Source organism: Mesorhizobium sp. CA14 (assembly GCF_020165195.1).
Lineage (GTDB): Bacteria > Pseudomonadota > Alphaproteobacteria > Rhizobiales > Rhizobiaceae > Mesorhizobium.
On sequence record NZ_JAIUHR010000032.1, the window covers coordinates 1 to 57,671 of the forward strand.

Below are 57,671 nucleotides of genomic sequence, written 5' to 3' on the forward strand. Positions count from 1 at the left end.
AGCGATTCGTGTCTCATCCCCAGCGTAGAATCACAACCGATTCCGCGCCGCAATACCCTATCTTAGCGCCTATGCCCGCAAGGGGGAGATCGGCAGCTTCGGGGCCGGCGCTCCTCCCGTCCTTACCCTCGATGTTGACATCTGATAAAATAGCAATCTACTTTGCCGCGTAATCGGTTACGTAACCGATTACGGCTCAATCAAGTGGAGGAGACTAATGAGCAAGATTTCGAACATGCATGGGCTTGGCTCGTTCTCGCGCCGCCAGTTTCTCAAGACCAGCGCTTTGGCCGCCGGCGCGCTGGCTCTGCCGCTAGGCCCGGCCCTCGCCGCCGACAAGCCGAAGGTCGGCCTGGTGATGAAGTCTTTAGCCAATGAGTTCTTCAAGCAGATGCAGGCCGGCGCGGAGGAGTATGCGGCCAAGAACAAGGACAAGTTCGATTTCGCCGCCGTCGGCATGAAGGACGAGCGCGACTTCGCCGCCCAGGTCGACGCCATCGAGAACTTCATCACCCAGAACTACAACATCATCGTGGTGGCGCCGGCGGATTCGAAAGCCATGGTCACGCCGATCGCCAAGGCGCTGAAGGCCGGCATCAAGGTCATCAACATCGACGTCGCGCTCGACACCGAGGCCAAGAAGAAGGCCGGCATCGACCTCGCCTTCTTCGGTCCGGACAACCGCGCCGGCGCGAAGCTCGCCGGCGACGCGCTCGGCAAGGCGCTGGGCAAGGGCGGCAAGGTCGTCATCCTCGAGGGCAATCCCGAGGCCGACAATGCCAAGCAGCGCAAGCTCGGCTTCGACGATTCGGTGAAGGAGTACAAGCTCAAGCTGCTCGACTCCAAGACCGCGCATTGGGAGACCGAGGAAGCCAACACGCTGATGACCAACTTCCTCACCCAGCATCCCGACATCCAGGGCGTGATGGCGGCGAACGACTCCATGGCGCTCGGCGTCGTCAAGGCGATCGACGCTGCCGGCAAGTCCGGCCAGATCAAGGTCGTCGGCTTCGACAACATCCCGGCCGTCGGTCCGCTGCTGAAGGAAGGCAAGATGCTCGCCACCGTCGAGCAGTATGGCGCGAAGATGGCGGCGATGGGCATCGACTATGGTTTGCGCGAGCTGGCCGGCGAGAAATTCTCCGGCTGGGTCAAGACCGACGTCAAGCTGATCACCGCATGAGGTGAGCCGGGGCGCCGGCACTCCCTTCCGGCGCCACGCTTCGCCTCTCTCGTCACCGCCGCCGGCAATTCCGGCGGCGGTGACGGAGCGCCCGCGCCGCTATCGCCGACGGGCACGGTTTAGGATTCTGCCGCCCATGGATACGATTCTCTCCCTTGAAGGGGTCGGAAAGATCTTTCCCGGCGCTGTCGCGCTGAGCGAGGTGTCGCTGTCGATCGCGCGCGGCGAGACCCACATCATCCTGGGCGAGAACGGCGCCGGCAAGTCGACGCTGATCAAGCTCTTGGCCGGCATCTACCAGCCGGATTCGGGCAGGATTGCCTTCAACGGCCAGCCCTACCAGCCGAAGACGCCGCATGATGCGCAGCAGAGCGGCATCCGCATCGTGCATCAGGAGCTCAATCTTCTGCCCTATCTCAGCATCGCCGAGAACCTGATGCTGGAAAGCCTGCCGCGCCGCGCCTTCGGTATCGTCGACCGCAAGGCGCTCAACAGCCGCGCCGTGGCGCTGCTCAGGGAAGTCGGCCTCGACATCGATCCGCGCACCAGGGTCGAGGCGCTGGGCGTGGCGCAGATGCAGCTGGTCGAGATCGCCAAGGCGCTGAGCTACGACTCGAAGCTTCTGGTGCTCGACGAGCCGACGGCGACGCTGACGCCGCCGGAGATCGAGCGGCTGTTTTCCATTATCAAGCGGCTGAAGGCCAAGGGCGTCACCATCATCTACATCTCGCACCGGCTGCACGAGGTGTTCGAGATCGGCGACCGCGTGACGGTGTTGCGCAACGGCAGGCTGGTCGCGACGCGCGACCTTCACGGCCTTTCCGTGCCGGATATCGTGCGCATGATGATCGGCCGCGACATCGCCGACGAATTCGGTTTCGATGCCAGGGTCGTGCCCGGCAAGGTCGCGCTCAGCGTCGCCAATCTGAAGCGCGACGCCTCCACCCCCGAGATCTCCTTCTCCGTGCGCCATGGCGAGATCCTCGGCGTCGCCGGCCTGGTCGGCAGCGGCCGCACCGAAGCCATGCGCGCGCTCTTCGGCGCCGACCCAAAGCTCGACGGCGTCGTCGAGATCGATGGCAAGCCGGTGGCGATCGCCGCGCCCAAGAATGCGGTGCGGCACGGCTTGAGCCTGCTCACCGAGGACCGCAAGGGCCAGGGCCTGCTGCTCGACATGGCCGTCGACAAGAACATCACCATCACCGATCTCAGCAAGATCGCGCGCAACGGGCTGCTCAACCGAAGGACGGAGGCGGCGGCCGCCAACGATCTCGTCGGCCAACTGCGCGTCAAGGCGAGCTCGATCGAGCAGGCGGTGCGCAATCTCTCCGGCGGCAACCAGCAGAAGGTGGTGCTGGCCAAATGGCTGTTCCGCGGCACCTCGACGCTGATCCTCGACGAGCCGACGCGCGGCGTCGACATCGGCGCGCGGCGCGAGATCTACCAGCTTCTGTGGATGCTGGCGGCGCAGCAGAAAGGCATCATCATGGTATCCTCCGACCTGCCCGAATTGATGGGCATGTGCCACCGCATCATCGTCTTTTCCAGGAACAGGATCGTCGGCGAACTGGCGCGATCCGACTTCGACCAGGAGCGCATCCTGTCGCTCGCCTACCAGGAGTATGTGCGGCCATGAGCGAGACGACCGAGATAGCCGTTGCGGCGCCTGTTTCTCCGGGCCGGGCAAAATTCCTGCGCTTTTTGGTGCGCGATGCCGGCGTGCTCCTGGCGCTGGTGCTGATCACGCTGTTCTTCTCGGCGACCGCTCCCTATTTCGCGACCTCCGGCAACGCGCTGAAGATCTTCGTGCAGATCGCCATCAACACGGTGCTGGCGGCCGGCATGACCTTCGTCATCCTCACCGGCGGCATCGATCTTTCGGTCGGCTCGGTGCTGGCGCTGTGCACCGTGGTCGGCGCCACCGTGATGATCAACGAAAGCCTGTCGCCGGCCGTGGCGATCACGCTGGCGCTTCTCGCCTGCATGGCGACGGGCGCCGTCTGCGGCTTCCTCAATGGCTGGATCTCGACGCGCTGGAAGATCCCCTCCTTCATCGTCACGCTCGGCATGCTCAACATGGCGGCGGGCGCGGCCCGCGTCGTCAGCGACAATTCCACCATCACCGGCCTGCCGCAGAGTTTCGTGGATTTCGGCAACCTCATCATCGGCGGTTTCCTGCCGTCGATCTTCCTGGTGGCGGTGCTGGTGATCGCGGCCGGCTGGTTCGTGCTGCGCTTCACCGTCTTCGGCCGCATGATCTTCGCCGTGGGCACCAATGACGAGGCGGTGCGGCTGTCGGGCCACAATCCGGATTTCTACAAGGTCGCCGCCTTCACCATCAGCGGGCTCACCGCCGGCATCGCGGCCATGGTCTATCTGTTGCGCCTCAACATCGGCAGCCCGATCGCCGGCGTCGGCTACGAGCTCAACGCGATCGCCGCCGTCATCATCGGCGGCACCAGCCTCAGCGGCGGCAAGGGCTCGATCATCGGCACGCTGGTCGGCGCCTGCATCCTGCAGGTGCTCTCCACCGGCTTGCAGCTGCTCGGCGTCGGCGACAATTTCAAACCGATCGTGATTGGCCTTGTCATCGTGCTCGCGGTCATCCTAGACGCGTACCGGGAGAGACTGTTGCGGAAAATCCGCTGAGGGGAACGGGCTATGACGACGATCGCAGATGTCGCGCGGCGTGCGGGGGTGTCCGTCGCCACCGTCTCGCATGTGATGAACCACACGCGCCACGTCGAGCCGGAAACGGCCGAGCGGGTGCGCGCCGCGATCAGCGCGCTGCGCTACAGTCCGAACTCGGTGGCGCGGAGTCTGCGGCGCGGCGAGACCAAGACCATCGGCCTCTTGCTCCCCGACAATTCCAACCCGTTCTTCGCCAGCGTCGCGCGGCAGATCGAGGATGCGGGCTTCGTCTCCGGCTACACGGTGATCCTGTGCAACTCCGACGGCAATGCCGAGAAGGAGGAGCGCTACCTCTCGGTGCTGATGGCCAAGCAGATCGACGGGCTGATCTTCGCCGGCTCGTCCGACCATGCGCGCGTGTTCGCCCGCCTGTTGCCCAGCGTGCCTGCGGTGCTGCTCGACCGCGAGATCCAGTCGGTCAATGTCGATTCGGTGCTGGTCGACCACGAGCATGGCGGCTATCTCGCCGGCAAATACCTGGCCGGGCTCGGCCACAGGAAGATCGGCGTCATCGGCGGTCCGCGCGATTCGAGCTCCAGCCCGGCCCGCCTGCGCGGCTTTGCCCGCGCGCTTGGCGAAGCAGGCATGGAGCTGCCGGCGTCGTCGATCGTCGATTCCGACTATCATTTCGCTGGCGGCCGCCTGGCGATGGAGCAGCTTATGGTACAGGCGCCCAGCGTCACTGCGGTGTTCGCCTGCAACGACCTGATGGCGATGGGCGCGGTCACCGCGCTGCGCTCGCGCGGATTGCACGTTCCCGACGACATGTCGATGATCGGCTTCGATGACATCCCCTATGCCGTCACCACATGGCCGCCGCTGACGACGATCGCGCAGCCGGTGGAAAAGATCGGCACGTTGGCGGTGAGCCTGTTGCTCGGGAGGCTGGGCGAGCCGGAAGCGCCTTCAAGGCGCGAGGTGCTGGCGCCGGTGCTGGTTGAGAGGGAAAGCTGCGCGGCGCGGCGGTAGTGCTGGCAATTGCCGACGCCGGCGCTGCCCCCGCTCCGTCTCGGCGCTGCGCGCCGATCCACCTCTCCCCCGCTTTGCGGGGGCGAGGAAAAGCCAATCGCTAACGGCGTGGCCTTGCAAGGCTTGGGTTCCTCGCCCCCGCCAAAGGCGGGGGAGAGGTGTCCGCGCAGCGGACGGAGAGGGGGGCGCCCTATGCGGTTGGCTTACGCCGCCGGCTGTATGGCCGCCCGCTCCAGCATGCCGAACAGGTCGCGCGGTTCGTCGGGGTCGGCGAGCAGGTCGAGCTCTTCATAGAGGCCGGTGGCCTGGAGCTGGTCGCGAACATAGCGCAGCGCGGAAAAATCTTCCGTGGCGAAGCCGACGGAATCGAACAGCGTGATCTGCTCCGGCGTCTTGCGGCCTTCAGCTTTCCCGGTCATCACCTGCCACAGCTCGGTCACAGGATGGTCGGCGTCGAGCTGCTGGATCTCGCCCTCGATGCGCGTCTGCGGCGGGAACTCGACGAAGATGTCGGAGCGCAACAGGATATCGCGGTGGAGTTCCGTCTTGCCCGGACAGTCGCCGCCGACGGCGTTGATATGGACGCCGGCGCCGACCATGTTGTCGGTGAGGATCGTGGCGTACTGCTTGTCGGCCGTCACCGTGGTGATGATGTCGACGCCTTCCACGGCATCCTGCCCGGTCGAGCAGATGGTGACATCAAAACCCTTGCCGGCGAGGTTGCGGGCGCATTTTTCGGACGCCGAGCGGTCGATGTCGTAGAGCCGCAGCCGGTCGATGCCGATGAGCGCCTTGAAGGCGATGGCCTGGAACTCGGACTGGGCGCCGTTGCCGATGATGGCCATGGCTTGGCTGCCCTTGGGCGCCAGGTATTTAGCTGCCACCGCCGAAGTGGCCGCCGTGCGCAGCGCCGTCAGGATGGTCATTTCGGTGAGCAGCATCGGATAGCCGGAGCCGACATCGGCGAGCACGCCGAAGGCGGTGACGGTCTGGCGGCCCTCGCGCATGTTCTTCGGATGGCCATTGACATATTTGAAGCCGTACATCTTGCCGTCGCTGGTCGGCATCAGCTCGATGACGCCGTCGTGGCTGTGCGAGGCGATGCGCGGCGTCTTGTCGAAAAGCTCCCAGCGGCGGAAATCCTCCTCGATATAGGCGGCGAGCTCGGTGAGGAAACGCTCGACGCCGATGACGAGCACCAGCTTCATCATGCGGTCGACGCTGACGAAGGGAACGATGGCAAGGCGCGAAGGCTGGGTCATGATCAAAGGCTTCCGGAATGGCTGCGGGTCGGGCGATCCATGATGCGGCGGCCCATCAGGCTGGCGGCAAGGTCGACCAAAAGAATCGCGGTGCGGCCACGCTCGTCGAGGAACGGGTTCAATTCGACCAGGTCGAGGCTGGAGACCAGGCCTGAGTCGGACAGCATCTCCATCACCAGATGCGCCTCGCGGAAGGTGGCGCCGCCCGGCACGGTCGTGCCGACGGCTGGCGCGATCGAAGGGTCGAGGAAATCGACATCGAGACTGACATGCAGGAGGCCGTTCTCCTTCTCGACGCGAGCCAGGAAGGCGCGCAGCAAGGGCGCGATGCCGTGCTCGTCGATGGCGCGCATGTCATGGACGGTGACGCCGGCTTCAGTGAGCGCGCGGCGCTCGGCCGGATCGACGCTGCGCAGGCCGATAGCGCAGATTCGGGCCGGGTCGACCGCTTGCGGCAGATCCGGGAAATAGCCTTTGAAGCCGGCCTGCCCGCTCGCATAGGCGAGCGGCACGCCGTGCAGATTGCCGCTGGTGGTGGTGTCGAGCGTGTGGAAATCGGGATGCGCGTCGAGCCACAGCACGAAGAGCGGCCGGCCGCGCTCGGCGGCGCGGCGCGCCACGCCCGACACCGTGCCGGCGGAGATCGAATGGTCGCCGCCGAGGAAGATCGGCATGGCGTCCCGCGAAGCTGCGTAGGCGGTCTCGGCGATCGCCGCCGTCCAGGCGGAAATCTCCGGCAGCGCCTTCAGCGCGAGATTGCCGTGCACCACCGGGCGGGCCGCGGCCTTCTCGACCGCGCCCCAGTCCTCGACCTCATGGCCGAGCTCGGCCAGCACCGAGACCAGCCCTGCCGTGCGCAGCGCGCTCGGCCCCATTTCGCATCCCATCCTGCCTGCGCCGTCCTGCACCGGCGCGCCGACGATCCTGCAGCGCATGATTCTTTTAGCCCTTGCGATTGATTGGCTTAATTGGATCATCAGCCGCTGGCGGTTTGAACAGGTGAAATTGGCATTTCGAGAAGAGTGATTTATCATTCTGGACAAGCGATTTGATCGAAGTGGGCAATCATGGATGCGCTCGACGAAAGACTGGTCACGCTTCTGCGGCACGATGCGCGGCGCAGCGTCTCCGACCTTGCCGTCGATCTCGGCGTCTCGCGCGCCACAGTCCGGGCGCGCATGGAGCGGCTGGAAAAATCCGGTGAGATCATCGGCTACACGGTGGTGCTGCGCGCCGACGCGGTCGATCAGAGGATACGCGGCGTCATGATGATCGAGATCGAGGGCCACGCCGCCGACCGCGTCGTCAAGGCGCTGGGCGGCCTCGCCGAGGTCTCGACCATCCACACCACCAACGGCCGCTGGGACCTTGTGGTCGAGCTCGGCACCGCCACGCTTACGGATTTCGACGCGGTGCTGCGCCGCATCCGGCTGATCCCCGGCATAACGGGCAGCGAGACCAGCTTGTTGCTGGCGACACCGCGGACGACGCGGGCGCGGCTGGCGTAGTTTTATGATCGGTCGAGGCTTGCCGGCAGGCCCGCCTGCGCATCACGGTTGCGTGAGACTAGGGACGATCGGTGCCCCGAGAGCGTTAGTGGCGCATGATGTCCGACTCGCCGGGTGCTCCAAAACCCGAGCGCCCTCCTGAAATCCAATCCTTTTGGGAGAACACGATGAAACATCTTCTCACGCCAATAGCGACTGGCCTGCTCATAGCCTCCACCGGCATGGTCTTGGCCGCCAACGTCCACACCGTAACGGGCACGACAGGTCAGCCGAACCAAACCATCGGCACGCCTCAGACAGGAGATGCCACGCCGGGCCACGCCGCCTCCGCTCCGGGTTCGGCCTTCAACCCGGACGGCAACGCAGGAACGCATTACGCAGGCACCCAGCCGCAGAATTCGAAGAATCCGAAAAGCGTATCGCAATATGACGTGGCGGGGTTCCAGCAGTCCCACAATCATTAGGGACGGGCATTAGGCGACGGGGTTGCGCGTGGCGGAGAAAGCGAAGATCCCAAAAGAGCGCAGCTCAAGACGACACATGCCGGCGTTACTGCCGCCGCAGCATCGTGGGTATGCGGCACGCCGGTGTGAAGCCAGGCAAGGCTTGATCACACCGGCAACCGCTTTACCAAGAGGCATGTTCGTCAGCCGTTCGGATAATAGCCGCCGTCGGAGCCGTCGCCCATATAGGTTCCCTGGCCGGTGGCATTCCGAAGCCGCTGATCCAGCTCATTGATCTGCCCGATCGCCGAACGGCCTCCGGCGGGCTTGATGGCATCGGCCTGCCGCATCAGGTCGCGGGCCTGGTCCTGTGTGATCTTGCCGGCCTGCCTGGCCGTGCGGATGCCTTGTTTCACGCCAAGCAGTTGCTCCGTCGCGGCTCTCGCTTCCGGGTTCGGCGGCACCGACGCCGTGGTCATGGTGTCGACCGCCGCTCTATGGTGGCGGTGCACGGCATAGGCGCTCGAAAGCGGTATGGCCGCGAAGATCGAGGCGGCCGCGATGATTTTAGGGGTGAAAGAACGCATGATGACATCTCCTCGTGATGGAGGAAGCGGCAAAGCCGCTTTATCCGAAACGGGCCGTCCGGTCGCGTCGTGTCGCGGTGCAGGCCATCCACCGCCGGCGGTTCTCGGCCCAGGGAGGAGATATAGAAATCGCCGCGGCGTTGAAATGGAGTGGCACGCAAACGTTATCCGATGTGATCTGGGGTTGAATCGCCGATGCGGCGCAACGATGCGGTCCCCGAAGGCCGGACGTTTTCAGGCGACGCCGGCGAATGGGACCGGCGAATGGCCAGCCTGCCCGCCAATTGCGGCATTGGCCCGGTCGGCCAACCGCTCGGCTTCGCTGCGCGTCAGCCCGATCAGCGGCCGGCCGTCCATCTCTGCCGGGAGATCAAAAGCCAAATCACAGACAAGCCAGTCGTCACACGGATCCTGCATCGCCGCGAACCTCATTGGCGTTCCTTGTTTCGGCGCAGCTGGACCGGTTCATCCTTTCACGGAAACAGCGGGCCTGCTCTTTCTCTTGTTTTTACGCAATCGGGACGGAGGGTTACGGCGGAGGCGCCGAGTCTAACTGCCCACATTTATCCTGGAACTGCTCCAAAGCGATTCAGTGTTCACGGGACCGCTGAACCGTCCTAAGTCCCTGATTTGACCGTGTGCCTGCCCCGGGACCGCTCTGCGCTTCCACGACGCGCGTAGAAGTCGAAACGGAGTCCGATTGTTCCGGTGCGGGCCGGTAAAATATCGATAAAAGACTGAAATATCCAGAAAGCGCCGGCCGCGATGCCGAGACGAGTTCGTTCGCCTGGCCGGCGAGCTCTTCCGCTTGCTCGCGCGTGAGGCCAAGCAGCACCATGTCCGGCATCTGCGCCGGGTAACCGGACCGCAGATCATAAACCATCCATTGGCCGCATGGATCCTGTAAGGCTGTGAACCTCATAACGCTTTGGCCCAGTTCTTTACCTTGACGCAATTCCGAACGGAAAACCGCGCTCAAACCTTTCCTGGAATTGTTCTGGCCCCAACATAACGATTTTGCGGGAATGCGCCCCGCGAGACTGCCCGGCCGGATGAATTCCGGCACTTTCACACAACATAGAATTGTCGGGCGCCCCGCAAAAGAGGCTCTGCAGTCCCTTCGGCATGCGACCCAAGTCTGACGGGCCGCGGATACTTTCCGGATGACGAACGTGCCTGTCTGAAGGAAAATATCGCGTGAACCATGTGCTTTGGTCTCTTTGCGGGAGATCCGTGGCGGAAGGCTACGGCGAAGACGACGAAGCCTAACCGCTCACATTTGGACTTGCTCAAACGGCCCTCACTGGAGGTTCGGCGCACTTTTGGGTTGGGCGTGGTTGCAAGCCTTAAACGCGAAAAAGCCGCGGAGACCGCGGCTTTTCGTTTGCTTGCTTCCTGAAGGAAACTGGAGCGGGTGAGGCGATTCGAACGCCCGACCCCAACCTTGGCAAGGTTAGAGATGGGCTACTCTACGCTATTCAGCAGTATCCGGGAGTACGATAACTTATTGATAAAACTTGACATTATTTCCAGACGTTCGCTAGGGTAATCCAGCCTTTTCCTTCACGGTGTTGACCAGGTGTTGACCAATGAGGGCCTTTGAGGAGATGGATCGGTGGCAAAGCGCGTTGGTGTGGCCCTCACAAAACGGGTGGTTGACGCTGCCGAGAGGAGCGACCGACGCTACTTCGTCTGGGACAGCGAGTTGTCCGGCTTCGGTCTGCGCGTGGAAAAAAGCGGCGCGAAGACCTTCGTCGTTCGGTATCGCGCCGAAGGTGGTGGTCGATCGGCTGCACAGCGGTACGTGACCATCGGCAGGTTAGGTACGCTTACTCCAGAGCAGGCGCGCAAGCAGGCGAAAGCTGTCCTTGGAGGCGTCGCCAAGGGTGAAGATCCCGCGGATGAGCGCCGCGCGAAGCGACGCGAGATGAAGATAACTGGCTTGATCGACCTCTACGAAGACGAAGGCTGCGTCATCCAGCGCGGGAAACGGCAGGGTCAGCCGATGAAGCCGTTGACGAAGCAACTCACACTGGCACGCTTGCGCAACCATGTTGTGCCGTTGCTCGGACACAAGCGCGTCAGCGAATTGAATGCTGGTGACATCGAACGGTTCGTCCGCGATGTCACCGCTGGCAAGGCTAATCGAGACGAGAAATTAGGCCCACGCAGACGCATCATCGTACGCGGTGGGGAAGGAGCGGCTCGAAAGGTCGTGCGAGATTTGTCTGCTGTTTTCAGCTTCGCGATTCGAAGCGAGATCGTAGAGAGGAACCCTTGCGAGACGGCCGCCGTCCGCAAGACCGACAATCAGCGGAAACGGTTCCTTGTCCTCGATGAAGTGACGCGCCTTGGATCGGCCCTGGATGAACTGGAGGCCGAAGGGGTTAATCCCAAGGCAATTAACATTGCGCGGCTCTGGGCGCTGACTGGCTGCCGCCGAGAGGAGATCGCATCGCTCAAATGGACCGAGGTGAATTTCGCAGAGGGACTTTTGGAGCTCGACGATAGCAAGACGGGGAGGTCGATCCGTCCCCTGGGAGCGGCAGCAGTTGCGCTGCTCGAAAGTCTCCCACGTGAGGCGGGCAGCAATTTCGTGTTCCCGGCCGCGCGTGGAGATAGCTATTTTCAGGGCACCAAGCGCATTTGGGCAAAGGCGATCACGAAGGCGAAGCTCCCAGGGGTTACCCCCCATACTCTTAGGCATACGATTGGCTCGACCGCGATTTCGACGGGTGAAGCGCTAGCACTCACCGGCGCGATCTTGGGCCATTCAAATCCGCGTTCGACCGCTATCTATGCTCACGTGCAAAACGACCCGTCTCGGCGTGCCGCCAATCGCGTGACGAAGAAAATTGCTGCCGCTCTCGCCGGCAACCAGCTCTCGCGCAAGCTCTTGAGAAAATCCGAGGCGGAGGATGGTTCAACCGATCTCGAAACGTTAACTCAGGTATTGTCCGCTCGGCTCCTGGTCGAGGGGATCGATGAAGTACGCGTTAAGGCGATCGTGATGGACATGATAGCAGCGCGCGAGGCGGATCCCGCCAAACATGGTACGTCCCGTGCAACCTAACTTGTTGTCAAAAATTTACGGGTATGAGAGAACGTTGTGACCGAGGGAGACCGTCGTATGGAACAGCGAATCACTGAAGCAAGAGATGCGTTGATGCGGCATATCCGCAAAGAAAACCGAGCCGTGGATCCCAAGCGGCTCGTGGAGCTTCTGACGGCGGATGGGTACTCACGCCGTGAAATTCAAGCTGCGTTGCATCTAGCCATGAGCCGCAATCAGATTCGAATCGACAGAGAGATGCGTTTCTTTAGGCCAGGCAAAACTTTGCAGGCTGCTTAAATCGCGAATGGTATCGCGTGTATGGACGGATGCGGCTCGGAGGAAGCGCCTCCACAGCACACCTGAAAAAGACCAGCGAAAACCTTTTGAGGTCGATCGCGATAGGATTCAATATTCTTCCGCGCTGCATCGTCTCGCCGGCGTCACCCAGATTGTTCGAGTAGGCGAAGCCGATGTGTTTCACACTCGGCAGCAGCACACGTATAAGGTGGCCCAAGTTGGGCGACGGCTCGCTCAGAATTGTATCGATGCTGATCCTAAGCTCGCGAGGAAGCTGGGGGTCGAGGTTGAGGTAGTCGAGGCTGCCTGTCTTGCCCACGATCTAGGCCATCCCCCATTTGGGCACGCCGGGGAAGCCAAGCTTGATGGATTGGTAGAGCAAAAAGGTGACCTTGATGGATTTGAAGGCAATGCTCAAACTTTCCGAATTCTAACCAAGCTGGGCGTACGATATCCAGACTGTCTGGGCCTGGATTTGACCCGCGCTACCCTTGCGGCGTGTCTAAAGTACCCTTGGACCCGAGACCCGACAAAGCCTGAACGGAGCAGTAAGTGGGGCGCTTACAAGGTCGATCAAGCCGACTTTGATTTTGCGAGAAAATACCAGGACCACGCGTTCCAAACCACAGAAGCCGCGCTGATGGACTGGGCCGATGACATTGCCTATTCAGTTCACGATTTAGAGGACTTTCACAGAGTCGGAGCCATACCCTGGAACCACATCCTCAATGAGGGCTCCCAAGAAATCATCCGTAAGACCCATGAAGTCTGGTTCGGCGCGCCGAGTGAAGCGCTCGCCCAACTAAATGAGGGGTTCGAGCGCTTAGCTCTTGTCCTCAACACGACATTTAGCGTGCTTCTGAATACGTCTTACGAAGGGTCACGAGAGCAGCGAGTGGCACTCCGCAGCCTAACGTCGTTCCTAATTGGACGCTTCCTGACAGCGGCGAAATTGACCGAAGAAGGAAATGGATTGCACATTCCATTGGACACTCTAGCGGAGGTCAAACTTCTCAAACAGATTACAAAACAATATATTATCTCTAACCCTTCTTTGATAGCTCAGCAGCTGGGTCAAAAGAAGGTTATAGCCGAGCTATTCGATATTCTATGGGAGAATTCTGAAAAAGGATGCCCAAAATTTCTGCCTGTTAGATTGAGATATATTTGGGAAATTGGCGAAGGTCAAAGAGCACGATTTGCGGCAGACTGCATCTCAAGCTTGACTGAGCATGAAGTTATGGCGCTGTATGGAAGATTGTGCGGCCTCTCTGGGGGATCAGTTTTGGACCCAATCGTACGATAAGCGTTTGGGCTTTCCCGTCCACGGCAAGCTACCTCACCGGTTAGAGGCGACTCACAAATCCCGAAACACATCCATTTCGACCCTCTGCCCTTCGGGATGCCCCGCTTAGCGAGTCTAGAATGGGTGATTTCGTTTAGAGCCGAAGGCTTTTATCCAGATGTCTAGCTTCCGAAGGACTGATTGGTAGCTTCTCTCGTCCCGGCAGAAAATGATGGCTGTCGCACGGTTGTAGTCATCATCTCTGTCGCTCAGGAACGCTTCGGCCTCATTCTTGCTCAATCGCTGTTCAACCGCTTTCCGCAGTTTCTGACGCCACATATTTGCTTCGGCTAGGCTCTCACGGTCAGCCTGTTGGCGGCGCTCAATCGCGGAAAGTATTTCACGCGCCTTCCCGGCGGCGTGATAGCCATGATAAGCGGCCTCTAAAGGGGAGCGACCGTCGAGATCAGGATGCGCTTGGCTCAGCCATGCGCCGGGGTCGTTGAGTACCGTTTCGGCGTACTCCGCAAGCTCTTTCTGCCGATTGATTTTGATTGTCTCAGCTTGCACGGCAGCTCTGGCCTTCTTCTCCGCCTCCTGCGTGGCAACAACAGCCAGGCGACGATCGCATTCGTTTGCAATCGGAAGGCCCAAAAGTTCACGTACGTCAGTGCGAGTGCCGTTGAAAAGGCCAACGATGGCGCGCAACTCAGCTTCAACGGGTTGCATCGTGCGCGTGCTTGCCAGCAGGGCGGCGTACGGTTCAGCTGTCTCCGGGTTGGTCATGTTCAGCCAATCCTTAACGGTCATTCCGCCGCGTTCTTTGTCAGGCAGCTGATCTAGAAGCCATCCGACAGTCTCGTGTATTACCTTTCGGGCGGATGCCGACTCCATCTCTTCCATGACCAGCTCAAGCCAGGCCGAGGCTACGACTGGCGAAACTGCGAAACCGTGCGTCCAATCCAATGCGACGCCAACTGCCGTTAGATATTTCAGATAGAATTCCACAGCCCTCCATGGCGCCGCAAAGCGACTGTCCAGCGCCGCGGTAGCCGCCTCAAGATCATTGCTGATCCATCTGAATTCCGGGCGGACCAGGCCCGTGCTCGCGAGGTGCTTCGTCACTGAAACTGCTGTTGGCAGCTTCTTCCCAAGCTTTTTGCCATACAAGACGTCGGCAATAACGATAGCCTGCCAGTTGCTAGGATGCGTGGTGAAGCACGCGTAGCCGGCAACTTCCACACCAATGTGTTTGTCCAGGCCGATGCCGCGCAAAATATCGATGGTTGATATGGGCAGAGGTTCCGGATTTGAGCGTAGAGCAGTGTCGTAGGCCCGGGCTTTCTGTCGAGCATCGGCCGTCAGTTTGTTCGCAGCAGCGACCAGCGCGGCGGCAGCCTCTTTTTGCAACTCTACAACAGCTTTGTCGATCGCCTCATTAAACAGCCATTTCCGAGGGGCCGAACGAATCACTGCGTCGGCAACTACCTCTGGCCTGGCATCCCTGGGCAGTTGCAAAAGATCAATTTCTATCGCCGCGATGCCGTGTTGGCGGATGCGTCGAATCTTTTCATCGTCACAGGGGTGGGTGACAGCAATTTCTACAAACAGTTTCCGTCCTTTGATAGTGACATACAGATCAGGCACTATCTGTTCGGGGTCTCGGAACTCAAGAGTCGCCGACTCCAGCTCTATCTTTTCACGACCCGGCAGAAGCCGTTCAACGTCCCCATGACTTGCGATTCGCTTTGGGACGAACAGGATGAGCTGATCCTTGATAATCTGCTTGGCTAGCTTGTGCAGGGAGGTTTCCGGACCTCCGCCGCAGGCATCGCGGTGATGGTGCGCGAAATGCGGTGTCCTTGCCAAAGTCTTAGCGACCAGGTGACTCCCGCACATGCCAGGACAGATGCAATCGCATCGAAGGCCGCGCTCGGCCGCCGAGATGTGTATCAGGCTTCCATCTGCCTTCTGCCCATACACAAGCTCGGCACGATCGGTACCGTATTTATTGCGCAAATGTGCATGACTTTCGTAACCTGTCATCTGGCAACCGAACTATGTCGAATCGCAGTCGGCTACATCAAAGCACGCGGAAGGTTGTGCGGTAATCACCCCATACTTGGTCGAATGAGTCTCACCATCGAGCTTGCAAACCTTTGCTCTGGGCGCCTTCGGCCGAATTTCGCCCGCTTGCTGCCGAGGCCGGGATAATCCGCCTTTGCCGCATGGCAAGTGCGACCAGTAGCTGAAGTCCGCAGGTTGCAAGTTTCTCGCTGACGTCATATGTTTTATATGACATGGAAAATTCGAACCCTCCGGATGAACTTACACCCAGGCACGTTCGGGCAGCTCGTGCCCTGCTAGCTTGGTCGCAGCAGGATCTTGCAAAGGCAGCTAACGTCGGAACATCGACTATTGCCGACTTCGAGCGGGGTTCCCGCACACCGGTCGCCAACAATGCCCACGCAATTCGCGCGGCCCTGGAGCGTGAGGGCATCCGTTTCCTGCCTACCGGCGCTGTGATCGGCCCACCCGTACCGGCCATCGTGGGCAGCGACACTGCGGGAACTCCGGTTCGCTGGGTCAGCGCGCAGGACCTCTCGGATTGGGCCGATCGTATGGATGGTCCAGTTAGCTTGCCCACGCTGCTGGCAAAGTTGGTCCATGCCGCAACCGATACTAATATAGAGTTGCGGTTTCCGTCTGACGAAGGGGTTCGTCATTCAGGATGGGATGGAGTAACCTCTACCGCCAGCACCAACGCTTATGTTCCGAAGGGGCGTGCCGGCTGGGAACTTGGTGTACAACGGCGCAACATTCAGCAGAAGGCAACTGAGGACTACGAAAAGCGGACCGCTGACCCGAGCCCGCTCGATCCCGCAACCTCCGCCTTTATTTTCGTCACACTCCGGCATTGGCCGAATAAAGATGCCTGGGCAAAGAGTCGTCAGGAAGAAGGCCCGTGGCGAGAAGTCCGAGTGTATGACGCCAACGATCTTGTGCATTGGATCGAGCGGCATCCGGCGGTCGGCCTCTGGATTGCGACTCGTCTCAACAAGAGGCCGCCCGGAACTCGTGAACTCGACGAGATTTGGGAGGAGTGGTCGCTCGCCCCCGAGTGGCGGCTGACTGAGGACCTCGTGCTTGCTGATCGGAGTGAGGATTCTGCTGAGGTCCTGCGATGGCTGCGAGGTCAGCCATCCGTCCTTTCAGTCCAAGCGACCTCGACAGACGAGGTGGCGGCGTTCTTACATGCTACGCTGAACGAGCTTCCCGACGATCTCGCGGCGACGTATCGTGCACGTACACTGGTTGTGACCACAGCGGATGCGGCTCGAGCTCTGACTGCCGCGCAGGCGCCCCTAATCCTGCTTTTCACGGAGCCTGATCCGGGAGTCGCTCGCACCCTCACCAAGCGCGGGCACTTCGTACTCCAGGCCTATGACGAGCGCCTAATCAGCCGTGGCGAGGTTCGAGCCTTAGCGCGACCCTCGCGGGAGGGTATTGCCAATGCCCTCCAAGCGGCGGGCATATCCGAATCTAGGGCAGACGCGCTGGCCCGAGACAGTGCACGAAATCTTGCCGTTTTACGTCGGCTAATGGAGAGCGCTCCCGGGCGCATACCCACGTGGGCAGAGACGACTCCGCCAAAGGCGCTGCTGGCGGCACTGCTAGCCGGCGGCTGGATCGAGACAAGCGAGGGCGATCGCGCGCGACTGGCCGAACTTGCAGACCAACCTTATGACACAGCAATCGGCAACTTGACGCCACTTGCAGGGGCTTTTGACAGTCCGCTCCAAAAAGTCGGGGAAGCGTGGCGCATCTCGTCGCCGTCAGACGCTTGGATCCTGCTGGCCCACCATATAACGCCCGCCGATCTCGACCGCTTCGAAAATGTTGCCCAAGCTGTTTTGGGCGCCCCCGACCCTCGTTTTGACATGGAGCCCGGTGACCGCTGGATGGCCAACATCCACGGCGTTCACCCAAGCTATTCGGGCCTGCTTCGACATGGCGTGGGTCAAGTCCTGATCCTGCTAGCGCTTTGGGGCAGCAAGGTCCGCACGGTCGCAGATGCTCCAAGACGCGCAGATGCAATCGTCGCGCGGCTGCTCCGAGACGCCGATGCGCAGCGCTGGTGGTCGCTCTCCGGCGACTTCCGGCTCCTCGCTGAAGCCTCGCCCAATGCCTTCCTGACCGCCATAGAAGACAGCCTCGACCAAAACGATCCGCCGATCGCCGCGCTGTTTGGCCACGATGATGGTGGCGTCTTCGGGCAAGAGCACCTGTCCGATTTGATGTGGGCTCTGGAATCCCTCGCCTGGTCGCCTGATTGGATGCCACGTGTAACCAACGTTCTCGCGCGCCTCGATGCAATCGACGTCAAGCCACGCAAATACATTAACGGACCCATGAATAGCCTCAGGGAAGTTCATCTCTTGTGGAGTCCGCAAACTTACGCCACCCAAGAACAGCGCATCCGCGCCCTCGACGTGGTGCGTAAACGCGAGCCGGCCACTGCGTGGAAGTTGATGCTTGGTGTGCTGCCGAGCGGCCATGATACCTCAAGTCCGTCACCGCTGCCGCGCTGGCGCGACTTCAGTATCGACAAACCCGAGCTGGTGACTTGGAATCTGATCGGGCGGGGTGTGGCGAAGATCCGCGAACGGCTGATCGCCGACGTTGGTGTCGATCCCCAGCGTTGGTTGGTACTGCTGGACCGACTCGGTGACCTTTCCCCCGACCTAAGTTCGGTGCTTGAGGCGCTAGATGTAGCCGAAAGCACGGTTACGGACGACGGCGATCGAGCCGCACTTTGGGAAAAGCTTCGAAGGGTCTTGCACCATCATCGAGCGTTTCCAGATGCCGAGTGGTCATTACCAGAGGACGTGCTAACACGGCTGGAAGTGGTTTATGAACGCTTCGCGCCCAAGAATCCGTTGGCGTGTGTAGCTTGGCTGTTTAACGGCTCGGTCGCTTTGCCCAAACCACCAGGCACGGGCTGGAGGGATGAGCAGCACGAGGTCGAGGTTGCACGAAAGGACGCGGCACAAGCTGTCTTTAACAACGGAGGGGTTCCGGCGGTTCTCGGCTTGGCCCGACTGGCCGACAGCGCTGGCTATATTGGCAAGGCGCTCTATGAGAGCGGCGTCTCGACCATTGACCTGGAGTCGTTGGTCGAAGCGGCTGTTAGAAGTGGCGATGCGCGCGAGCGCGCCGTTGCCCACGGTCTGATTGCCACGGCCTTTCAAGATCGCAAGCAGTCTTGGGCGATGTCGCTTATAGCGAAAGCGCGAACGGAGTCTTGGGGCGACGACGCCCTGATGGCAATCTTGCGGGCCTTGCCGGCAGGTCGGTGGACATGGGATCGGGTCGCGGAGCTTGGTGGTAACATCCTGACAACCTACTGGCGCAGCGCTCCGGTATTTTGGATAGACGAAGCCGGCGACGACATGGCCTATGCCGTTCGCCAGCTGATCGATGCGGGCCGAGCCCGTCACGCCTTGGCGCTCACGGGTCGTCGCGGCAACAAAGGTAGGTTGCCGTCCGCGCTAATGCTGGAGGCGCTAGAGCAGGCTGCCCGCCAGCCTGTTGGAAACTCGGAAGATGGTAATGAGGCTACCATGTTCCAGCACTATGTTACCGAGACTCTGACGGAGTTGGATACCCGCGAAGACGTCGACCGCAATGTACTGGTCACGCTGGAATGGAATTACCTACGTGTCCTCGAACACTCGCGCCGTCCAGCGAAGGTGCTGCTGTCCGCTCTATCAGAGCAGCCTAAGCTGTTTATAGAAATGCTCAGCGCCGTATTCAAAGCAAGCGTCGAAAGCGAAATCGAAGAGCCGGAGCCTTCCGATCCTGAACAGGCGCACGCGGTAGCCCGCAAAGCCTTCCGGCTATTCGAACTCTGGAACCACATCCCTGGTCGGCGCGACGACAGCACAATCGACGGTGAGGCACTAGAGACCTGGATAAAGGAGGCACGGGCGCTAGCCAAGGCGGTAGGGCGTTTGGACGTCGCTGACAGCAAGATTGGCCAGATGCTCTCCGCTTCGCCACAAGGCGTGGACGGAAATTGGCCTGCCGAAGCTGTGCGGAATGCGCTCGACCTTTTCCGGAGCAAATCCATGCTCGAGGGATTTCGAGTGGGAAAGGCAAATCGGCACGGATTCACTACTCGTATGCCGGGTGATGGTGGCAATCTGGAGCGTTATGAGGCGGCGAAGTATCGAGGCTGGGCTGAGGCAATCGTCTTTGACCACCCGTACACAGCCAAAGCACTGCATGAGCTAGCCGACAACTATGATTCGCATGCCAAGCGGGAGGATGAGGACGCCGAACAGCGTGATTGGTTCTAAAATCTATAAACTATAACGGACTATTTGTACCAGCTAGCGCTAATGTCGACAGTCCCACTCTTTTGGATTTTCTATGTCCAGTGAGCTCGAGCAAGTCATTGCCGCAATCTGGGGAATGCCTAAATCAAGCGACAATCCTTTCGCCCATCCTGCGTTTGTTCGCCTTGTAGACTATTGCAAAGCGACCTACCCCAACGCCGGGTCAAAACTGTGGCTAACACTTGCTCTTAGCGACGCGCTGCGGTCCTTGGGGATGCATTTCAGAGAGGTGCCAGCCGGTCTCATCCGGACACTCTCACCGGCTGCAGCCGCAGAGGCGCTTCATCTCGCCTTTACCGCGCCAATGTCGCGCCGGGTTCATCTTTGTCCCCTGGACTGGGCTGAGAACCCTCCGGAGTTAGCATTCGGTCGGAATCGCATGCGCCGATTCTCGGAAAAAGAATTGATGGATCTGGCTGAAGCGGACAGGATTCAAAGAGCCTCCCCTTTGACTTCCGTAGACTGGAAGCGATTGTCGCGTTTTCACTGGCTGATTGTCGAGGAAGATATTCTATTGACCGCGGAGCCCGGCGCTCGCGCGTTGCCCATCATGTACAAACCGCTGAGACGTGACCTTGGCGCTTTTCTGCCGCACGAAGGACGATTTCCCGCAGCTGTCGAGGAGGCGCTGTTCCTGATGCTTCTGGCCCCTTGGGAAAACTGGGCGGAAGCACCCGATGTGGACTGGCGCGGCTTTCGTGTGCCATGGATTTACACCGCTGACAGGGACTTGTTCGTTCGGATGCAGGCCCCACCGCAAGACGCATCGCTGACTTGGCAACCGGTCGCCTTCACGGACGTTTATGGCGAGATCCATGAGGAGGAACAACCGGCTCACTACACGCTTGCCGACGAGGTTTCGGGGCTTCCCACAGTGGTCAATCAGTCCCTATGGGAGGACTGGCTTATTGCGCGCCAAACGTCTTTACTAGCTGCACCAGTAGCGCATTTTCTCGTCCGGGCATTTCTCAGCGATCGCATTGATGAATTCCTGGCCCACCTTATGGTGGTAGAGGCGTCTCTCGGCCTCAAAGCTGACTACGGCCCCAAGGCGAAAGGCAATCTCCACAACAATCTACGGCCGACCGACAGGATGGTGCGTAGAATAACGAAATTGCTCTGCGATCCGATCGCTGGTGAAGAATATCGACGCCTCTTCGACGTTCGAAGCAGCTATGTTCACGGGCGCCAAATGGGCGAGGTTTCCAGTGCCGACCTCAAAGGCGCTCGTGCACTAGCGAGGAGGACTGCATTGCGTCTGGTTGAGGTCGCTGCTCGTGGTGCAGCCGCTACCAATCGCGATGCTTATCTAATGTCGCTACTCGACTAGGAGACCTTATGGGAGAAGACGCAGCCCAGGAAAGCATCCTACAGCGACAAATGGGCGAGCTGCTGGTCGACGCGTTTGACGAGGTTGTAGTTGCCATTCTTTCTAAACTTGGAGAGGGCATCAAACCGTCCCGGGTACGCAGGTATCCTACCTTCTCGCTTCGCGACAACGGCATGCCTTCATTGGGCGATGGCCTTTGGACAGGCGCGGGGCCGTTGGAATACTCATCTGTTCTCGAACCACCCTACAACGACGACGAGGCGCGTCAGTTGGGCAAATTTCCGCCCGCTCGTTTCCCTGCAGTCGCCAGGCTCGTAGCGTTCGCTTGCGAGCATCCTGAAATTGCTCGTATGCCCGCGGCAGGTTCCGACCAAGAAAATCCGTTGGTGAAGGTCACCATCGACCTGTTGCTAAGCCGTGCTGCCGATATGCATCTTCTTCGCTTTGGTGTGATGGCGGGGACGGCTGCAACACGGGCCGCTGTGCTGAAGCCGCTGTTGAGAGGATTGTTCGATGCACGCCTGAAGTTTGTTGTGCTCGCCCCAATAGCATTCGTCCGGTTCGACTTCGACCGAATGCGCCTCGGGCCGTCTGCCTTCATAATGCGGATGTCGCCAAATTTGCAGCGAGCGCGTTGGGAAATGAAGGCCTACGGCGCCAACGGGCATGACCAGGTGCTAGCGGCCGCGACCCATGCTTTCGTGGTGACAGGATGGGACGTCCCAAACGGGAATTGGATCGAGCTAAGCCATACGCTGTCGAATTTTAGCTCGGAAATGCGCGAGCGCATCGACGCTTTGTTTGCTGCACTTCGGCTCGAGACTGGGATCGAGACCGGATATGCCCAGGAAATCCGGCTTTCGCGGGGGTGGCGCCATCGACATAACAATGGGCTGCCTGACGTTTACGCCGTTGGCGCACGCCGCTACCCCGAGGCGTTCGACGATTTTGGCTGGAACCGAGCGGACTTACCCCTCGTCGGCAGAGCGCAGATGCGCCAGGTGGCAAGCCTTGTCGAACCACTCGAAAATTCTTCGGACGAAAGGCTCATTTTGGCCACCCGTAGGCTGAACACGGCGATGACGCGCAGCGATCTCGCCGACGCAATTCTCGATGCCACAATCGGTCTTGAGGTCTTGCTCGGCGATGGAGACGGTCAGGCAATTTCATGGAAGCTTCGTATGCGCGCAGCTGCTTTGGCAGGCATTGGCAGAGGCCAGACCGGCGCTAAGGCCATGAGTGACGCGATTGCCTTGGTTTATGCCACGAGATCAGCCATCGTCCATGGGGTTCGCCGGCGGCGCGGTGCCACTGCCGCGCACGCAGAACGCGAATTGGACGCGAAAGACCAGGCGCTAAACGCGTTGCGAGATGTGCTTAAGATCCTTATCCATCGGCCGGAATTTCTCGATCCACGTCGTATCGACAGTGACTTGTTAATGGTGCCGCCAGGCCTCGCCTCTATCTCTTAAGCCATCTGACCGATGTCAGTTCCCAAGCGCCATCACTATGTGCCGCAGATGCTCCTCAATGGGTTCACTGACTCGGAGGGCTGGCTGCATTGGTGCCGCCCCAGTGATCGCCCAGTAACGGTCCGGCGAGCGAGACCACCTGAGCTGTTCCATCAGAACCATTTGTACAGCACGCTTTCTGACACCGGCACCAAAGACCCAGCCATGGAGCACGCTCTCTCTATTCTTGAGAGCGAGGCTGCTGGAGTTGTGCAATCCATTTTGTTGCCGGCGCGAGCGGGGAAGCTCCCCGCCCTCACGCACGAGCAGAAACTCCTCTGGTACACGTTTTTCTTAACCCAGTGGCGACGCACGCCGGAGACCCAACGGGCGAACGTATCCGATGCTGAAGCACTGCGAATGATCGAGGAAACACTTGACGAGCTGCGCCAAGTAGCACCCCATCGCGCTAATGAAATCGAAGCACTAGCGACGCCCGAAGCCAAGGCAAGGACGATGCGAAACGTTCGAGTTCAGACAATCGGGCAGCAGCCAAGCGTTGAACTGATGCGAGTGCTGCAGCGTCGCGGTATTGCCATTTTACGAATTGCCCAGCCAAACAAGCGCTTCATCATCGGCAGTCGGCCGGTCGTGAAACTGACCACGCAAAATTCCACCGATCTCAATGATCTAACAGTTGAGATGTGGCTCCCACTCGCATCGGATGTCGCTGTGGGCGTAGGGCAAGGCGACGGAAATGTCAGTCTGCACCACACAGTAGATGAGCGCCCAGTCCGACAGCTGAACATCGCAATCGCGCGGCAAAGCGGTACAATCGCTGCCGCTTCAGGAGCCCTTGTCAAATCCATTGCCGATACGCGATGAGCAGTCGAATAATTGGCGAAGATCGTCAAATCAACGATGCTTTAGGAATGTCGCTCCCGTGGCTGTGCGCAAGCCGGCGACAGTGCACGCGATGTGGCATGTTGCGTCGTTCATCAATGCTTCGGCCGTAAACCGAGCTGGCGCCGTTTGGTGCAAAGGTTTGCAACACTTCGGCTTTCTCGGCGCAGCCGATGGACGGTGGATCCGAAACTCAAACCCGTGGCGCCCGCATCCTGACTATGCCAATTGAGACAAGGATGTATCCGCTTCGGCGGATGAGCACCGATGCAGACGAGGAACGCCTGAACGCACCTTATCTTTTGGGATGGCCCGCCCCTCCGGCTGCGGACAACTGCTAGTCCGTGTCAGAAGGAGGAAGGAAAATGAAAATCACCCTACTCGAAATCGATCTCGGAAAGACGCTGTTCAGCCCCGTCGGCCTCGACCGGGAAGGGCGGTTGTGCTGCGTCGTAGGATCCGTCGGTCATCCCTTGCTGCATTCGTCGACAAGCAAGCGCGCTGAATCATTGGCACGGAGGCGTGCTGCGGTGCTCATCATCGCGCGCCAGTTCGCCATGGGCGGACACGAGGTTCGGCTGATGCCGCCGGGGTATGTCAAACCGTACATGAAGTCGCACAAGAACGATGATCGTTGATGCAGAGGCAATCGCCGAAGCGGCGACACGGCCGACAATGCGCTTCGTGCCAATCAAGTCGGAAGAGCAGCTCGATGTGCAGACTTTGCACCGTGCCCGCGAACGGCTGGTTGGCACTCGGACGGCACTGATCAATCAACTGCGGGGTGTGCTGTTCGATCGCGGCATCGTCATCGCCAAGGGGCGCCAAAAGCTGAATCTGTGGCTGCGCGAGAACCCGCTGGGCAACACGCTCCTAACCGCAAGGATGCGGCAACTCGTTGATGACATGGTCGACGAATTGCACGCGCTCGATCATCGGATCAAGCAGCTCGATCAAGAGTTCGAAGCGCTCGCGAAGAGCGATGAACGGGCTCGTCTGTTGCGCAGTGTCCCGGGCATTGGCGCGCTCAACGCAACGGCGCTTGCGGCAGCGGTCGGCGACGTGTGGGCGTTTGCGAAGGGGCGCGACTTCGCTGCTTGGCTGGGGCTTGTTCCACGTCAGGTCACGACCGGCGGCAAGCCGCGGCTGACGGGGATAAGCAAGCGCGGGAGCACCTACATGCGCGTTCTGTTGATCTATGGCGCGCGAGCGGCACTGCCATATCTGGCGCGAATGGACACCCAGCTCGGCGCCTGGCTGCAAGCGCTGCTACAGCGCGCCAAGCGTAACGTGGTGGTTGCGCTCGCCAATAAGCTGGCCCGGATCGCCTGGGCCGTGATGTCGAAACAACGCCCATACGAGGCCGTGGTGGCCTCGAAGGGGTAATGAGTTTGGTCGAGCGGCCGCGCCCCGGCGGTTGCTCGGCCGCATGAAGTCTGCGGGAGGATGTGCACAGAGATAGCCCAACGGTTGATCGGCGTACGGCAAACCTGTCGCATGCAGCGGCCCTTTCGAGGCCGGGTATCTTGTTAGGAGCCGGGCGCGTGAATCTCCATCTTGGCAGGGCGTCCAAACGCCGAGGCCGGATACATTGGTGCAGACCGGGTGTGCCTCTCAAAACATTTCGCTTGCAGACGGGGCGGGCCATACATTGCCTGCGGCCGCGCCGATCGCGAGACGGCCGGACTGCGCCGGAAGGCCTGTGATGATGCTCCGTCAGTCCGATGGAGAAGTGCGCCACGACGGTTCCAACGCTGCAAATAGGCAGCGCGACTACCCCGTCACAGCGCGCGGAAGACTGCACGGCGCATCGGAACTCGACGTCAGGAAACGGAATCGTGACATAGAGCATAGAAGAGTGTATTATCGTAGTTTGGAAGAGAAACGGCAGTGGCAAAGAAGTCTCTAAAAGCACAACCGGATAAGATGGCAAGATAAAATGGCGCACATTGCGCGCCGGTTGTGTTGTTGCTTTTGCTTCGTTTTTCGGACCGTTTGGCACATTGCAGCCTCTTGGTGCAATGTGCGCCTAATACTGAACTATTTGTATTCACGTTGTTTATTTCACATTGCGGCGCAACGCGATGGCCCATGAGCGCCAGGCTCGCCTGCCTGAGACTGGTCGAGCCAGGGCAACAGACGGAAAGGTGGCCAAACGGAATCGGCTAGACTGTAACGGCCGTGCCGATGGGTCTTAGTACGCGTAGGTTCGGTTGCGCCGCGCTGGCGTGGAGTACGAGGTCAGGCCGCCGCCCCCTCCGGCAGGAGACCGCACTCTGTGGCTAGGGAGATAGCCGTTTCTATCCTGTCAGGTGTGGGTGAGGGGCTGAGTCTGCTCCTTCCCGGCAGCGCCGTCCATCCACCCTCTTCCATCACTAGCTTGAGGCGCAGGATCGTCTTGCCGCCACCGCGCGCGTCCTGCAGCCCCCTTCCCACCGCCCAGTATACATGCTGTGCGATCGCCCATGTCTCGATCGCGTGACGGATAAGTTCACGCGCCTCGCCCTGTCGGCGGGCGTTCGCTTCCCTACCCGCCCTTCGCAGCGGCAGGCGGTCTTCCCGGTCGAAGGTTTCCGGGTCTTCCGGCGTGTGGGCGATGCACAGGGCGAGCGCTTGCGCGATGGCCGTGGCGAGGCCTTGCCTGCTCTGGCTGCGTAGCGCATCGGCGATAGCCATCGTCGCGGACGATGGTGGTGTGGCAGGGTTGGTACCGTCCAGCCAATCCGATGCAGGTCCAACCCCGTCGATTGCGGCCTCCGCGAGGAAGGCGGAGACCAGTGCTGAGGTTCCTAGCGGTCCGTCCGCCTGGGCCAATCTATCAAGCGTCCATGCGAGAAGGGACTCCACAGAGTAGCGGAACAGCTGCCTGTATTGGAGCCGTCGCCACCGCGCCGCCGCTGTCTTCAATCCCTCAGGGACTTCGAAGCTGGGGTCCTCTCCTGCGAGAGCCGACCTCACAGCTCCGGTCGAAGCCAGTTCTGGGCGGGCGGCTGCGTGCAGAAGTAGCTTGATGCCTTCCGCCCGGGTCGCCGTAGCAAGGTCGCCAGTCAGGGTTCTCGCTGCGTGTCTGCGCTCTTGTTCCGTCAGTTCGTCGGGCATCCATGCCTGCGCCCAAGCCAGTGCTTCTTCTCTCGTGACTGTCACCGGGCCGAAACTCGAAAATGCAGGATGGCTAAGCCGGTCGGCAATTCTGGCTTCGAATGCATCAAGCGCAGCGTTGGCATCGGTTTGCGGCACAAGAACCTTTGCGTTCACGTCATTGCGTGCGAGCCAGCCGAGGGCCTTGAGGCCCGGTCCGTAGTTCACTGCGGCGGAAAGCGAGGTGCTGTCCGCGCGACCTTCCCGGAATGCTTTCCACGTCGCTCCGTAGAAGTCGATTTTCTGCGCGCCAAGCAACTGCCCCATGGCCTGCCGTCCTGGAAGATCCGTCTGGGTTGCTGAGATGAAAACAGACCAGGCGAAGATGACCTCGCAGCGTGCCACGAAGTCTTCAAGAACCGTTGCGTCGGTATCCGGTCTGCCTTCGGCCTTGGCGAGCCTCAGCGCGCGCCGCCACGCCCATGAGACAAAGGAGAACGGCCTAACGTGTCTCGCGACGTTGTTCAGCCCGTCAGCCACTAGGTTCATAAGGTCGAAGTTTGTCTGTCGGAGGCCGCACGGATCTACCGACGAATGCGCGATTTGCGTGTCGTCGACGAAGCTTGGTCCATCCGCAGCACTCGCCTCGGACAGGATTTCGGCCATCGTGCGCTTAGCCATCGAGACCCTCCGGCAGAACGAGAACTTTCTGGCAGCAGTTGGCCGATCGGGCCACGCCGAGGCTTCTTAGCCTTCCCTGCTCGATCTTGGGGAGCGTCATGCGGCGGTTACAGCACGATCCCGTGCCGCTCATTATGTGAACGCGGCGCCGAGCCGTTTCGGATATGAAGGCGTCTACCATCAGCCGAGATTCCGAGGGGCAGGAGTCGAGCAACTCGGCATATCCATCTCGAGGAATGCCGTTTGTCAGCGCAGCGGCGTATGCTCCTGCCTGCTCGCGCCATGTCCTGATCGCGACGATCCTGGCCCAGGACGCCTTGTAGGTAGCCACGTGGCCCATCGCGGCGATGAACGGTTCCGCTGGCTTTTCGGAAGGACAGTCTCCGCCGAGGTCTCCTCTAGTCGTTAAGAAGCGCTGGCGCGCTGCTCGCGCTGCGTCCGAGGACGGATCAGGTCCGCACAAAGCGAGGATTGCCGATGCAGCCTCTTCGTCCAGAGGTCCGTCTGCCGCAGCGGCGCAGTAGGTATCCACCACCCGCTTTAGCCAATGTTCTGCCTTGGCTGCGGTTACTCGGTCGGCAAGCCTGTCACATGCATATGCCACGAGCGTCATCGCCCTCAGCGCAGTCTCGCGGCTGGCTCCCTTCGCAAGCATGGCGTCGATAACCTTGTCGAGAGCTTCGAGGGGATCTCGATTGCCTCCGCCGTTGCCCTTTCCGGTCTTCGGCCTCTTTCGGCTTTTCCCCGGTTCAGGTTCGTCTTCGTGATCATCGCGTCCGATTGGACCGCGACGCTCCTTAAGCGCAGATAGAAGCGCATCTACGAACCTAGCCCAGCCCCGGCTGGCTTCCCCGCCGCCCGGCTTCGCCGTAGCCGAGCCGCCGATATTCCACAAATCTGATGTAGGGATCATGGAAGGCCCGGTCTGCTTGGGTCCCGCGCTCCCGCCGCCTCCAGCGATCTCGGGCCGGAGAAAGCTGGGATTGTCGTGTGCCCATTCAAGCAGCACGCGAAAGTCGTCCGGCGTTTCGGTGCCGCCGAGAATAGCCGTGAGACTGGCAGCAGCCTTTCCTGCAAACCGTCTCAAGACGGTAATTGCCGAGAGAGACGCGAACCCCTCCGCGGCGCTCTGTCCCGCCTCGACCCTGAACACGACGCGCCCGCCTCGCAGAGATGCGGCCTCGAAGCCGGGAATTGCGACGCTGAAGCTGGCGTCATCTTCGAGGATGACATCGGCAAGCGGCTTCCATCCTGCTGGACCATAGTGAAAGAGCTGGGCAGCCCCTACCATCCTAGGCGAAAGCACACGTCCCGTGATTGCGTCGCCAGTTACGGATGCGCGAAGCACACCGGGCGGCGGGCCGTCGTCTTCTGCTTCGTTTTCCAGCGGAAGCAGGGGGAGCGGCACTGGGGCGGGAACAAGATGCCATCTGACCGTCGAGTTGCGCTGCACACGCGCCACGCAGGCCTCGACGTTGAAACCAGTCAGGGCTGCGCCGGAGGCGTTCGCGCTTCCAGAAACGATAAGCCTGCCGTTTCTGCAGGCAACCTCGAATGCCTTGGCATGCAGCTTCCTGTTTGCCGTATCCGTAAAAGGTTCGGCCGACACCGCAACGACCCGCGACTTCGCGCCGAGCGGCCAATTGGCTCCTGCCGTGCCTCGCACCGTACCTCCCGCATGCGCGTGAACGTGCACTTCCTCCAGCTTCAACCGACTGCACAAATCATCGACCGCTGCGCCGCCGTCCCAGAAGGGCGCGGCAACCGTAAGCCGAATCGCGCCGCCGAGTTCTTCAGCGATGTCCTCCATGGATTGGGCGATGCTTCCCCCGAGGCTATGCAGGAAGCGCACCGAGCCATCCCCGCGTCCGCGGCCTGCCGCGCGAGTGAGATCTTGTGCGAGGAACGCGCATGCTTCCTGCGCCCCGTGAACAATTCCTCGCTGGCCGCCCAGCAGGTCAAAGAACCGCGCAGCCCCGTTGAAGGCATCGGCAGCAAACGAGGGATGAAGGTGCTCGGCCGTCTCGAGATTGCGGCCCCATCCGCTGAACGTAAGGTTGCCCGATCCGACGATGAGATGGCAGTCCTCGTCAGATACGAAGACAGAAACTTTGGGGTGAAAGACCCCTTTGCTGACGGAAACGGGTTCGATCTCGTAGTCGCGGCCCGCGCGCTGCGCTCCTTGTTCGCTCAGTCCGGATCGGATCCCTTCAACGTCGGCGAGGATAAGTGCCTCATGGCTGCGCCCGCGCACGAGTGCATCGAGAACGACGGATTCGAAAAACGACAGGCTGAGGGCGTAAGTGGTGAAGACTGCCCTTCGCCACGACTGAACTCCTGTGATTTCGGCAGGCTTGAAACCCAAGTTCATCCCCCCTGACCCTTTAAGCAGAGCTTATAGCATCGACAGGCTAAGAAGGAAGTATCCCACAACCATTGGAGGATGTAGAACCCATAAATCTAGCAGCTAGGCTTCCCTCGAAAACTGCCGTCGATCCGGCATTGCCTGGGCGGTTTGTTCCCAAACTGCAAACACTCACACCCCGATTGCCGTAATTTTCAAGCGTAAATGGTTGTTGTTCGCCGACTCTCACGTAAGAGTCATCTTCATTTGCTCAAGCGAGTTGAGGACAATAAAAATCGTTAGTTACGTAGCCAGTCTAGTAGTTCCCATACCCCAGCTTCGCACCGGCCATCTGCCCTCTGCGTCCTTTTCCTCTATTGTGAAATGAAATTCCTTAAATTGATGGGCTTCAAAGCGTGGCAGCATGTCCGAAAATTGCCCTCGAGTAACGTGTAGGGAAAGGCTCAATGACGGTAGCTCATCGGCTTCAAAAAGAACGCCCGCATCGGGATGGTCCGTCTTCATCGGGGTGGGAGCCATGATCATGACGACTCCAGGCCATCTGAATGCTGCACCCGGCATGATGAGCGAGGCAGCCAGTATCATATAGGTGAACTCAACTGATTGGCGCGGCGGGCCAGGCTGCGCGACCTGGCCAAAGTTGACGTTGGCCGAACCGACGATTTCGCCGCGCCATTCGCCAGCGACTACGGGGGGCAGCTGAAGACCGTTGGACTTTTTCCGGGCTGTCATTCTCTCGACTTGCCCCAGGTAGCTGACGGTTTCAATATCTGCTACCCCAAGCTTGGGAGTCGGTAGATGTCCGAGGTCAAGCTGCGAGGCTGCCGGGTCGTATCTCAGTTTGAAATTTGACGATGCGAAAGCTGTTGTCGCGAGCCGGCGCCAACTCCTGCATGCTTAGTGGAGAGCATTGGAGATTTGCGTGAGCAAAAAGCGGGTCCTAACCGATGCCGAAAAGCGCCACGTCCATGATGTACAGATGACTATCGAACAGGCCAGGTTCCCTGACCACATCATAAGGATTTTCGTGAAGCACGAGACGGACGACGACGGGAAGCCGTTGTGGACCATGACGAAGACAAAAGAGGCAGAGAAGCCGAATGGATGGAAGCCGTAGTGCCAACCGGACCTAAAGGCAAAAGCGCCCCGCCGACGTGATCGGCAATGCGCTCTGGTCTATGGGTACCTCTGCGAGAAGATGGACGCCGTTGCGCCGAAGCCGGGACCGCGCGGGCCGTAAAAAAGCGCATCACTCAATGAACATCTTTGTTCCACTGCTGTCTCTTATCGGGCCGATTTATTTCGCTGCCCGTGGCTGGCCCCTTGAATTCGTTGTCGCATGGGCCGCTCTTTGGACAGGCCTACGCCTCATCGCTACTTCGAAATCGGTTTTCGAAAAACTCAGAGAGAACGATGGTGATGAGCCGATGATGACCTGGTATCCTTACGTCGCTTTCGCCGGAGTCTTTTTAGCCACGTTTGCGATGTTCGGAGCTACGCACCTAGTGGTCTATTGGACGATTTGCCGCTCGATTCGAGTTTCAAACTGAGACACTACCGGCTGCCGCGTACTATTGCATCGTCCGCTTAACCCTGGAATCTTTCGCTTGGCAGGTGCCCAAACCGCTCGGTAGCATTTATCTATGATTGCCCGTAAACGGCGCGGGGCGCACTTAGACTCCATACAGGAGCGAATACTTGAGCGAACAGAACGAAGCCCAGACAATTGATCTGGTCGAGCTGACTGCCGATATTGTGTCGGCCTATGTCAGCAAGAATCCACTACCCGTCGCTGGTCTACCCCACCTTATTGCTTCAATTCACTCATCTTTGGCAGGTATCGGCCAGCCATTTGCCGCCGAAGAGCCGAAGCGGGAGCCAGCCGTCAACCCAAAGCGATCGGTGTTTCCTGACTACATCATCTGCCTTGAGGACGGGAAGAAGTTCAAATCCCTGAAGCGCCATCTCGGCGTGCACTATGGGCTGACGCCAGACGAGTACCGGGTCAAGTGGGCGCTGAAGTCTGATTATCCTATGGTCGCGCCGAACTATGCGGCCCAACGATCGGCCCTCGCAAAGTCCAGCGGGCTTGGCCGCAAGGCCGTAGTCGCGCCTGCAAAGAAATCAGCACGTCAGAAAGCTTGATTTTCATCCAGCTGGGAGCGGGCAGTTTGGCGATAGGCAAGCTATGAAGTTCTAGGGATCACGAACGTAGCGCGAGCGTTCACCATGAGGCGCGTAGTCGCCGCTCGCTCGCTACAGCGCCGTTTAGTTGGCGCGCTCGCGAGCGGTTTGCGCCCAGGTCTACCTATAAAACTGACTACGGATAGTCGCTTGGCTTGACCAACTCCAAGTGACTTACGCCTAACGCCTGAGCAAGCTCATAAAGAGTGATCACCGTGGGGTTCCGCCGACCGCGTTCGAGGCTGCTCAGATACTGCTGACTGAATCCGGAGCGTGCTTCTACGTCCTCCTGCGTCAGGCCTTTCTCCCGCCGAATACGCGCGAAGTTTTTTCCAACCAGCTGACGCATGTCCATGCGTCGACAATCGAGGTTTACACACTTTAAGTTTATCAACTATAATATGTATTCTTATGGCGGGAGACTTGCCCTACGGAAGGAGCCCATGCTGTGGCAGCGAAAAAGTCGACTGTTCTCGCCGCAACCGGCGACGACACGGAATTGCATCCGGCAGCCTTACACGATCCCGCACTTCTGCTCGTGCGCGATTGGCAAATAGCTCGGTATATATCCATCCTTTTATGCCGCGTGCAGCAGCGGTTGGAGAGCCAAATCATAGTCGATCCCGGAATTCAGGGATTGACCTCAGAATTACCGACGCGAGTTCAAGACAAAACGGCGTGCACTCTCGATGGTCCACGGGAGTATGCGGTTGCGCAGGAGGCCGAGGTCTTTGCGATGACCGAAGCTCTTAAGCTCCAGGACTCTGTCCCTGATATCGCGGCAACGTCGCTTGAAGGAGTAATTGCCAAATTGCAAATCATTGTCGGCGCAGATCGAGACATCGGTGATCCCACCGACTTTCCTTGGCCGCATATCGCGTCGGTGCTACGGGACTTGGAGCAGATTGCGGGATACCTGCCCCGCTGCCGTCCAAGCCGAGCAAAAACGCGGACCGACGTTGCCAGGCACTGGGCCTCGGCAGTTGAGCTTGTCACTGCTCTGATCGATGAAGAAGCGCCGCAGCAGCGTGGCGAGCCGTCTCGGGCATAATGCAGCACACCGTGCGCAACTATCATTTTTATCGTCTCGTCCTGTCCACGCCGTCCACAGCTATAGGAGAGACCCCAGTCTCCCAAGTCGGAGGAGACCGACCTTTGCAACTGGACGTGCGTTAGCGATTGGACAAAACGTCCCCGACGAATTCGGGCGTCAAGCCGGTTCCCGACTCTCAAACATCGTGTTGACCAGGTGTTGACCACGCTGAAATAGAAAGGGCCACCAGATGGTGGCCCTGATCTAAGTGCTTAATTTCCCTTCAGGAAACTGGAGCGGGTGAGGCGATTCGAACGCCCGACCCCAACCTTGGCAAGGTTGTGCTCTACCCCTGAGCTACACCCGCTCGCGCGGCCTTGGGCCGCAAGCCGCGCCTATATGGCCGAAGAGCGCGGCGATTGCAACAGGGAAATGACGGTCTTTTTGGAGCGAATTTCTTCCTGCGGCGAAGTACGCATCGAAAGCATCAAAGCGGCGCCGAACCGGACCGATCGCAAATCCGCAGGCAAAGCCGTCGCCCGCTTTTCCTGGAATTGCTCCGGCGGTCTTGCCCCGAGGGCACGGTTGGCCGTAAACGGCATGAGCCCTGTTCGACCGCGCGAGGACCGATGCCGAAGACTGAAGCCGAGCTCAACGAATTTCTTGCCGGTCTCGGCATTTCCGTCTCAACGGTCAGGCACCCGCCGCTGTTCACGGTCGCCGATTCGCAATGCCTGCGCGGCGAGATTCCCGGCGGCCACACCAAGAACCTGTTCCTCAAGGACAAGAAGGACAACTATTTCCTCGTCACCGTCGGCGAGGACGCCGTGGTCGACCTGAAGCAGATCCACCACCTGATCGGCGCCGCCAGCCGGGTGTCGTTCGGCAAGCCGGAGATGCTGATGGAGCTGCTTGGCGTGATCCCCGGCGCGGTCACCGTCTTCGGCCTGATCAACGACACGGAAGGGAGGGTCAAGGTCGTGCTCGACCAGGCCTTGATGAGCCATGACGTCATCAACGGCCATCCGCTGACCAATGAGGCGACGACCTCGATCGCCGCCGCCGACCTGATCAGATTCGTCGAGGCAACCGGCCACGATCCTGTTATCCTGAAAGTCTCATAATCTTGAAAGTCGGGGCCTGATCGCCACATGGAAGGCGGTTCCGAAATCCGATAATGACGCGCCGGGCGCCGACGCCTGGAGCGCGACCGAAAGGGCGACACGATGAGCGACAACAATCCGTATAGCGGCGCGTTTGGCGGCAATGGCGGCCAATACGCCCAGACGGTGCAATATGGCGGCGGCGACCGCCCCAAGGTTTCGCTGGGCGACGCGCCGGCGGCGGCCGACCTGATCAAGGAGACGACAACAGCCGCCTTCGCCGCCGACGTCATCCAGGAATCGCGCCGCCAGCCGGTGCTGGTCGACTTCTGGGCGCCATGGTGCGGGCCCTGCAAGCAGCTGACGCCGCAGCTCGAAAAAGCGGTGCAAGCCGCAAGCGGCAAGGTCAAGCTGGTCAAGATGAACATCGACGATCATCCCTCGATTGCCGGCCAGCTCGGCATTCAGTCGATCCCCGCGGTCATCGCCTTCAAGGACGGCCAGCCTGTCGACGGCTTCATGGGCGCTATCCCCGAAAGCCAGGTAGCCCAGTTCATCCAGAAGGTCGGCGGCAAGGGCGGCGGCGCGCCGCAGATCGCGGACGCGCTTGCGGCGGCCGCCGAGGCGCGCACGGCCGGCGACGCGCAGACCGCGGCCGACATTTACGATGCGATCCTCGAGCAGGCGCCCGAGACGCTCGAGGCGATCGCCGGCTTGGGCGAGATCCTGTTTGACGCTGGCGATGCGGAAGGCGCCAAGGCCGTGCTCGCCCGAGCGCCCGAGGATAAGAAGGACGCGCCCGCACTGGCGGCGCTGCGCGCCAAGATGACGCTGGCGGCGGAAGCGGCGGCGCTCGGCAATCCGGCCGAGCTCGAGCGGCGGCTCGCCGCCAACCCCGCCGACCATCAGGCGCGCTTCGACCTGGCGATGATCCAGAACGCGCGCGGCGAGCGGAATGCGGCCGCCGACAATCTGCTGGCGATCGTCAAGGCCGACCGGAGCTGGAACGACGACGGGGCCAGGGCGCAGCTTTTGAAGCTGTTCGAGGCTTGGGGAATGACCGACGAGGCGACGCTCGCGGCACGCCGCAAGCTCTCGTCGCTGCTGTTCTCGTAGCGCGGCTCGGCGTCTCACGGATTCGCAGGACCGCTCTCAGTGTTGTTCTGACGCAATTCCGGACGGAAAACCGTTTCACACTTTTCCTGGAATTGCTCTAGGCTTGTTCTTTGCGCAATTCCGGGCGGAAACCGCGGTTTTCGGAATTGCCCCGAATTTTTTGCCGGCTGTCGCGGCCGGCAGGCTTGAGCGGCGGAGCGCCAGCGCCAGATAAGGGCAGGCTGGCGGTTCGCCGCCAAATGAGGACGAGTTTGCCGGGCGAGAGGAGATTGCAGGTGATGCGCTTGCCGGCGTTGCTTTGGGAGGGTTGCGGTGCGCGTCGGTAACGCACTCTACCGGCTTGCCAAGGATTTGCCGGCGGCAATCCCGGTGTTCCCGCTCGCCGGAGCGCTGCTTCTGCCCGGCGGCCGCATGCCGCTCAATGTCTTCGAGCCGCGTTATCTGCAGATGATCGACCAGGCGATGGCCGGCTCCCGGCTGATCGGCATGATCCAGCCGAGCCTCGACGGCGCCTTGCGCGACGACGGCGAGCCGGAGCTGTGCAGCGTCGGTTGCGCCGGACGCATCATCTCGCTCGCGGAGACGGGCGACGGCCGCTATCTGATCTCGCTGCAGGGCGTGTGCCGGTTTCGCATGGTGCAGGAGCTCGCGGCAAAGGCGCCGTTCCGGCAGTGCAAGATCATGCCGTTTCTCGCCGATCTCGAGGAGGATCCGGCCGGCGCCGAGGTCGACCGGCCGGCGCTGCTCAAGGCGTTTCGCGCCTATCTGCAGGCCAACGATCTCGAGGCCGATTGGGAGAGCGTCAGCCGCGCCGAAAACGGCATGCTGGTCAACGCGCTGTCGATGATGGCGCCTTATGGACCGGCCGAGAAACAGGCGCTCTTGGAAGCGCCGGACCTGAAGACGCGCGCCGAGACGCTGATCGCCATCACCGAAATGACGCTGGCGCGCGAGGACGATGAGTTTGGGCCGAGCCTGCAATAGTTTGCTGACACGGGGGTGAGTTCCATGACGGACGGACGGGACGGACGAAAGGCCACGGTCGACCCGAAACTATTGGAATTGCTGGCCTGCCCGCTGACCAAGGGGCCGCTGACCTGGGACCCCGAACGCAGCGAGCTGGTCTCGCGCGTGGCGAAGCTCGCCTATCCGGTGCGCGACGGCATCCCGATCATGCTGCCCTCGGAGGCGCGCACGATCTCGGCCGAGGACATGCTGACGCCACCGCCGCCGCGGCTCAGCGGGCCGTCGTGACGGCCTTTCGCTGACAACCGCTTCCGGAAGAATGCCGCAAGCCATCGAGATTGGCGTCGGCGTCCGTGATTGCATAACACCGCTGCAGCACGGAAATCCGAACGCTGGCGGGACAGCACCCCCCTCTGCCCTGCCGGGCATCTCCCCCGCAAGGGGGGAGATTGGCAGTTCTGGCGCTCCGCCATTCTTGCAACGTTGGAGATTGGCGAAACCGGCTGAGCGTTCAATCTCCCCCCTTGCGGGGGAGATGTCCGGCAGGACAGAGGGGGGTGTGAAGGAATGCGGCTTCACAATTCTTCCTCCCATCTTGGCGTCTTGGCTCCAATTGAGGACAGAAGGCGTTTGTGCCTACTGAAAATTGCGCCCTTTCGGCATGACCTGTTGCGCGGCGCTCGATAGCGTCGCGACGTCTTGGTGGACCGGCTGGCCACGGCTTGCGGCGGATCCAATCGGCCGTTTGGCGGGATTATGCTCGATGACCGGTCGATTGGCCGATTCCAGCAGCACGCTCAGCCAGGACGTCAAATCCTCGACCCTGTCGGCGACGATGTGGATGACGTCCGATTCGTGCTGCAGCTTGCCGGTGACGCGGATGAAGCGGGCACCCATGACGATGGAGCGGAAACGGTCGAAGACGCGCGGCCAGATGATGACGTTGGCGATCGACTTCTCATCCTCCAGCGTGAGGAAGATGGCATTGCCCTTGCCGGGACGCTGGCGGACCAGAACGAGGCCGGCGACAGAGACGCGGCGGCCGTCGCGCACCGATGGCAGGCAGGCATTGGGGGTGATTCCGGCACGATCCAGCCTTTCGCGCAGGAAGGCGACGGGATGCTCCTTCAGCGACAGGCCGAGCGAGCGGTAATCGTGGACGACATGCTCGCCGAGCGGCATTTTGGGCAGTTTCGTTTCCGGCTCCAGCTCACGCAGGTTGAGCGAGGGCTGGTCGAACAGCGGCAGTTTCTCGGCGGCGCTCTTGCCGTCGAGCGCCCGCACCTCCCAGAGCGCGGCACGACGGTCGAGGCCGATCGAGCGGAACGCGTCCGCCTGCGCCAGTCTTTCGATCTCGCCGACATCGAGGCCCGAGCGCAGCCAGACATCCCTGACCGAACGATAGCCGTCGCCGCGCTGCGCGACGACTGTATTCATGCGCTCTTCGGACAGGCCCTTGATCTGGCGGAAGCCGAGCCGCACGGCATGCGCCGTTTCGATGACGCCGCGCATCGAGGCATGACGATCGAGGATGCGTGACGGATCGAAGGCGGTGGCCTCCAGCGTGCAGTCCCAGACGGAATGGTTGATGTCGACCTCGCGTATCTCGACACCATGGTCGCGCGCGTCGCGCACGAGCTGCGCCGGCTGGTAGAAACCCATCGGCTGGGAATTCAGGATCGCGGCGCAGAAGACGTCGGGAAAGAAGGTCTTGAACCAGCAGGAGGCGTAGACCAGCAGCGCGAAGGAGGCGGCGTGGCTTTCGGGAAAGCCATATTCGCCAAAGCCTTCGATCTGCTTGAAGCAGCGCTCGGCGAACTCCCTGGGATAGCCCTTCTCGACCATCCCTTCGACCATTCGCGTTTCATAGTTGCCGATCGTGCCTGTGCGTTTGAAGGTCGCCATGGCGCGGCGCAGTTCGTCGGCTTCGCCCGGCCGGAAGCCGCCGGCGACAATGGCGATCTTCATCGCCTGCTCCTGGAACAGCGGCACGCCGAGCGTCTTGCCAAGGATCTCTTCCAGCTCAGGCTTGGGGTATTCGGCCTTCTCCTTGCCCTGTCGTCTGCGCAGATAAGGATGCACCATGTCTCCTTGGATGGGACCGGGCCGCACGATCGCCACCTCGATGACGAGATCATAGAATTCGCGGGGCTTAAGCCGCGGCAGCATCGACATCTGGGCGCGGGATTCGATCTGGAAGACGCCCAACGTATCCGCCCGGCAGATCATGTCGTAGACGCGAGGGTGTTCCGGTGGGATAGAGTCCAAGCTGTAGGGCCGGCCGTAATCGTCCCGCGCCTGCGGATAATGCTGCGTGAGCAAGGTCAGAGCGCGCTTCAGGCAGGTCAGCATGCCGAGCGCCAGCACGTCCACCTTGAGGATCTTCACCGCGTCGAGATCGTCCTTGTCCCATTCGACCATCTTGCGCTCCTCCATCGCCGTCTTGACGATGGGCACGACCTCGTCGAGGCGGTCGCGGGTGATGACGAAGCCGCCGACATGCTGGGAAAGATGGCGGGGAAAGCCCATGATCTCGTTGGCACGCTCCAGCACCTGCCTGGACAGCGGATCGGTGCGGTCGAGGCCGCCGGCATTGGCTTCCCTTTCGCCGAGCTCGGAGGTCGACCAGCCCCAGATGGTGCTCGACAGCGCGCTTCTGACGTCTTCCGACAGGCCCATGGCCTTGGCAACTTCGCGCAGGGCGGAGCGGCCGCGATAGCTGATGACGGCGGCGGCCAAGGCGGTGCGCTTGGCGCTGTATTTCTCGTAGATATAGGCGATGACCTCGTCGCGCCTTTCATGCTCGAAATCGACGTCGATGTCGGGCGGCTCGTTGCGCTCCTCGGAGATGAAGCGCTCGAAGAGTGCATCGATCCGGTCGGGGCCGACTTCGGTGATGCCGATGCAGAAGCAAATGACCGAATTGGCGGCAGAGCCGCGCCCCTGGCAGAGGATGTCCTGACTGCGGGCGAATTTCACGATGTCGTAGACGGTCAGGAAATAGCGCGCGTAATTCAGGCGCTCGATCAGGGCGAGTTCTTCTTTGATGCGTTGCGTGACATGCGAAGGCACGCCGGCCGGGTAGCGCCTTGCCGCCCCTTCACATGCCAAACGCTCGAGTTCGGCCTGCGGCCCAAGCCCGGATTCGGTCGGCTCGTCCGGATAATTGTATTCGAGGTCGCTGAGCGAGAAGGTCAATTCGTCGGCGAAGCGCAGCGTCTCCGCCAGCGCCTGCGGGTGGCGGCGGAAAAGCCGTGCCATCTCCAGCGGCGGCTTCAGGTGGCGCTCGGCATTGGCGGTCAGCTCCAGCCCGACCTCGGAAACCGGCGTGTTGAGGCGGATCGCGGTGAGCACGTCCTGCAGCGGCCGGCGGTCGGCCGCATGATAGAGCACGTCATTGGTCGCCATCAGCGGGACGCGCGCATGCTCGGCCATCGCCGCGGCCTGCTCGATGCGGAAGCGGTCATTGCCGCCATAGTCCGGCGTCACGGCAAGACGGAGCGCCGCGCCGAAGCGATCATTGAGCCGGCTAATGAATGCCAGACTGTCTTCCGAGCGGCCAGACAAATCGGGCAGGATCGCCAGCGACATCCGATCGCCCCATTCGAGCAGGTCGTCAAGCTCGAGCAGCGTCGCGCCCTTCTCGTTCTCGTCGCGCAGATTGGCTTGCGTGAGCATGCGGCAAAGATGGCCCCAGCCCTGGCGGTCGCGGGGATAGGCGAGGATGTCCGGCGTGCCGTCGCCGAACACCAGGCGGCAGCCCGGGTGATAGGCCATCTTCTCCACCTTGGCCTGCTGCCATGCGCGCACGACGCCGGCGACCGTGTTCCTGTCGGCAAGCCCGATCGAAGCAAAGCCGTAGAATTTCGCCGTGACCACCAGCTCTTCGGGCTTGGAGGCGCCGCGCAGGAAGGAGAAGTTCGAGCTTATGCCGAATTCGGCATAGGGGATGACGGTCAGCGCGTTCATGCGAACACCCCATGCATGAACCAGCGCGGCGGCGCGGCCTGCGGCGCAGTGTTGTAGAGACCCTGGCGGTAGAGCCAATAGCGGCGACCCTCGCTATCCTCGATGCGATAATAGTCGCGGGTCGGCGCCTCCTCCTCGCCGGGCAGCTGGCGCCACCATTCGGCGGCGATGCGTTCCGGCCCCTCGGCGCGGGCGACGCGGTAGAGCGCGCGCCGCCAGCGGAAATTCATCGGCGGTCCCTCGGGGATCTCGGTCGCCGGCACTTCGATCGGTTCGGGCGAGCGGAACAGGCGCACCGGCCGCTCCGGCGGGTAGACGGTCATCGGCGGCGCTGTTCGGGGCGGCGCCGCCCGGCCGGCCGCCGGGGCGCGCCTTTGCGGCGCTTCGGCGAAAGGCACAGTTTTGACGGCCCGTTCCGGCAGGTGGCTCTCGACGACCACCGGCTTCAGCACAGCGGCCTCGCCGAGACGGGCGCGGACGCGGTCGGCAAAGAGCGCGATGTCGGCGTCATCATCGGCGGTATCGCCGGTGAGGTCGCCCTGAGCCAAGTCGAAGGCGGCGACCGACAGCACGGACAGCCGCACGAGGTCGAAGCCGAAGCCGGCGTCGATGTTCTGCTCCAGCGCGGTGAGCCGCTCATGGAACAGTCTTTGGATCAGCCGCGGCTCGCGCATCGGGCGCGAGGTGCCGACGGCGATGCGGCTGACGGCGCCGTCGATGCGGAAGAGAAGCAGCGCCAGCGTCCTTGCGCCCTCGCCGCGGCGTTCGAGGTCGGTCTTCAAGGCGATCGCCAGCCGGCTCACCAGCCGCTCGATATCGTCGGTGAGCATGACCGGCTCGGCAAGATGGCGCTCGACCGAGAGCGGCGCGACGGGAAGGCGCGGCGACACGGCCTCGTCGAGCCGGCCGAGCGCCTGGTCGAGACGCAGAAGCAAGGTGGCGCCGAAACGGCGGGCGAGCGGCGCGCGGGGCGCGGCCATCACCGCGCCGGCGGTGCGCAGGCCTACACTTTCCAGGCTGGCGCGGGTCTCCGGCGCAATGCGCAGCGCCGACAAGGGCAGCGGCGAAAGCAGCGCTTCTTCCTCGCCACCGGCCACGATGCGATCGCCATGGAAGCGCGCCGCCGCCCAGGCGGCACCCGGCGTCGAGGCCAGCCCGGCACGGACATCGAAGCCCTGCTGGAAGAAGCGGGTGAGGATCTCGTCCTGCATGGCGCGCTCGCCGCCGAACAGATGCGTGCAGCCGGTGACGTCGAGGAACAGCCCGTCTTCCGCGTCGATCGCCACCAGCGGCGTGTAGCGGTCGCACCAGTCGGCAAGGCCTTCGAGCAGGCGGCGGTCGGCCTCCGGGTCTGCCTCGACCACATCGATCGAGGGGTGCATGGCGCGGGCATCGGCAATGCCCATGCCGCGCTTCAGCTTCAGCGCCTCAGCCCGCTCGTCGAGGGCTGCGATGCGCTGGGTGTTGTTGTCGCGATGGCTGATCACCAGAGGCAGGTGATGCGAGGGCCGGGAACGCCAGGACCGCCCCAGACGCTGGCGCAGGATCCGTTCCGCCGCCAGATGCGGGAACCACAGCGACAGAATTCTCTGTTCTTTCTGCAAAAGCGTGCTCATCGGGGTTCCACTCCAGTGTGAACTGTCCGGGCAGGGCCGTGCGGCTCTTGCCGATATCGACTTTGAAGGCGGGGCGGCCGATCGAGCCGGCGAGCGGCCCGGCGACCGTCTCGCGGCTTGCCGAAGGTGCGGCCGAAACAATGAGGCGCACGGGTGCGGCGGTGGGATCGGCCTCGCCGGCCTGGCGCAGCAAAAGCAGCGGACGGCCGGCATTCCGGGCCCGCGCATGCAGCCGGCGCGTGGCGGTGAGGTCGAGAAGCCGCGGACTGCCGCGGATCTCGAGGATGACTGCGGCGAAGGCGGTCATGCGGGCGGCCTCCTCGGCGATCCAGAGCGCGTCGAGCAGCTTCGGCGCCTCGGAAAACAGCAATTGCTCGGGCTCGATGCCGAACAGGGCGTGAAGGCCCCTGGCATAGGGCAGGCCGGCCTCGTGAAAGATTTCCGCCGTCCCGACCCAGAGGATCGGCAGGCCCTGCTTCTCCCTGAGGATCAGGCTTACGAGCGAGAGCGCGAAACCGGCGACGGCACCGGCATCGCGAGTCTCCAGGCCATGGATTTCGCTGAGCGCCGCCTTGGGCAGGCCGCCGCCGAGGGCTGCGTCGAAGCGCTCGATGCCGGTGTGTAGAAAGGCGTCCACCGAGGCCACGGCAAGACCGCGCCGGACAATCGTCATGTCCGACTTGGCGATATCGTCGGGCGCGCTTCCTGCAGGCGCCTGCAGGCGCTCGGGCAGCGTTCCCTCGATCTTCGCTATCTGGCGGCGCAGGGCAAAAACGGTCTCCCGCGCCACGGCGCTTATCGCCATGACGTTCACTTCCAGCAGCAATTGTTCCTGTTATGTTCTTATAGATTCCAGAGGCGGCCGGAAGAGTCAAGCAGACTCGTAAGGAATTTATTCCTCCGGTTTTTACCCTGAAAGCGAACGCCCCAGCCGGCCCATTTGCCTCAATCGGCGCGAAAGCCTATATGCCGGGATCAAAGGACAGTTCATGGCCCGCATCTACAAGACCCGCACCTGGCACGACCAGCTTTCTCCGTCGATGGACGAGATGGAGCTTCTGGCGCTGGAGACCTACGCCCATCTGCCGGACGAGTTCCGCAAGCTCACCGGCGAGATCATTATCCAGATCGCCGAGTTCCCGACCGACGAGATCATGGACGACCTGTCGCTGGAGACGCCCTTCGACCTGCTCGGCCTGTTCGAGGGACGCGGCATCGCCGAGCGCTGGAACCCACAGACCGGCGAGGGCCCGAACCGCGTCACGCTCTACCGCCGCGCCATCCTCGACTACTGGGCCGAGAACGAGGAGACGCTGGGCGACATCGTCACCCATGTGCTGATCCACGAGATCGGCCATCATTTCGGCCTATCGGACGACGACATGGAGCGGATCGAGGAAGCGGCCGAGCAGGCGGCGCCGGGCTGAGCGCGCACCTCGTCATCCTAGGGCGAAGCAAGGAGCGAAGCGACGCGCGTAGACCCTAGGATCCATGCCATTCCATCAACACCAAGCCCGCGGTGCAGAACGGAACGCTTGCCGCCCGACACCCGCAATGTTCCCTATATACTGGCCCGCCGCGCCCTTCGGCAGAGGGAACGGAATGGACCCCGGGTCTGCGCTCCGCTTTGCGTCGCTACGCCCTAGGATGACGAATGAGAGAGCCTGCCCTACCAGTCGCTCAGCTTGGTATCGGCTGTGTAGTCGTGGCCTTCGACATCCTTCACCACGGCCTGGCCGCAGCGCATCGACTTCGTCTGCTGGTCAAAGCCATAGGTCGGCGAGCCGAACAGGTGCCAGCCCTTGTTCAGCGCCGCCGTCACCTTGTGGCAGAAGGTGGCGTCGTCCGGGCCGGTGAGGAAGCGGTAGAGTTTCATGGATTGATCCTGTCGTGCCTAATCTGTCGTGCCTAATTATCGTGATTGGATGAAAAGCCGGGCCTGAAAAATCATATCTCGTCCGACATCATGCGCCGATGATCGCGGCCTTCGCCAGAAGTTTCTCGGCTTCCGCCAGATGCAGCCGCTCGACCATGCGGCCGTCGAGCGGAATCACCCCTTTGCCGGCATTTTCGGGCCGCGCGAACGCCTCCCGGATCGCGCGGGCCCTGGCCAGCGCTTCGGGCGACGGTGAAAAGGCGCGGTTCGCCGCTTCGATCTGGGCGGGGTGGATCAGCGACTTGCCGTCGAAACCCATGGCGGCGGCTTCCGCGCATTCGCCGGCAAAAGCGTCGAGGTCGCGAAAATCGTTGGCGACGCCATCGATGACGTCGAGCCCGCCGGCCCGCGCCGCAAGCACCAGCTGCATCAGCCAGGGCATCAGATAGCGCCGGTCGGGCGTCGCCAGGATGCCGGTCGCCTTCACCAGGTCGTTCGTTCCGGCAACGAAACAAGCCAGCCTCGAAGCAGGGTCGCGGCCAAGCTCGGCGATGGCGCCGATGTTGAGCAGCGCCCTGGGCGTCTCGATCATCGCCCATAGTTTCACGCTGTCCGGCGCGAAATTGTCGTCGAGCAGGTCGCCTGCTTCGAGGATGTCGCGCGGCGTGCTGATCTTGGGCAGAAGAATGCCGTCGGGCTCGGCCTTGGCCACCGCCAACAGGTCGTGGGTGCCCCATTCGCTGGCCAAAGGATTGATGCGCACCACCATCTCGCAGCGCCTTTCGCGCCCGGCGAGAATGCCTGCGACCTTGTCGCGCGCCGCTTTCTTGTCGGCGGGCAGGACGGCGTCTTCGAGATCGATGATGACGGCGTCGCAGCCCAAGGAGCCGAGCTTGGCGAGCGCCTTGTCGTTCGAAGCGGGAATGTAAAGCACCGAACGGCGCGGGCTGTAAGTGTCGACGGTCATGGCCGATCTATGCCGGGTGATGACAGATGAGGCAAGGCGGAGCCTCTCGAGGGACCGGACAATCGCATATGGCAGCGCCAGCCCCCGCTCCGTCTCGGCGCTGCGCGCCGAGACGGAGCGGGGGAGCGCCCTAGCGATTATCATGTCTCAGGAGGAGATGGCTCCTGCACCAAATCTGCAAATCTGTGCGGAAAACTTCCTCCAATCCGCCGCGCGTTTTCCGCATGGGCTGGCGAAACCAGCGCCATGCGAACGCCTCACACATCCCGCTGGTCCCTGCCGCGCCGGCTCCGCAATGACGGCTGGTGGCTCGTCGAGCCGCAAAGGCGGTGCCACGAGGCGGCCATCCTGCCTTTCGCCCCGAGGCCGCTCCACATGGTGGGAGCGGACACGCCGGGGACGGTCCGGCGATGACGCTCCTTGCCGACCCTGCCATGGGCTCTGCCCAGGCATGCGCAAATGCCCGAGGCCTTTGTCGATTCATCTCCTTGTCCCGATACAACTGCGGACTGAAAACAATTTCCCACTTCTCCATGGAATTGCCCTAATCCTACCGTCACCGAACCCCACGCACCGGGCCGCTGATTTCATGCCGCACAACATACTCGTCGCCGACGACGACCCTCATATCCGCGAGATCATCTGCTTCGCGCTGGAAAAGGCCGGCATGAAGACGGCCGCTGTCGCCAACGGCGCAGCGGCGCTCCAGGCAGTCGAGCGCCGCGCGCCCGACCTCATCGTGCTCGACATCGGCATGCCGGAGATGGACGGGCTGGAGGTCTGCCGCAGGCTGCGGCAAAAATCCGACGTGCCGGTGCTGTTTTTGTCCGCGCGCGACGAGGAAATCGACCGCGTGCTCGGGCTGGAGATGGGCGGCGACGATTATGTGACGAAACCGTTCAGCCCGCGCGAGCTGGTCGCCCGCGTCAACGTCATCCTGCGGCGCGCGCGTCCGGCGCCGGTCGAAGAAGAAGCCGACGACCGTCAATTCGTGCATGGCAAGCTCATGCTCGTCCCGGCAAGCCATGAAGCGAGCTTCGACGGCAAGCCGCTCATCCTGACGGCGATCGAATTCGCGATCCTCAAAGGCTTCCTCGCCCGCCCGCAGCATGTGCTTGGCCGCGACGCGGTGATGGCCAATGCCTATGCCTCCAACATCCATGTCTCGGAACGCACGGTCGACAGCCACATCCGCAATTTGCGGGCCAAGCTGGCGGCGGTCGGCTGTCTCGACGCGATCGCGACGGTGCATGGCGTCGGCTTCCGGCTCGGCCGATGCGGTGGTTGAGCAAGGAAAGGTGGCGGCCGCGGCTTGCCACCGTCGTCGTCGTCATCCTCATCCTGGTGATGGCGCTGCCGCTGGTCGGGCTGTTCTTCTTCCGGCTCTATGAGAACCAGCTGATCCGCCAGACCGAGGGAGAGCTGATCGCGCAAGGCGCGGTCGTTGCCGCTGTCTACGCCCAGGAGGTGCGCGCGGCCGGCATTGCCCAGGACAGGCTGGGTTCGCCGATCTCGGCCGATCCGGCGAGGGACAGCAACTATCCCTATGATCCGATCGAGCCGCGGCTCGACCTTGCCGCCGACGATGTCATGCCGATGCGTCCCGCGGCGCTTCCCGCCGTCCCCGACCCGGCCTTCGCGGCCATCGGCGCGCGGCTCGACGGCATTCTCGACGAAACGCAGAAAACGACGCTTGCCGGCTTCCGCCTGCTCGATCCGCGCGGCGTGGTGATTGCCGGCGGCGACGAGGTCGGCCGGTCGCTTGGCGAAGTCGAGGAAGTACGGACCGCGCTTTCGGGCCATTATGCCAGCGAACTGCGCTTGCGAATACCTGACCAGCCGGCGCCGCCGCTTTATTCGGTCAGCCGCGGCACCAGGGTGCGCGTCTTCGTCGCCATGCCGGTCGAGCTCGACGGCCGGGTCGCGGGCGTCGTCTATCTGTCGCGGACGCCAAACAACATCGTCAAGCACCTCTATGGCGAACGCGGCAAGGTGACGTTGGCGGCGATCACGATCGTCGGCGGCACGCTCTTGATCGCGCTGGTGTTCATCCGCACCGTCAGCCGGCCGATCTACGCGCTGATCGAGCGGACGAAACGCATCGCCGCCGGCGACCGCGAGGCGATCAGGCCGCTCGCCCATCACGGCACGCGCGAGATGGCGGCGCTGTCGGCGGCTTTCCTCGACATGGCGCAAAAACTGCAGGCGCGCTCCGACAGCATCCAGACCTTCGCCACCCATGTCTCGCATGAATTGAAATCGCCGCTGACGGCAATCCAGGGCGCGGCGGAGCTGCTGAGGGATTCCGGCGGCGCGATGGACGAGGCCGAGCGCAAGCGTTTCTCCAACAACATCGTCACCGATGCCGGGCGGCTCAATCTCCTGGTGCGTCGGCTGCTTGACCTGGCGCGCGCTGAAAATCTGGAACCGAGCGGCGAAAGCACGACGCTTTGTGCGGCATTGGCATCCTTGCCGATCGACACAAGGCTCGAAGCGCGGCTTGAGGGCGGCGGCGATATCGGGCTCGGCATCTCGGCCGAGAATCTCGGCATCGTGCTCGCCAATCTCATCGACAATTCGGCACGACATGGCGCCCGGCAGGTGGCGATCCACGCCTCAGCCGATGGCGAGCGCGCGTCGGTCCGGATCGGCGACGACGGCGAGGGAATCTCGGCCGCCAACCGCGCCAGGATCTTCGAGCCGTTCTTCACCACGCGGCGCGAATCCGGCGGCACCGGCATGGGGCTCGGCATCGTGCTGGCCCTCCTGAAAGCGCATGATGGCACGATCAGGCTGGTTGACTCCGAGCGCGGCACGCGCTTCGAGATCGATCTTCCTGCATTGATTTGAGCGTGCGAACCCGAGCGTCGGGACCATGCTCTGGAGTCGGAGAACCAAAAGCGTGCGCTACGACATCGTCATCATCGGCGGGGCCATCGTCGGGTCCTCGGTCGCCTATTACCTGCGCGAGGAGGGCTTTACCGGCTCGATCGCGCTGATCGAGCGCGATCCACAGTTCTCGCATGCGGCGACGACCTTGTCCTGTGCCTCGATTCGCCAGCAATTCTCGATCCCCGAAAACATCCGCCTGTCGCAGTTCACGCTGAAACTGTTCCGGCGGCTGAAGGAAACCTTCGGCGCCGACGCCGATATCGGTTTTCGCGAGGGCGGCTATCTCATCCTCGCCGGCGAGGCCGGGCTGCCGATCCTCAAGGCCAATCACGAGACGCAGCTCGCGGAGGGCGCCGACATCGTGCTGGAGGATGCCGGCCAGCTGACGCAGCGTTTCTCCTGGCTGTCGGCCGAAGGCATTTCCGCCGGCGCCTATGGCCGCAGCGGCGAAGGCTGGTTCGACGCGCATGCCATGCTGATGCTGTTCCGCCAGGCGTTGCGCGACAGGAAGATCGATCTCATCACGGCTTCCGTCACCGGCATCGCGCGCGACGGCAATCGCGTCACCAGCGTAAGCCTCGACAATGGCGAGACGCTCGAAGCGGGCACCGTCATCAACGCGGCCGGGCCGAATGCCGGCAAGGTCGCCGCCTTGGCCGGGCTGGCGCTGCCGGTCGAGCCGCGCAAGCGCAATGTCTTCGTCTTCGAAGCGCGCGAGAAATTCGCTGATATGCCGCTGCTGGTGGATCCGTCCGGCATCTATGTGCGGCCGGAGGGCTCGGTCTACATCACCGGTGGCGCCGAGCCGGAGGAAGGCGATCATGCGCCCGATCCAACGGATTTCGAGGTCAACTGGCCGCTGTTCGAAGAGGTGATCTGGCCGGTCCTAGCCACCCGCATCCCGGCCTTCGAGGCGATCAAGCCGACGCGCGCCTGGGTCGGGCATTACGACTACAACACGCTCGACCAGAATGCGGTGATCGGCCGGCATCCGGAGGTCGAAAACTTCCTGTTCGCCAACGGCTTCTCCGGCCACGGCCTGCAGCAGGCGCCGGCGGTGGGGAAGTCGATCGCCGAGCTCATCGTGCATGGCGGCTACCGCACGATCGACTGTACGGCATTCGGATATGAGCGTGTGGCGGAAGGACGGGCGTTCCGGGAGCTGAACGTCATCTGACGGACGGCTGCATCGACCGAAAGCGCATTGCCGAGCGCATGGCCTCGTGCCGTGTTGTCGAAGATGCACCAGACCTCCGATACGCTGGCTTCGGCAAGCCGCCTGCCGATATCCAGAAGCTGATCGGCCTCGTAGTCCGAATAGTAGACGCGCGGCGCGCCATGGAATCGGAAGTAGGCGAGATCGCGCCAGCCGCCGGGCATAGCGGCGGCGGGCACGGGAGCGGGATCGGCCGCAACGCGCCCAACTTGAAAGCGGCTCAGTAAGGCCCCGGCTTCCGGCTCGAACCAGGTGGGGTGACGCGGTTCGCAAACCAGGCGCCGGTCGCTCTTTACACGCAGCATCGTGAAGAAGTTTTCGGCTGTTTGGGGCTCGAATTGCAGACTGGGCGGCAGTTGCACCAGGAGCACGGAAAGCTTGGTACCGAGGCCGCCGATCTGACCCAAAAACGCGTCCAGAAGATCATCGCAATCTTCGAGGCGGCGCTCATGCGTCACGGCTCTGGGGATTTTTGCGGAAAAGCGAAAATGATTCGGGACCGAGCGCGCCCAGCGCTCATAGGTTTGCCGCCGATGCGGCTTGTGGAATGAGGAATTGATCTCCACGATCGAAAGCCGTGCCGCATAACGTTCGAGCTGCGAGCCGGAACCGGGGAAAGAAGGTTTATGCGCTGCCGGTATGCTCCATCCGGCGGTTCCCACGACACAGCGGCTGTTCTCCATCCCCCAAAAATCTGGACGGGTGCTATTGCGAGTCAAGGGAGATCTTTCAGGTAGCCGGCCGAGCGCCGAAATACCCCTGCAGCCACCCAAGCACGCGCGCCCAGCCCTCGGCATGTTCCGCCGCCGCGTCCGGGAAACCCGCGAAGCCGCCGTGGCAGATGGTGAGCCGCGTGCCGCCGGCGATCGGCTCCAGCAGATAAGCGACCGTCGTTTCGTGCCGGCCGAGCGCCGGATGGTCCCAGTCGTAACGCCGCGTCTGCACGATCCGACGCGGCATTTCGATTTCGAGAAACTCTCCGCCGGCGGGCAGGCGCCTGCCGTCGGCGGTTCGCACCGTGACACGCCAGCTTCCGCCGACGCGCAGATCCGCGTTCCAACCGGTCATGCGGTAAGTTTCGGGCGAACCCCACCAGCGCTCGACCGCGCTGGTTATCAACGCCGCGCCAACCTCGTCGGGTGAGGCGGGAAGGTCGGCCGAGGCCATGACCGTGTCCGCGTTCGCCATGGCCTGCGGCAAGGATAGTTGCAGCATCGCATACACCTCCGGCGCGAATCGTTCGTATCCGAAACGAATCCTTATCCCTTTGACGGCGGGCGCTCGAAACCCTTGCCGGTTTCGAGCAGGCTCTTGAGGCTGGCGAGCACCAGCGGCCAGCCTTTGGAGACGTTCGGGATCAGCCTGTGGGAGCCGTCGGCCTCATGGGTGACGGCGAGCTTCATCAATTCGCCGTCGGGCTCGATGGTGAAGGTGCAGCGCGTATAGCCGTCCTCCTTAACCTCGGGCATCCATTCGTTGCGCCATTTGATGACGAGGCGTTTCGGCGGGTCGATTTCGAGGATCTCGCCGGAGTCGGCGATGCGCCCGTCGGGGAAGACCAGCTTCCAGCTCGAGCCGACCTTCCAGTCGCTCTCCTGATGGGAGCAGAGGAAGAACTGCCGGTTGAATTCCGGATCGGTCAGCGCTTGCCAAAGTTTTTCAGGCGTCGTGCGGATATAGGTGACATAGACAAAACTGTTCTCGCTCACGGCTCTTCCCTTTCAAGGCGTTGCTTCAGGTCGCTGAGGGCAGCAAGCCGCCCCCGCTCGAACTTGCCGATCCAGCGCTCGGCGATCTCGTTGATCGGAACGGGGTTCAGGTAATGCTCCTTCTCGCGGCCCCGGCGCATGGTGGTGACGAGGTTCGCCTCCTCGAGGATCGCTAGGTGCTTGGTCACCGCCTGGCGCGTCATCTCCATGTTCTCGCAAAGCGCGTTCAGCGTCTGCCCGTTCCGGGCATGGAGGCTGTCCAGCAATTGCCGGCGGGTCGGGTCGGCCAAAGCGCGAAAGACGGCATCCATGCTCATGGCTTTAATATGCAACCATTTGGTTGCCTGTCAAGCGGTGGCAAAAATATTCTGCCGCCTGATGACTGCTTGCCCAAGTTTCTTCCTTGCCGGATTGTGCCTGTCTTGAGGTGGCTTCGCTTTTGAGCAGCGCTTTCCCCCACTCCGTCGCTGCTTCGCAGCGCCACCTCTCCCCCCTCCGGAGGGAGAGGAAGGGAGCCAGGGTCGGCGAACTCGCACCGTTCCTCTCCCCCGTCGATCGGGGGAGAGGTGTCGAGCGAAGCTCGACGGAGTGGGGGTCGATCTGGCTCGCCGATTCCAAGCAGAAATCGGCTCCGATATCGGCGGCGGTTCAGGTCAGCGCTGGCGGGAAAACCAGAAGGCGTCGGTCATGCGCGCCATGCCGATGCGCTCGTAGAAGCCGACGGCGTCGGGCATCGAGATCAGGCTGATGGCGACCGAAGGCCCGAGCTGCCGCTGCGCCTCGTCTCAGGCCCTTGCCGACGCCGAGCCCTTGCGCCGAGGCGGATACGGCGAGTTCGGAGATGTAGCAGACCCAGGAGAAATCGGTGATGCCGCGCGCGACGCCGATCAGCGGCTTGCCCTCGATGTCGAGCCGCGCTGTCAGCACCAGATTGGCATTGCCGAGCATTGTCTTCAGGCGCGCTTCATCGTCGACGGGCCGTGTTTCACCGAGACCGGATTCCACCAGCACGCGGCGGAATTCGGCGACATCGAGCGCGGGTTCGCTGGCGTAAAGGATTTTTGAAGGATCGGCCATGGCCGCAGACTGCACCAGCCGGCCGGGATTTCGAAGCCGTTTTTTAGTTGTTCCAGCTCCGGCACGCATGCCATGCTCGACATTGGCCCAAGGCCCGCGCACGAACAGTTGCCTTTCATTTACCCCCGGCTTTGTGTAAACCGTCCGGCAAAATTCCCCGCAAGCCAAGAAGAAGACGGGCAAGGACCATGGATAAATTCACCAAGCTCACCGGCGTCGCCGCGCCCATGCCGATCGTCAATGTCGACACCGACATGATCATCCCGAAGGATTATCTGAAGACGATCAAGCGCACCGGGCTCGGCACCGGGCTTTTCGCCGAGATGCGCTACAATGAGGACGGCTCGGAAAACCCGGATTTCGTGCTCAACAAGCCGGCCTACCGCAAGGCGCAGATCCTGGTCGCCGGCGACAATTTCGGCTGCGGTTCGAGCCGCGAGCACGCGCCCTGGGCGCTGCTCGATTTCGGCATCCGTTGCGTGATCTCGACCTCGTTCGCCGACATCTTCTACAACAATTGCTTCAAGAACGGCATCCTGCCGATCACGGTCAGCCCGGAAGACCTCGACAAGCTGATGGACGACGCCTCGCGCGGCTCCAATGCGACGCTGTCGATCGACCTCGAGGCGAAGGAAATCCGCGGGCCGGATGGCGGCGTGGTCAAATTCGATCTCGACGATTTCAAGCGCCACTGCCTCTTGAACGGCCTCGACGATATCGGGCTGACCATGGAGAAGGCCGGCGCCATCGCGTCCTTCGAGAAGAGGAATGCCGAGCAGCGCCCCTGGGCCTGAAAGACTGTTTGGAAATTCTACTCCGGCGGCCATCTGCCGACAGTTTCTGCGCTTCCGTTGCTCACGGACCAAATGTCCGCTGCGCTACGGTTCTCGAAACCGCCACCATATGACTCGCCAGAGCGAATTTCGAAACAGTCTCTGAGCGGCGCGGCTTCAAATCGATAGGCCCGCCCTTTGCCGGCTGGGCCGGCGGCTGAATGGAGGGACAGTCATGACACGCTCGCTTCTGGCTGCTTCGGTGGCAATGCTTCTCGTCACGGTCGGCGCCAATGCGCAGACCACCGTGCCCGCCACGCAGCCGGCGCCCATCGCGTCCGACCAGCCGGCGGCCGATCAAGGCGCGGCCGATCAGGGATTGAGCAGCGACCAGGCCGCGTCGGATGACGACAGGCAGGCGCCGATCCCGTTCGAGGGTGGCCAGCTCACCATCACGCAGCCGGAGCAGGACGGCGAGAAGGTGCTGGCTTATGACGGCAAGCAGCTTGCCAGCAATTACGACGTCTTCTTCGACAAGATCGTCAAGATCGGCGACGTCAACGTGGCGCTGGTCGATGTCGGTGACGGCGGCAACCAGTGCGGGCCGGCCAAGGTCATCATCTGGAAGCCGAAGGACGGTGAGATCCAGACCACCACGGTCGAGCAGGACGAATGCGGCGCGCCGCCGGCAGCAGTCTCCGACAGCGCCATTTATTTCGTGCCCTACCTGCTGCCGGGCGAGTCCAAGCCGGCGCTGCAATGGTCGCCCGCGGAAGGGCTGACGACCTCCGGCAACCTGACCTACACGCCCGAACCCGGCACCGGCTGGAAGAATGTCGACCCGTCGAAATTGGACAACATCATCGATGCCTTCCACAACGAGGCCGTCTACAAAGCCGGACAGGCGTTGCTGGGCAACGACATGCCCGACATGGCGACCAGCCTTTTGGTCGGCGGCGGCACCGAAAAGACGGCCTCGGGCGCCTTCTACGCCACCGGCTGCGTGCCGCATGACTGCGGCGGCAACGACGGCTTCATGGCGGTCGACCCCGCCAAACAGAAAGTCTATTTTGCCCGCCGCGGCGACAATGGCGAGCCGCAGGCCTGGCCGCCGATGAAGGATTGGCCGGCGGATATCAAGAAGGCGTATGACGACGCCCAGGGGTCGGGGAATTAAGGTATGCTGATATTCAGGTGAGGCCGGCCTGCAAGTGGCGGCTTCCTGCGCTTCCGGTGCTCACGTACTTTAAGTACGCTCCGCTCCGGTTCTCGGCAGCCACCACTTTCGACTCGGCCTGACCTGAAGCTCAACACACCTTAGGCCGGTGCGTTGCAGACCACCGTCAGCTTCGTCATCCAGAGTCCTCGCGCGTCGCTCGCTCCTAGCCGCAGCCAAATGTCCGAGGGTCTGCGCTTGCCTTCGTGACAACGCTCCGCCCGGCTTGGCCCACGACTGTACCGTCGTCCCCTGCTAGACGGATAAGAACCAACGCGAGGCCCCCATGCGCAAGCTTATCTCCACCGGCTCCCCTTTCGAGAAAACCGCGGGCTATTCGCGCGCGGTGGTGCAGGGCGACTGGTGTTTTGTCTCCGGCACGACCGGCTATGATTATGCCACAATGACCATGCCCGACACGGTCGAAGCGCAGACGCGCAATTGCCTTGCCACCATCGCCAAGGCGCTGGCCGAGGGCGGGTTCGACTTGGCCGATGTGGTGCGGGCGCGCTACTACATCATCGACCAGGCCCATGTTGACGTCGTCTTCCCGATCCTCGGCGAGGCGTTCGGCGACATCCGCCCGGCGGCGACGATGATCGTGTGCCAGCTCAACAAGCCGGAGATGAAGATCGAGATCGAGGTGACGGCGCTGAGGCGCACGGAATAGGAGCTAAGGGATGGCGGTTCGGCGCATCGTAACCAATATCGCCACACAGGACATCGCGGCGGCGAAGCGCTTCTATCATGACGTGCTCGGCCTCGATCTGCTCATGGATATGGGCTGGATCGCCACCTACGGGTCCGAGGAGCGGATGCAGGTGCAGGTGAGCTTCATGGCGCAAGGCGGATCGGACACGCCGGTGCCGGACCTGTCGATCGAGGTCGACGATGTGGACGCGGCGCTTGCAGGCATGGAGAAGGCAGGCTTCGCCATCGAATACGGCCCGGCCGACGAGCCCTGGGGCGTGCGGCGCTTCTATGTGCGCGATCCGTTCGGGCGGCTGGTGAATATTCTGTCGCATCGGTAGGCGCTGTTCCAGCTTGGGTTCCTCGCCCCCACGAAGTGGGTGAGAGGTGGCTCGGCGAAGCCGAGACGGAGAGGGGGGCCCTACGAAGGCCCCCGCTCCGTCCGCTTCGCGGACACCTCTCCCCCGCCTCTGGCGGGGGCGAGGAACCCACGCCACGCCAGACGAGTCTCGCAATGTCCCGTCATCCCCTTGCGCCGCAACCGCTTGGCGTTTAGCAAGACGCCGGTTCAATTTCTCTCCCGGGACGGTTCTCCATGGCTTCGAAAAATCTCTTCCTGCTCGCCGGCGACGGCATCGGCCCCGAGGCCATGGCCGAGGTGAAGAAGCTGATCAAGGCCATGAACGACAGGCTGGGCAGCGGCTTTGCCACCGACGAGGGGCTGGTCGGCGGCTGCGCCTATGACGCACATGGCGCGGCGATCTCCGATGCCGACATGGCGAAGGCGATGGCAGCGGACGCCGTGCTGTTCGGCGCCGTCGGCGGGCCGAAATGGGATACCGTGCCTTACGAGGTGCGCCCCGAGGCCGGACTGCTGCGCCTGCGCAAGGACATGGAGCTGTTCGCCAATCTCAGACCGGCGATCTGCTATCCGGCTTTGGCCGCTTCCTCCTCGCTCAAGCAGGAGGTGGTCGAGGGCCTGGATATCCTTATCGTGCGCGAGCTGACCGGCGGCGTCTATTTCGGCGAGCCGAAGCAGATCATCGATCTCGGCAACGGCCAGAAGCGCGGCATCGACACCCAGGTCTACGACACGTTCGAGATCGAGCGCATTTCGGGCGTCGCCTTCGAGCTGGCGCGCACGCGCAAGAACCACGTCACCTCGATGGAAAAGCGCAACGTCATGAAGTCGGGCGTTTTGTGGAACGAGGTCGTCTCGCAGACCCACAAGGCGCGCTATTCCGACGTCAAGCTCGACCATATGCTGGCCGATGCCGGCGGCATGCAGCTGGTGCGCTGGCCAAAACAGTTCGACGTTATCGTCACCGACAATCTGTTCGGCGACATGCTCTCCGACATTGCGGCCATGCTCACCGGCTCGATCGGCATGCTGCCGTCGGCCTCGCTCGGCGCGCCGGACGCCAAGACCAAGAAGCGCAAGGCGCTTTACGAGCCGGTGCACGGCTCGGCGCCCGACATCGCCGGCAAGGGCATCGCCAACCCGATCGCGATGATCGCGTCCTTCGCCATGTGCCTGCGCTATTCCTTCGGCATGGTCGCCGAGGCCGACAGACTGGAAGCGGCCATCGCCGCCGTGCTCGACGACGGCCTGCGCACCAAGGACATTTTCTCGGCCGGCATGAAGGAAGTCGGGACCACCGAAATGGGCGACGCCATCATCGCCAAGTTCCTGGGATGATCTTATGACCGTCGACATTCGCTGGGCGAGGGTCGACATTGCGCGTCCCACGCCTTCGTCATTCTATGGCGCAGCAAGGAGCGAAGCGACGCAGCGCAGGCCATAGAATCCATTCCGTGACCTATGAGCGTCGCAGCTGTTCAGAACGGCTCCCTGTTCTGCGTCGTCCCTATTCTTCGCGCGAGGTCACGGAATGGATCCTCGGGTCTACGCGTCCGCTTCGCTCCGCTCCGCCCGTGGATGACGAAGTTCGGACGTTTCGGCCAATCTCGGACGTTGCGATTTGCCGCTGAAAAGAACGCCGGCGCTCGCCGCGGGCCTGCCTTCCGTCGCGATCCTACGCTGGCCGCTTCTTCTGCTTCTTGCGCTTTGCCGGCTGGTCGGGTTTCGGCCCCTCGAACTTTGGCTTGTCGAACTTCGCCTTTGCCGGCTTCTTCGCCCAGGATTTTGACCCCGGCGCCGCGGCAGGCTGACGCTCGCCTGGCGCCCGCTTCTCGAATCCGAGCGCACCCTGGTCGAAAGACCGCTTGCCGCGATGCGGCTTTTTCTCCGGCCTCGGCGGCTGGTAGCCGGCGCGCGACAGGTCCGGCGTGCCATCGATCCGCCTGACCGCGATGCTGCCCTGCAGCTTGCGGTCGGGGCCGATCGCGGCGACGAACCGGTCGGCCCAGTCGGCGGCGATCTGCACGAAGGTTTCCTCCGGCTGCATCTTGATGGCGCCGATCTCGCGCTTGGACATGCCGGCGGTGCGGCACAGCATCGGGATCAGCCAGCGCGGCTCGGCATTCTGCCGGCGGCCGACCGAGAGCGAGAACCAGACGCTGTCGCCGAAATCGTCGCGGCGGGCGGGTGCTTCTTCGCGGCGCGCGAACTTCTCTTTCGACGGCGCGAAGGGTGCGACGTCGATCAAATCCTCGGGCGCCGAGCGGCTTGCACGGCAAAGCCGCACGAAGGCTGCGGCCACCAATTCGGCGCCGTGCCGTTCCAGGAGCGCCGCGGCGAAGTCGCGCTCCTCCTCCTTCACCGGCTCGCCGAAGGAAGGGTCGGCCAGGATGCGCTCGTCATCGCGCCTCAGCACCTCGTCGGCCGAGGGTGGGCTCGCCCATGTCGCGGTCAGGCCGGCATTGGCGAGCAGCCGCTCGGCGCGCCGGCGGGCATTGCCCGGCACGATCAGCGCGCTGACACCCTTGCGGCCGGCGCGTCCGGTGCGGCCGCTGCGGTGCAGCAGCGTCTCCGGGTTGCTCGGCAGGTCGGCATGGATGACGAGATCGAGATTGGGCAGATCGATGCCGCGCGCCGCGACATCCGTCGCGATGCAGACCTTCGCGCGGCCGTCGCGCATCGCCTGCAGGGCGTGGCTGCGCTCGTTCTGGCTGAGCTCGCCGGACAGCGCCACCACCGCAAAATTGCGGTTGTTGAAGCGCGCGGTGAGATGATTGACGGCGGCGCGCGTGTTGCAGAACACCATCGCGTTGCCCGCTTCGTAATAGCGCAGCACGTTGATGATGGCGTTCTCGCGATCGGCGGGCGCGACCGAGAGCGCCCGGTACTCGATGTCGAGATGCTGCTTTGCCTCGCCGCCGGCCGAGATGCGCACGGCGTCGCGCTGGTAGCTCTTAGCCAGCGTGGCGATGGAGCGCGGCACGGTGGCGGAAAACATCAGCGTGCGGCGCCCGGCGGGTGCTGCGTCGAGAATGAATTCGAGGTCCTCGCGGAAGCCGAGGTCGAGCATCTCGTCGGCCTCGTCCAGCACCACCGCTTTCAGCGCCGACATGTCGAGCGCGCCGCGCGTGATGTGGTCGCGCAGCCGGCCCGGCGTGCCGACGACGATGTGAGCGCCGCGCTCCAGCGCGCGCCGCTCGGTGCGCATGTCCATGCCGCCGACGCAGGAGGCGATCTCGGCGCCGGTCAGCTCGTAAAGCCATTCCAGCTCGCGCCGCACCTGCAACGCCAGCTCGCGCGTCGGCGCCACGACCAGGCCGAGCGGCGCGCCGGCCCCGGCAAACCGCTCAGCGCCGCCAAGCAGGGTCGGCGCCACGGCAAGGCCGAAGGCGACGGTCTTGCCGGAGCCGGTCTGCGC

Annotated in this window: 49 protein-coding genes, 1 tRNA gene and 1 pseudogene (1 of these 51 running past the window's edge); 30 read left to right on the top strand and 21 right to left on the bottom strand. The window is 62.2% G+C overall.

Features of this window, described 5'->3' with window-relative positions; all coding sequences use genetic code 11:
- The first annotated feature begins 217 nt into the window (after window positions 1-217).
- The 4 genes from LB565_RS25490 (at window position 218) to LB565_RS25505 (ending at window position 4,843) form a co-directional block, all read left to right on the top strand.
- Window positions 218-1,183, top strand: coding sequence for a sugar ABC transporter substrate-binding protein (locus LB565_RS25490; protein WP_224588766.1), 966 nt, complete (start codon window positions 218-220; stop codon window positions 1,181-1,183).
- 136 nt (window positions 1,184-1,319) lie between these two features.
- Window positions 1,320-2,819, top strand: coding sequence for a sugar ABC transporter ATP-binding protein (locus LB565_RS25495; protein ID WP_224588767.1), 1,500 nt, complete (start codon window positions 1,320-1,322; stop codon window positions 2,817-2,819).
- Window positions 2,816-3,832, top strand: coding sequence for an ABC transporter permease (locus LB565_RS25500; protein ID WP_224588768.1), 1,017 nt, complete (start codon window positions 2,816-2,818; stop codon window positions 3,830-3,832). Before LB565_RS25495 ends, LB565_RS25500 begins: the two co-directional genes overlap by 4 nt.
- Before the next feature lie 12 nt (window positions 3,833-3,844).
- Complete coding sequence (locus tag LB565_RS25505; RefSeq protein ID WP_224588771.1) at window positions 3,845-4,843, top strand: LacI family DNA-binding transcriptional regulator; 999 nt, start codon at window positions 3,845-3,847, stop codon at window positions 4,841-4,843.
- A 203-nt stretch (window positions 4,844-5,046) separates the two neighbouring features.
- Here the strand turns inward: LB565_RS25505 and LB565_RS25510 are convergent, their stop codons facing one another.
- The gene (locus LB565_RS25510; RefSeq protein WP_224588772.1) at window positions 5,047-6,105 is read right to left on the bottom strand and encodes an ornithine cyclodeaminase; all 1,059 of its coding nucleotides are present in this window, start codon (window positions 6,103-6,105) and stop codon (window positions 5,047-5,049) included.
- Between the two features lie 2 nt (window positions 6,106-6,107).
- The gene (rocF, locus tag LB565_RS25515; RefSeq protein WP_224588773.1) at window positions 6,108-7,040 is read right to left on the bottom strand and encodes an arginase; all 933 of its coding nucleotides are present in this window, start codon (window positions 7,038-7,040) and stop codon (window positions 6,108-6,110) included.
- Between the two features lie 132 nt (window positions 7,041-7,172).
- Here rocF and LB565_RS25520 point away from each other — a divergent pair, with 132 nt between their 5' ends.
- Both LB565_RS25520 and LB565_RS25525 read left to right on the top strand, forming a co-directional pair.
- A complete protein-coding gene (locus tag LB565_RS25520; protein WP_040987948.1) occupies window positions 7,173-7,613 on the top strand; it encodes an Lrp/AsnC family transcriptional regulator in 441 nt (146 codons plus the stop codon).
- A 167-nt stretch (window positions 7,614-7,780) separates the two neighbouring features.
- Window positions 7,781-8,077, top strand: a complete 297-nt coding sequence (locus LB565_RS25525; RefSeq protein ID WP_224588775.1) for an adenylate cyclase — start codon at window positions 7,781-7,783, stop codon at window positions 8,075-8,077.
- A gap of 182 nt (window positions 8,078-8,259) precedes the next feature.
- On the opposite strand, the gene LB565_RS25530 is transcribed toward LB565_RS25525, so the two are convergent.
- Both LB565_RS25530 and LB565_RS25535 read right to left on the bottom strand, forming a co-directional pair.
- Window positions 8,260-8,643 (bottom strand): hypothetical protein, encoded by a 384-nt coding sequence (locus LB565_RS25530; protein WP_224588776.1) that lies wholly within the window; start codon window positions 8,641-8,643, stop codon window positions 8,260-8,262.
- Window positions 8,644-8,877: 234 nt separating this feature from the next.
- Window positions 8,878-9,024 carry a hypothetical protein gene (locus LB565_RS25535; protein ID WP_224588777.1) on the bottom strand — a complete coding sequence of 49 codons (147 nt, stop codon included), beginning with the start codon at window positions 9,022-9,024 and terminating at the stop codon, window positions 8,878-8,880.
- A 1,234-nt stretch (window positions 9,025-10,258) separates the two neighbouring features.
- On the opposite strand from LB565_RS25535, the gene LB565_RS25540 reads away from it, so the two are divergent.
- The 3 genes from LB565_RS25540 to dgt are packed head-to-tail and all read left to right on the top strand — an operon-like array spanning window position 10,259 to window position 13,301.
- Window positions 10,259-11,716, top strand: coding sequence for a tyrosine-type recombinase/integrase (locus LB565_RS25540; RefSeq protein WP_224588778.1), 1,458 nt, complete (start codon window positions 10,259-10,261; stop codon window positions 11,714-11,716).
- Between the two features lie 57 nt (window positions 11,717-11,773).
- Window positions 11,774-11,995 (top strand): hypothetical protein, encoded by a 222-nt coding sequence (locus LB565_RS25545; protein ID WP_224588779.1) that lies wholly within the window; start codon window positions 11,774-11,776, stop codon window positions 11,993-11,995.
- 7 nt (window positions 11,996-12,002) lie between these two features.
- Complete coding sequence (dgt, locus tag LB565_RS25550) at window positions 12,003-13,301, top strand: dGTP triphosphohydrolase (protein ID WP_224588780.1); 1,299 nt, start codon at window positions 12,003-12,005, stop codon at window positions 13,299-13,301.
- Window positions 13,302-13,415: 114 nt separating this feature from the next.
- Here dgt and LB565_RS25555 read toward each other — a convergent pair whose 3' ends face one another.
- Window positions 13,416-15,326, bottom strand: coding sequence for a hypothetical protein (locus LB565_RS25555; protein ID WP_224588781.1), 1,911 nt, complete (start codon window positions 15,324-15,326; stop codon window positions 13,416-13,418).
- Window positions 15,327-15,580: 254 nt separating this feature from the next.
- Between LB565_RS25555 and LB565_RS25560 the strand changes: the two genes are divergently transcribed.
- From LB565_RS25560 to LB565_RS25580, 5 genes and pseudogenes are all read left to right on the top strand, one after another.
- Window positions 15,581-19,642 (top strand): multiprotein-bridging factor 1 family protein, encoded by a 4,062-nt coding sequence (locus LB565_RS25560; RefSeq protein WP_224588782.1) that lies wholly within the window; start codon window positions 15,581-15,583, stop codon window positions 19,640-19,642.
- A gap of 73 nt (window positions 19,643-19,715) precedes the next feature.
- The gene (locus LB565_RS25565) at window positions 19,716-21,011 is read left to right on the top strand and encodes a hypothetical protein (RefSeq protein ID WP_224588783.1); all 1,296 of its coding nucleotides are present in this window, start codon (window positions 19,716-19,718) and stop codon (window positions 21,009-21,011) included.
- An 8-nt stretch (window positions 21,012-21,019) separates the two neighbouring features.
- Window positions 21,020-22,483 (top strand): HEPN domain-containing protein, encoded by a 1,464-nt coding sequence (locus LB565_RS25570; protein WP_224588785.1) that lies wholly within the window; start codon window positions 21,020-21,022, stop codon window positions 22,481-22,483.
- A 12-nt stretch (window positions 22,484-22,495) separates the two neighbouring features.
- Window positions 22,496-23,347, top strand: coding sequence for a DUF4238 domain-containing protein (locus LB565_RS25575; protein WP_224588786.1), 852 nt, complete (start codon window positions 22,496-22,498; stop codon window positions 23,345-23,347).
- A 383-nt stretch (window positions 23,348-23,730) separates the two neighbouring features.
- A pseudogene (locus LB565_RS25580) lies at window positions 23,731-24,751 on the top strand (IS110 family transposase).
- Window positions 24,752-25,606: 855 nt separating this feature from the next.
- Here the strand turns inward: LB565_RS25580 and LB565_RS25585 are convergent.
- From LB565_RS25585 to LB565_RS25595, 3 genes are all read right to left on the bottom strand, one after another.
- Complete coding sequence (locus tag LB565_RS25585) at window positions 25,607-27,124, bottom strand: hypothetical protein (protein ID WP_224588789.1); 1,518 nt, start codon at window positions 27,122-27,124, stop codon at window positions 25,607-25,609.
- Entirely contained in the window at window positions 27,117-29,495 is a 2,379-nt protein-coding gene (locus LB565_RS25590) for a hypothetical protein (protein ID WP_224588790.1), read from the bottom strand. Before LB565_RS25590 ends, LB565_RS25585 begins: the two co-directional genes overlap by 8 nt.
- 276 nt (window positions 29,496-29,771) lie before the next feature.
- Entirely contained in the window at window positions 29,772-30,221 is a 450-nt protein-coding gene (locus LB565_RS25595) for a hypothetical protein (RefSeq protein ID WP_224588792.1), read from the bottom strand.
- A gap of 524 nt (window positions 30,222-30,745) precedes the next feature.
- On the opposite strand from LB565_RS25595, the gene LB565_RS25600 reads away from it, so the two are divergent.
- Window positions 30,746-31,039 (top strand): hypothetical protein, encoded by a 294-nt coding sequence (locus LB565_RS25600; RefSeq protein WP_224588794.1) that lies wholly within the window; start codon window positions 30,746-30,748, stop codon window positions 31,037-31,039.
- 148 nt (window positions 31,040-31,187) lie between these two features.
- Entirely contained in the window at window positions 31,188-31,634 is a 447-nt protein-coding gene (locus LB565_RS25605; protein ID WP_224588796.1) for a MucR family transcriptional regulator, read from the top strand.
- 175 nt (window positions 31,635-31,809) lie between these two features.
- Here the strand turns inward: LB565_RS25605 and LB565_RS25610 are convergent, their stop codons facing one another.
- Window positions 31,810-32,028 carry a helix-turn-helix domain-containing protein gene (locus tag LB565_RS25610; RefSeq protein ID WP_202379517.1) on the bottom strand — a complete coding sequence of 73 codons (219 nt, stop codon included), beginning with the start codon at window positions 32,026-32,028 and terminating at the stop codon, window positions 31,810-31,812.
- A 93-nt stretch (window positions 32,029-32,121) separates the two neighbouring features.
- Here LB565_RS25610 and LB565_RS25615 point away from each other — a divergent pair, with 93 nt between their 5' ends.
- Window positions 32,122-32,724 carry a hypothetical protein gene (locus tag LB565_RS25615; RefSeq protein WP_224588799.1) on the top strand — a complete coding sequence of 201 codons (603 nt, stop codon included), beginning with the start codon at window positions 32,122-32,124 and terminating at the stop codon, window positions 32,722-32,724.
- A 274-nt stretch (window positions 32,725-32,998) separates the two neighbouring features.
- Here the strand turns inward: LB565_RS25615 and LB565_RS25620 are convergent.
- Window positions 32,999-33,073: transfer RNA gene (locus LB565_RS25620), tRNA-Gly, on the bottom strand.
- Window positions 33,074-33,335: 262 nt separating this feature from the next.
- On the opposite strand from LB565_RS25620, the gene LB565_RS25625 reads away from it, so the two are divergent.
- The 4 genes from LB565_RS25625 to LB565_RS25640 all read left to right on the top strand — a co-directional run bounded on the left by LB565_RS25625 (window position 33,336) and on the right by LB565_RS25640 (window position 36,179).
- Complete coding sequence (locus LB565_RS25625; RefSeq protein ID WP_224588801.1) at window positions 33,336-33,830, top strand: prolyl-tRNA synthetase associated domain-containing protein; 495 nt, start codon at window positions 33,336-33,338, stop codon at window positions 33,828-33,830.
- A 102-nt stretch (window positions 33,831-33,932) separates the two neighbouring features.
- Window positions 33,933-34,925, top strand: coding sequence for a thioredoxin (trxA, locus tag LB565_RS25630; protein ID WP_224588809.1), 993 nt, complete (start codon window positions 33,933-33,935; stop codon window positions 34,923-34,925).
- 312 nt (window positions 34,926-35,237) lie between these two features.
- Window positions 35,238-35,909: an LON peptidase substrate-binding domain-containing protein gene (locus LB565_RS25635; RefSeq protein ID WP_224588810.1), complete on the top strand. Its 672-nt coding sequence runs from the start codon at window positions 35,238-35,240 to the stop codon at window positions 35,907-35,909.
- Between the two features lie 24 nt (window positions 35,910-35,933).
- Window positions 35,934-36,179 carry a Trm112 family protein gene (locus LB565_RS25640; RefSeq protein ID WP_224588812.1) on the top strand — a complete coding sequence of 82 codons (246 nt, stop codon included), beginning with the start codon at window positions 35,934-35,936 and terminating at the stop codon, window positions 36,177-36,179.
- A gap of 348 nt (window positions 36,180-36,527) precedes the next feature.
- On the opposite strand, the gene LB565_RS25645 is transcribed toward LB565_RS25640, so the two are convergent.
- From LB565_RS25645 to LB565_RS25655, 3 genes are read right to left on the bottom strand one after another with little or no spacing between them, the layout of a single operon-like run.
- Window positions 36,528-39,860 carry an error-prone DNA polymerase gene (locus LB565_RS25645; RefSeq protein ID WP_224588814.1) on the bottom strand — a complete coding sequence of 1,111 codons (3,333 nt, stop codon included), beginning with the start codon at window positions 39,858-39,860 and terminating at the stop codon, window positions 36,528-36,530.
- Window positions 39,857-41,347: a DUF6504 family protein gene (locus LB565_RS25650; RefSeq protein WP_224588884.1), complete on the bottom strand. Its 1,491-nt coding sequence runs from the start codon at window positions 41,345-41,347 to the stop codon at window positions 39,857-39,859. The genes LB565_RS25645 and LB565_RS25650 overlap by 4 nt, the downstream gene beginning before the upstream one ends.
- Complete coding sequence (locus tag LB565_RS25655; RefSeq protein WP_224588816.1) at window positions 41,289-42,281, bottom strand: ImuA family protein; 993 nt, start codon at window positions 42,279-42,281, stop codon at window positions 41,289-41,291. The genes LB565_RS25650 and LB565_RS25655 overlap by 59 nt, the downstream gene beginning before the upstream one ends.
- Before the next feature lie 184 nt (window positions 42,282-42,465).
- Between LB565_RS25655 and LB565_RS25660 the strand changes: the two genes are divergently transcribed.
- Entirely contained in the window at window positions 42,466-42,903 is a 438-nt protein-coding gene (locus tag LB565_RS25660) for a metallopeptidase family protein (protein WP_224588817.1), read from the top strand.
- A gap of 242 nt (window positions 42,904-43,145) precedes the next feature.
- On the opposite strand, the gene LB565_RS25665 is transcribed toward LB565_RS25660, so the two are convergent.
- Both LB565_RS25665 and LB565_RS25670 read right to left on the bottom strand, forming a co-directional pair.
- The gene (locus LB565_RS25665; protein ID WP_224588819.1) at window positions 43,146-43,352 is read right to left on the bottom strand and encodes a DUF1737 domain-containing protein; all 207 of its coding nucleotides are present in this window, start codon (window positions 43,350-43,352) and stop codon (window positions 43,146-43,148) included.
- Window positions 43,353-43,440: 88 nt separating this feature from the next.
- A complete protein-coding gene (locus tag LB565_RS25670) occupies window positions 43,441-44,319 on the bottom strand; it encodes an HpcH/HpaI aldolase/citrate lyase family protein (protein WP_224588820.1) in 879 nt (292 codons plus the stop codon).
- A gap of 589 nt (window positions 44,320-44,908) precedes the next feature.
- On the opposite strand from LB565_RS25670, the gene LB565_RS25675 reads away from it, so the two are divergent.
- From LB565_RS25675 to LB565_RS25685, 3 genes are read left to right on the top strand one after another with little or no spacing between them, the layout of a single operon-like run.
- Window positions 44,909-45,607 carry a response regulator transcription factor gene (locus tag LB565_RS25675; protein WP_224588822.1) on the top strand — a complete coding sequence of 233 codons (699 nt, stop codon included), beginning with the start codon at window positions 44,909-44,911 and terminating at the stop codon, window positions 45,605-45,607.
- Between the two features lie 59 nt (window positions 45,608-45,666).
- Window positions 45,667-47,169 carry a sensor histidine kinase gene (locus tag LB565_RS25680; protein ID WP_411970693.1) on the top strand — a complete coding sequence of 501 codons (1,503 nt, stop codon included), beginning with the start codon at window positions 45,667-45,669 and terminating at the stop codon, window positions 47,167-47,169.
- A gap of 52 nt (window positions 47,170-47,221) precedes the next feature.
- Window positions 47,222-48,388, top strand: a complete 1,167-nt coding sequence (locus LB565_RS25685) for an NAD(P)/FAD-dependent oxidoreductase (protein ID WP_224588825.1) — start codon at window positions 47,222-47,224, stop codon at window positions 48,386-48,388.
- Here the strand turns inward: LB565_RS25685 and LB565_RS25690 are convergent.
- The 5 genes from LB565_RS25690 to LB565_RS25710 all read right to left on the bottom strand — a co-directional run bounded on the left by LB565_RS25690 (window position 48,307) and on the right by LB565_RS25710 (window position 51,213).
- Window positions 48,307-49,146 (bottom strand): DUF72 domain-containing protein, encoded by an 840-nt coding sequence (locus LB565_RS25690; protein ID WP_318012190.1) that lies wholly within the window; start codon window positions 49,144-49,146, stop codon window positions 48,307-48,309. The genes LB565_RS25685 and LB565_RS25690 overlap by 82 nt on opposite strands.
- Window positions 49,147-49,156: 10 nt before the next feature.
- On the bottom strand, window positions 49,157-49,642 hold the full coding sequence (locus LB565_RS25695; RefSeq protein WP_224588827.1) for an SRPBCC domain-containing protein: 486 nt from the start codon (window positions 49,640-49,642) through the stop codon (window positions 49,157-49,159).
- A 44-nt stretch (window positions 49,643-49,686) separates the two neighbouring features.
- Entirely contained in the window at window positions 49,687-50,136 is a 450-nt protein-coding gene (locus LB565_RS25700) for an SRPBCC family protein (RefSeq protein WP_224588828.1), read from the bottom strand.
- Window positions 50,133-50,453 carry an ArsR/SmtB family transcription factor gene (locus tag LB565_RS25705; RefSeq protein ID WP_224517921.1) on the bottom strand — a complete coding sequence of 107 codons (321 nt, stop codon included), beginning with the start codon at window positions 50,451-50,453 and terminating at the stop codon, window positions 50,133-50,135. Before LB565_RS25705 ends, LB565_RS25700 begins: the two co-directional genes overlap by 4 nt.
- A 331-nt stretch (window positions 50,454-50,784) precedes the next feature.
- Window positions 50,785-51,213, bottom strand: a complete 429-nt coding sequence (locus tag LB565_RS25710) for a GNAT family N-acetyltransferase (RefSeq protein ID WP_318012191.1) — start codon at window positions 51,211-51,213, stop codon at window positions 50,785-50,787.
- A 188-nt stretch (window positions 51,214-51,401) separates the two neighbouring features.
- On the opposite strand from LB565_RS25710, the gene leuD reads away from it, so the two are divergent.
- From leuD to leuB, 5 genes are all read left to right on the top strand, one after another.
- The gene (gene leuD / locus LB565_RS25715) at window positions 51,402-52,007 is read left to right on the top strand and encodes a 3-isopropylmalate dehydratase small subunit (RefSeq protein WP_040987979.1); all 606 of its coding nucleotides are present in this window, start codon (window positions 51,402-51,404) and stop codon (window positions 52,005-52,007) included.
- Between the two features lie 214 nt (window positions 52,008-52,221).
- Window positions 52,222-53,163: a hypothetical protein gene (locus LB565_RS25720; protein ID WP_224588829.1), complete on the top strand. Its 942-nt coding sequence runs from the start codon at window positions 52,222-52,224 to the stop codon at window positions 53,161-53,163.
- Window positions 53,164-53,488: 325 nt separating this feature from the next.
- On the top strand, window positions 53,489-53,872 hold the full coding sequence (locus tag LB565_RS25725) for a RidA family protein (RefSeq protein WP_224588830.1): 384 nt from the start codon (window positions 53,489-53,491) through the stop codon (window positions 53,870-53,872).
- A 10-nt stretch (window positions 53,873-53,882) separates the two neighbouring features.
- A complete protein-coding gene (locus LB565_RS25730; protein ID WP_224588832.1) occupies window positions 53,883-54,233 on the top strand; it encodes a VOC family protein in 351 nt (116 codons plus the stop codon).
- 254 nt (window positions 54,234-54,487) lie between these two features.
- Window positions 54,488-55,591 (top strand): 3-isopropylmalate dehydrogenase, encoded by a 1,104-nt coding sequence (leuB, locus tag LB565_RS25735; RefSeq protein ID WP_224588834.1) that lies wholly within the window; start codon window positions 54,488-54,490, stop codon window positions 55,589-55,591.
- Window positions 55,592-55,928: 337 nt separating this feature from the next.
- Here leuB and LB565_RS25740 read toward each other — a convergent pair whose 3' ends face one another.
- On the bottom strand, window positions 55,929-57,671 hold the 3' portion of the coding sequence (locus LB565_RS25740; protein WP_224588836.1) for a DEAD/DEAH box helicase. It continues 129 nt past the right edge of the window; the window shows 1,743 of its 1,872 coding nt (coding positions 130-1,872); its start codon lies beyond the right edge, outside the window; it ends in the stop codon at window positions 55,929-55,931.

Coding starts and splice junctions, on each gene's coding strand:
- LB565_RS25490 (WP_224588766.1), top strand. CDS start 218: ATGAGCAAGATTTCGAACATGCATGGGCTTGGCTCGTTCTCGCGCCGC.
- LB565_RS25495 (WP_224588767.1), top strand. CDS start 1,320: ATGGATACGATTCTCTCCCTTGAAGGGGTCGGAAAGATCTTTCCCGGC.
- LB565_RS25500 (WP_224588768.1), top strand. CDS start 2,816: ATGAGCGAGACGACCGAGATAGCCGTTGCGGCGCCTGTTTCTCCGGGC.
- LB565_RS25505 (WP_224588771.1), top strand. CDS start 3,845: ATGACGACGATCGCAGATGTCGCGCGGCGTGCGGGGGTGTCCGTCGCC.
- LB565_RS25510 (WP_224588772.1), bottom strand. CDS start 6,105: ATGACCCAGCCTTCGCGCCTTGCCATCGTTCCCTTCGTCAGCGTCGAC.
- rocF (WP_224588773.1), bottom strand. CDS start 7,040: ATGCGCTGCAGGATCGTCGGCGCGCCGGTGCAGGACGGCGCAGGCAGG.
- LB565_RS25520 (WP_040987948.1), top strand. CDS start 7,173: ATGGATGCGCTCGACGAAAGACTGGTCACGCTTCTGCGGCACGATGCG.
- LB565_RS25525 (WP_224588775.1), top strand. CDS start 7,781: ATGAAACATCTTCTCACGCCAATAGCGACTGGCCTGCTCATAGCCTCC.
- LB565_RS25530 (WP_224588776.1), bottom strand. CDS start 8,643: ATGCGTTCTTTCACCCCTAAAATCATCGCGGCCGCCTCGATCTTCGCG.
- LB565_RS25545 (WP_224588779.1), top strand. CDS start 11,774: ATGGAACAGCGAATCACTGAAGCAAGAGATGCGTTGATGCGGCATATC.
- dgt (WP_224588780.1), top strand. CDS start 12,003: ATGGTATCGCGTGTATGGACGGATGCGGCTCGGAGGAAGCGCCTCCAC.
- LB565_RS25555 (WP_224588781.1), bottom strand. CDS start 15,326: ATGACAGGTTACGAAAGTCATGCACATTTGCGCAATAAATACGGTACC.
- LB565_RS25560 (WP_224588782.1), top strand. CDS start 15,581: ATGGAAAATTCGAACCCTCCGGATGAACTTACACCCAGGCACGTTCGG.
- LB565_RS25565 (WP_224588783.1), top strand. CDS start 19,716: ATGTCCAGTGAGCTCGAGCAAGTCATTGCCGCAATCTGGGGAATGCCT.
- LB565_RS25570 (WP_224588785.1), top strand. CDS start 21,020: ATGGGAGAAGACGCAGCCCAGGAAAGCATCCTACAGCGACAAATGGGC.
- LB565_RS25575 (WP_224588786.1), top strand. CDS start 22,496: ATGTCAGTTCCCAAGCGCCATCACTATGTGCCGCAGATGCTCCTCAAT.
- LB565_RS25585 (WP_224588789.1), bottom strand. CDS start 27,124: ATGGCTAAGCGCACGATGGCCGAAATCCTGTCCGAGGCGAGTGCTGCG.
- LB565_RS25590 (WP_224588790.1), bottom strand. CDS start 29,495: ATGAACTTGGGTTTCAAGCCTGCCGAAATCACAGGAGTTCAGTCGTGG.
- LB565_RS25595 (WP_224588792.1), bottom strand. CDS start 30,221: ATGACAGCCCGGAAAAAGTCCAACGGTCTTCAGCTGCCCCCCGTAGTC.
- LB565_RS25600 (WP_224588794.1), top strand. CDS start 30,746: ATGAACATCTTTGTTCCACTGCTGTCTCTTATCGGGCCGATTTATTTC.
- LB565_RS25610 (WP_202379517.1), bottom strand. CDS start 32,028: ATGGACATGCGTCAGCTGGTTGGAAAAAACTTCGCGCGTATTCGGCGG.
- LB565_RS25625 (WP_224588801.1), top strand. CDS start 33,336: ATGCCGAAGACTGAAGCCGAGCTCAACGAATTTCTTGCCGGTCTCGGC.
- trxA (WP_224588809.1), top strand. CDS start 33,933: ATGAGCGACAACAATCCGTATAGCGGCGCGTTTGGCGGCAATGGCGGC.
- LB565_RS25640 (WP_224588812.1), top strand. CDS start 35,934: ATGACGGACGGACGGGACGGACGAAAGGCCACGGTCGACCCGAAACTA.
- LB565_RS25645 (WP_224588814.1), bottom strand. CDS start 39,860: ATGAACGCGCTGACCGTCATCCCCTATGCCGAATTCGGCATAAGCTCG.
- LB565_RS25655 (WP_224588816.1), bottom strand. CDS start 42,281: ATGGCGATAAGCGCCGTGGCGCGGGAGACCGTTTTTGCCCTGCGCCGC.
- LB565_RS25660 (WP_224588817.1), top strand. CDS start 42,466: ATGGCCCGCATCTACAAGACCCGCACCTGGCACGACCAGCTTTCTCCG.
- LB565_RS25665 (WP_224588819.1), bottom strand. CDS start 43,352: ATGAAACTCTACCGCTTCCTCACCGGCCCGGACGACGCCACCTTCTGC.
- LB565_RS25670 (WP_224588820.1), bottom strand. CDS start 44,319: ATGACCGTCGACACTTACAGCCCGCGCCGTTCGGTGCTTTACATTCCC.
- LB565_RS25675 (WP_224588822.1), top strand. CDS start 44,909: ATGCCGCACAACATACTCGTCGCCGACGACGACCCTCATATCCGCGAG.
- LB565_RS25680 (WP_411970693.1), top strand. CDS start 45,667: ATGGCGCTGCCGCTGGTCGGGCTGTTCTTCTTCCGGCTCTATGAGAAC.
- LB565_RS25695 (WP_224588827.1), bottom strand. CDS start 49,642: ATGCTGCAACTATCCTTGCCGCAGGCCATGGCGAACGCGGACACGGTC.
- LB565_RS25705 (WP_224517921.1), bottom strand. CDS start 50,453: ATGAGCATGGATGCCGTCTTTCGCGCTTTGGCCGACCCGACCCGCCGG.
- LB565_RS25710 (WP_318012191.1), bottom strand. CDS start 51,213: ATGGCCGATCCTTCAAAAATCCTTTACGCCAGCGAACCCGCGCTCGAT.
- leuD (WP_040987979.1), top strand. CDS start 51,402: ATGGATAAATTCACCAAGCTCACCGGCGTCGCCGCGCCCATGCCGATC.
- LB565_RS25720 (WP_224588829.1), top strand. CDS start 52,222: ATGACACGCTCGCTTCTGGCTGCTTCGGTGGCAATGCTTCTCGTCACG.
- LB565_RS25725 (WP_224588830.1), top strand. CDS start 53,489: ATGCGCAAGCTTATCTCCACCGGCTCCCCTTTCGAGAAAACCGCGGGC.
- LB565_RS25730 (WP_224588832.1), top strand. CDS start 53,883: ATGGCGGTTCGGCGCATCGTAACCAATATCGCCACACAGGACATCGCG.
- leuB (WP_224588834.1), top strand. CDS start 54,488: ATGGCTTCGAAAAATCTCTTCCTGCTCGCCGGCGACGGCATCGGCCCC.